38 protein-coding genes and 1 tRNA gene are annotated in these 49,080 nt (G+C 69.2%); 17 read left to right on the forward strand and 22 right to left on the reverse strand.

Translation table 11 applies throughout. From position 1 onward, the window contains the following. From BMZ47_RS25735 to BMZ47_RS25765, 7 genes are all read left to right on the forward strand, one after another. The coding region (locus BMZ47_RS25735) for a cupin domain-containing protein (protein ID WP_139221072.1) at positions 1-423 on the forward strand (423 nt) is incomplete at its 5' end. Positions 424-1,068: 645 nt separating this feature from the next. Further along, complete coding sequence (locus BMZ47_RS25740) at positions 1,069-2,415, forward strand: FAD-dependent oxidoreductase (protein ID WP_091865039.1); 1,347 nt, start codon at positions 1,069-1,071, stop codon at positions 2,413-2,415. 418 nt (positions 2,416-2,833) lie between these two features. Further along, entirely contained in the window at positions 2,834-3,850 is a 1,017-nt protein-coding gene (locus BMZ47_RS25745) for a glycosyltransferase family 2 protein (RefSeq protein ID WP_091865041.1), read from the forward strand. A 203-nt stretch (positions 3,851-4,053) separates the two neighbouring features. Next, complete coding sequence (locus BMZ47_RS25750; RefSeq protein ID WP_091865043.1) at positions 4,054-5,130, forward strand: glycosyltransferase family 4 protein; 1,077 nt, start codon at positions 4,054-4,056, stop codon at positions 5,128-5,130. 190 nt (positions 5,131-5,320) lie between these two features. Beyond that, a complete protein-coding gene (locus tag BMZ47_RS25755; RefSeq protein ID WP_091865045.1) occupies positions 5,321-6,736 on the forward strand; it encodes a lipopolysaccharide biosynthesis protein in 1,416 nt (471 codons plus the stop codon). Positions 6,737-7,003: 267 nt separating this feature from the next. Continuing rightward, complete coding sequence (locus BMZ47_RS25760) at positions 7,004-8,365, forward strand: polysaccharide biosynthesis/export family protein (RefSeq protein WP_091865048.1); 1,362 nt, start codon at positions 7,004-7,006, stop codon at positions 8,363-8,365. 83 nt (positions 8,366-8,448) lie between these two features. Continuing rightward, positions 8,449-9,885, forward strand: coding sequence for a hypothetical protein (locus tag BMZ47_RS25765; protein ID WP_091865050.1), 1,437 nt, complete (start codon positions 8,449-8,451; stop codon positions 9,883-9,885). A 3-nt stretch (positions 9,886-9,888) separates the two neighbouring features. Here BMZ47_RS25765 and BMZ47_RS25770 read toward each other — a convergent pair whose 3' ends face one another. The 8 genes from BMZ47_RS25770 to BMZ47_RS25805 form a co-directional block, all read right to left on the reverse strand. After that, positions 9,889-11,016 carry a glycosyltransferase gene (locus BMZ47_RS25770; RefSeq protein ID WP_091865091.1) on the reverse strand — a complete coding sequence of 376 codons (1,128 nt, stop codon included), beginning with the start codon at positions 11,014-11,016 and terminating at the stop codon, positions 9,889-9,891. Positions 11,017-11,175: 159 nt separating this feature from the next. After that, positions 11,176-12,744 carry a Wzz/FepE/Etk N-terminal domain-containing protein gene (locus BMZ47_RS25775; protein WP_230365609.1) on the reverse strand — a complete coding sequence of 523 codons (1,569 nt, stop codon included), beginning with the start codon at positions 12,742-12,744 and terminating at the stop codon, positions 11,176-11,178. A gap of 92 nt (positions 12,745-12,836) precedes the next feature. Then, positions 12,837-14,849 (reverse strand): glycosyltransferase, encoded by a 2,013-nt coding sequence (locus BMZ47_RS25780; RefSeq protein WP_091865052.1) that lies wholly within the window; start codon positions 14,847-14,849, stop codon positions 12,837-12,839. Positions 14,850-15,158: 309 nt separating this feature from the next. Further along, positions 15,159-15,851 carry a class I SAM-dependent methyltransferase gene (locus BMZ47_RS25785; RefSeq protein WP_091865054.1) on the reverse strand — a complete coding sequence of 231 codons (693 nt, stop codon included), beginning with the start codon at positions 15,849-15,851 and terminating at the stop codon, positions 15,159-15,161. 432 nt (positions 15,852-16,283) lie between these two features. After that, on the reverse strand, positions 16,284-17,516 hold the full coding sequence (locus BMZ47_RS25790) for a glycosyltransferase (RefSeq protein WP_091865056.1): 1,233 nt from the start codon (positions 17,514-17,516) through the stop codon (positions 16,284-16,286). Continuing rightward, positions 17,513-18,280, reverse strand: coding sequence for an HAD family hydrolase (locus BMZ47_RS25795; protein ID WP_091865058.1), 768 nt, complete (start codon positions 18,278-18,280; stop codon positions 17,513-17,515). The genes BMZ47_RS25790 and BMZ47_RS25795 overlap by 4 nt, the downstream gene beginning before the upstream one ends. Before the next feature lie 320 nt (positions 18,281-18,600). After that, positions 18,601-19,470: a glycoside hydrolase family 16 protein gene (locus tag BMZ47_RS25800; RefSeq protein ID WP_047170778.1), complete on the reverse strand. Its 870-nt coding sequence runs from the start codon at positions 19,468-19,470 to the stop codon at positions 18,601-18,603. A 435-nt stretch (positions 19,471-19,905) separates the two neighbouring features. Further along, positions 19,906-20,559, reverse strand: a complete 654-nt coding sequence (locus BMZ47_RS25805; protein ID WP_091865060.1) for a protein-L-isoaspartate O-methyltransferase family protein — start codon at positions 20,557-20,559, stop codon at positions 19,906-19,908. Positions 20,560-20,896: 337 nt separating this feature from the next. Here BMZ47_RS25805 and BMZ47_RS25810 point away from each other — a divergent pair, with 337 nt between their 5' ends. Further along, entirely contained in the window at positions 20,897-22,171 is a 1,275-nt protein-coding gene (locus tag BMZ47_RS25810; RefSeq protein WP_208601116.1) for a PQQ-dependent sugar dehydrogenase, read from the forward strand. Then, entirely contained in the window at positions 22,171-22,764 is a 594-nt protein-coding gene (locus BMZ47_RS25815; protein WP_091865061.1) for a c-type cytochrome, read from the forward strand. The genes BMZ47_RS25810 and BMZ47_RS25815 overlap by 1 nt, the downstream gene beginning before the upstream one ends. A gap of 10 nt (positions 22,765-22,774) precedes the next feature. Here the strand turns inward: BMZ47_RS25815 and BMZ47_RS28290 are convergent, their stop codons facing one another. Further along, positions 22,775-23,551 (reverse strand): MOSC domain-containing protein, encoded by a 777-nt coding sequence (locus BMZ47_RS28290; RefSeq protein WP_167369112.1) that lies wholly within the window; start codon positions 23,549-23,551, stop codon positions 22,775-22,777. 195 nt (positions 23,552-23,746) lie between these two features. Between BMZ47_RS28290 and clpB the strand changes: the two genes are divergently transcribed. Beyond that, positions 23,747-26,371, forward strand: coding sequence for an ATP-dependent chaperone ClpB (gene clpB, locus BMZ47_RS25830; protein WP_091865065.1), 2,625 nt, complete (start codon positions 23,747-23,749; stop codon positions 26,369-26,371). Positions 26,372-26,471: 100 nt separating this feature from the next. Here the strand turns inward: clpB and BMZ47_RS25835 are convergent, their stop codons facing one another. Continuing rightward, positions 26,472-27,620 (reverse strand): MFS transporter, encoded by a 1,149-nt coding sequence (locus tag BMZ47_RS25835; protein ID WP_091865067.1) that lies wholly within the window; start codon positions 27,618-27,620, stop codon positions 26,472-26,474. 52 nt (positions 27,621-27,672) lie between these two features. Between BMZ47_RS25835 and BMZ47_RS25840 the strand changes: the two genes are divergently transcribed. Beyond that, positions 27,673-27,993: an ArsR/SmtB family transcription factor gene (locus BMZ47_RS25840; protein ID WP_007561810.1), complete on the forward strand. Its 321-nt coding sequence runs from the start codon at positions 27,673-27,675 to the stop codon at positions 27,991-27,993. 62 nt (positions 27,994-28,055) lie between these two features. Here BMZ47_RS25840 and BMZ47_RS25845 read toward each other — a convergent pair whose 3' ends face one another. The 4 genes from BMZ47_RS25845 to BMZ47_RS25860 all read right to left on the reverse strand — a co-directional run bounded on the left by BMZ47_RS25845 (position 28,056) and on the right by BMZ47_RS25860 (position 31,371). Beyond that, positions 28,056-28,949 (reverse strand): inositol monophosphatase family protein, encoded by an 894-nt coding sequence (locus BMZ47_RS25845; protein WP_091865069.1) that lies wholly within the window; start codon positions 28,947-28,949, stop codon positions 28,056-28,058. Beyond that, on the reverse strand, positions 28,946-29,521 hold the full coding sequence (locus BMZ47_RS25850) for an NUDIX domain-containing protein (protein ID WP_091865072.1): 576 nt from the start codon (positions 29,519-29,521) through the stop codon (positions 28,946-28,948). The genes BMZ47_RS25845 and BMZ47_RS25850 overlap by 4 nt, the downstream gene beginning before the upstream one ends. Positions 29,522-29,528: 7 nt before the next feature. After that, complete coding sequence (locus tag BMZ47_RS25855) at positions 29,529-30,236, reverse strand: glutathione S-transferase N-terminal domain-containing protein (RefSeq protein ID WP_007561804.1); 708 nt, start codon at positions 30,234-30,236, stop codon at positions 29,529-29,531. A gap of 196 nt (positions 30,237-30,432) precedes the next feature. Then, complete coding sequence (locus BMZ47_RS25860) at positions 30,433-31,371, reverse strand: SMP-30/gluconolactonase/LRE family protein (RefSeq protein ID WP_091865074.1); 939 nt, start codon at positions 31,369-31,371, stop codon at positions 30,433-30,435. A gap of 451 nt (positions 31,372-31,822) precedes the next feature. Here BMZ47_RS25860 and BMZ47_RS25865 point away from each other — a divergent pair. The 5 genes from BMZ47_RS25865 to BMZ47_RS25885 all read left to right on the forward strand — a co-directional run bounded on the left by BMZ47_RS25865 (position 31,823) and on the right by BMZ47_RS25885 (position 38,181). After that, a tRNA-Pro gene (locus BMZ47_RS25865) sits at positions 31,823-31,899 on the forward strand. Positions 31,900-31,925: 26 nt separating this feature from the next. Beyond that, positions 31,926-32,237, forward strand: a complete 312-nt coding sequence (locus BMZ47_RS25870) for an ETC complex I subunit (RefSeq protein WP_007561800.1) — start codon at positions 31,926-31,928, stop codon at positions 32,235-32,237. Between the two features lie 826 nt (positions 32,238-33,063). Then, positions 33,064-34,626, forward strand: coding sequence for a TolC family outer membrane protein (locus BMZ47_RS25875; protein ID WP_268868441.1), 1,563 nt, complete (start codon positions 33,064-33,066; stop codon positions 34,624-34,626). A 123-nt stretch (positions 34,627-34,749) separates the two neighbouring features. After that, positions 34,750-35,349: a PopZ family protein gene (locus BMZ47_RS25880; protein WP_208601117.1), complete on the forward strand. Its 600-nt coding sequence runs from the start codon at positions 34,750-34,752 to the stop codon at positions 35,347-35,349. 114 nt (positions 35,350-35,463) lie between these two features. After that, a complete protein-coding gene (locus BMZ47_RS25885) occupies positions 35,464-38,181 on the forward strand; it encodes a valine--tRNA ligase (RefSeq protein ID WP_091865077.1) in 2,718 nt (905 codons plus the stop codon). 203 nt (positions 38,182-38,384) lie between these two features. On the opposite strand, the gene BMZ47_RS25890 is transcribed toward BMZ47_RS25885, so the two are convergent. Continuing rightward, positions 38,385-38,762: a hypothetical protein gene (locus tag BMZ47_RS25890; protein WP_139221074.1), complete on the reverse strand. Its 378-nt coding sequence runs from the start codon at positions 38,760-38,762 to the stop codon at positions 38,385-38,387. A gap of 335 nt (positions 38,763-39,097) precedes the next feature. Between BMZ47_RS25890 and BMZ47_RS25895 the strand changes: the two genes are divergently transcribed. After that, positions 39,098-40,642: a Do family serine endopeptidase gene (locus BMZ47_RS25895; protein ID WP_007561776.1), complete on the forward strand. Its 1,545-nt coding sequence runs from the start codon at positions 39,098-39,100 to the stop codon at positions 40,640-40,642. Between the two features lie 219 nt (positions 40,643-40,861). On the opposite strand, the gene BMZ47_RS25900 is transcribed toward BMZ47_RS25895, so the two are convergent. The 7 genes from BMZ47_RS25900 to BMZ47_RS25930 all read right to left on the reverse strand — a co-directional run. Then, positions 40,862-41,662: a phosphorylase gene (locus tag BMZ47_RS25900; RefSeq protein ID WP_091865081.1), complete on the reverse strand. Its 801-nt coding sequence runs from the start codon at positions 41,660-41,662 to the stop codon at positions 40,862-40,864. 97 nt (positions 41,663-41,759) lie between these two features. Next, a complete protein-coding gene (gene shc / locus BMZ47_RS25905; protein WP_007561772.1) occupies positions 41,760-43,757 on the reverse strand; it encodes a squalene--hopene cyclase in 1,998 nt (665 codons plus the stop codon). A gap of 42 nt (positions 43,758-43,799) precedes the next feature. Continuing rightward, positions 43,800-45,116, reverse strand: coding sequence for a hydroxysqualene dehydroxylase HpnE (gene hpnE / locus BMZ47_RS25910; RefSeq protein WP_091865083.1), 1,317 nt, complete (start codon positions 45,114-45,116; stop codon positions 43,800-43,802). Beyond that, on the reverse strand, positions 45,116-45,967 hold the full coding sequence (gene hpnD / locus BMZ47_RS25915; RefSeq protein ID WP_091865085.1) for a presqualene diphosphate synthase HpnD: 852 nt from the start codon (positions 45,965-45,967) through the stop codon (positions 45,116-45,118). The genes hpnE and hpnD overlap by 1 nt, the downstream gene beginning before the upstream one ends. Further along, positions 45,964-46,860, reverse strand: a complete 897-nt coding sequence (gene hpnC / locus BMZ47_RS25920; protein WP_091865087.1) for a squalene synthase HpnC — start codon at positions 46,858-46,860, stop codon at positions 45,964-45,966. The genes hpnD and hpnC overlap by 4 nt, the downstream gene beginning before the upstream one ends. After that, the gene (gene hpnA, locus BMZ47_RS25925; RefSeq protein ID WP_091865089.1) at positions 46,857-47,885 is read right to left on the reverse strand and encodes a hopanoid-associated sugar epimerase; all 1,029 of its coding nucleotides are present in this window, start codon (positions 47,883-47,885) and stop codon (positions 46,857-46,859) included. Before hpnA ends, hpnC begins: the two co-directional genes overlap by 4 nt. A 127-nt stretch (positions 47,886-48,012) precedes the next feature. Next, on the reverse strand, positions 48,013-49,080 hold a 1,068-nt coding region (locus BMZ47_RS25930; RefSeq protein ID WP_280142767.1), incomplete at its 5' end, for a transketolase C-terminal domain-containing protein.

Consider the following 49,080-nt stretch of genomic DNA (forward strand, 5'->3'; position numbering starts at 1 on the left):
CTGGTGGCGTCCAAGGCGCGCTCGGGCGAGGTCAAGCAGCTGGTCAACGCGCTGCGGGCCTCGGGCGAGCCGGAGGCGGACGCGCATCTGCGGATGTACCGGCCGTGGGGCTGGTACCAGCGGATCGACATCGGCGAGCGCTTCCAGGTGAAGCGGATCCAGGTGGTGCCGGGCGGGCGCCTGTCCCTGCAGAAGCACTATCACCGGGCCGAGCACTGGGTGGTGGTGCGCGGCACCGCGGAGGTGACCGTGGATGACCGGGTGGTTCTGGTCCACGAGAACGAGGCGGTGTACCTGCCGATCGGCTCGATGCACCGGCTGAACAACCCGGGCAAGATCCCGCTGGAGCTGATCGAGGTCCAGGTCGGCTCCTACACCGGCGAGGACGACATCATCCGCGTCGAGGATATCTACGGACGTTGAGCCGGAAGCGCGCCGACATCGTGAGCGGCGGCGCGATCAGGCAGAGCATGACGGCGCGTCCGAGCCCTGTCCGAATGTGACCGCGTGAGGCACGGCTTTCGTGCTTGACGCGGTTTCCTGGTCTGCGGACTTATTTGACGGGGCTTTCAACTCCCTGACCGGCACGCCCGCGATAGCCGGCCACGCAACAGCGCTGGGACGTTCCGACATCTTGCCGGGGCTTACTTCAAAATTGGCGCGCAACACCGCATTCCAGCAGCCCATTCCCGTCGAGACTGTGGCTCCGGCGGATATCCGATCAACGGCTATCAGCACGGCCCGATGCCCGTCGCGCGGCATTCAGGGCCCGAGCGATGCGACGCGCTTCGGCTGACAATGCCGCGAGGTGATCCGGCACGGCCCCACCCTTGCAACGCATGTATCCGCCGGCGGAAATAAAATCGTTCCCGTCTAGACCGACAGATTTACCGACCAGCCCCGGATGCGATACGAGTGCTCAGCGAATCACAATTTGTAATGGAAAATATCGGCGATGGGGCAAATAGACATCCCGACGGGCGCCACATCCCGTTCGGAAACATGCTGATTCGCGCGTCAGTCGCGCGATGAAGACCAGAGATCGTGATCGCCGGGTTGAGATGAGACATGGTTGAGCAGGCAGCCCCGACGATCGAGAACCAGGAATCGCGCGAACATTACGAGGCCGTCGTGCTCGGGGCCGGCATCAGCGGCCTGGTCTCGGCCGCGGTCCTGATCGAGCAGGGGTACCGCCGGATACTCGTCCTCGACGAGTTCGAGAAATACGGCGGCAATCACATCGATTGCGCCATCGGTCCGTACAGCTTCGATATCGGCAGCTTCATATTCCAGGACGACTCGCCGTTGCTGGTGCATTTTCCTGAGATGCTGCCGTTGTATGTGCCCATCGACCCGACCTGGGGGAAGCTGACGCCGCAGGGCGCTGTTGCCGGCTATCCGCTGTCGATCAAGGACGACATCCTGCGCTCCGGCCTGTGGGGCTGTGCCCGGATCGGGTTGTCCGTCCTGTATTCGCGGATCTCCCGGCCGAAGATCCGGAACGCGCGCGATTTCGCCCGGTACTGGATCGGCGACTACCTGCTGAGACGGTCCGGGCTCGAGAGCTACATGATGCGCTTCTTCGGCATCGCCGCCGAGAAGGTCGATCTCGATTTCGCCGAGAAGCGCATGCTCTGGATCAAGGAGCATTCCTCCCCGAGAGCGATGCTGCGGCACCTGCGGCCCCGCAAGGCGGAGGCGCCGACCAATCGACAGCTCGCCCGGCCGAAATCGGGCTACGACGATCTATACGCGGTCGCCGCCGCGAAACTGCGCGGACAGGGCACCGAGTTCCGGCTGGGCTGCACCGTCGCGCAGATCCGAAAGGCCGGGTCGGCGTTCCATCTCGACACGACCGGGGGGTCCGTCACCGCGGACCGGGTCGTGTCGACGATCCCGATCAACCGCGCCCTCGAGATCTCCGGACTGGGCGCCGACGAGAACCTCACGTCGGTGACCCTGATCAGCCTGTTCTTCAGCTTCTCGGGCAAGAAGGGCTTCGACTGCGCGGTCCTGTACAATTTCTCGCATGGCGGGTTCTGGAAGCGCCTGACCATGTACTCGGATTTCTACGGCACGGCCGAGGGGCGCGAGTATTTCGGCGTGGAGGTCATCGCGTCCCAGGCGGGGAACAGCCTGGAGATCGCGGAGCGGGATTTCCGGTCGCACGTGGCGGCCAATCATCTGTTCGACGGCGACCTGAGACTGGAGGGCAGCCGCTTCGTGCCGAACGCCTACCCCATCTACATCAACCGCGCGCAGGAGCGGGTCGGGGTGGCGCTCGCGCGGCTGCGCGCGTTCGGGATCGAATCCTTCGGGCGGCAAGGCGGGTTCGATTATCAGCCGACCGCCCGCGTCTCCACGCAGAACGCCGAGACGCAGGTGCGGCGCGGGCCGGCGCAGAAAGCGTCCTGACACTAGCAACCCGCCGCGGGCGCAGGCTGACGCCCTCGCCGGCCATGGCATCACGGACAGGGGCCGCGCCGGACCTATCGACATGGTTGCAGCCCCATCACCGCATGCAACCATGAGATCAAGGTTGGGGACACGAAGAATTGAGGGCCCGAGATACCGGACCGACCCATGTGGATCGAGCAATCCATCCCTTGTATCGGCTACGTAGACGAGTGGATTTTGACATCCGGGCAGGATAGAGACCGGGGTGAAATCCGTACCCGGTTCCGTCGTGTGGGGCGGGGCTTTGAAGGCCCGGTGCGGCGCCGTCTGGCGCTGAAACGGCGTCCGCTCCGAACGCGAGCGGTGGAGCGATCGGCTCGCGGCGGGCGCGAACGGGCCTGACTTGCGTGAGCGCGAAGCGGAGTAGGCGTCAGTCGTGGAGAAAGAGCCGAGAATCGCCGTCGTCATCACGTGTTTCAATTATGAGACCTACGTGGGCAAGGCGATCCGGAGCGTCCTCGACCAGAAGACGGCCGATTGCGAGCTCGTGGTGATCGACGACGGGTCCACGGACCGGTCGTGGGCCGTGATCCAGGAGACGGGCGCGCGCGCATACCGGATCGCCAATGGCGGGCAGCGGTCGGCGTGTCTGTACGGTCTCGGACAGACACGCGCGCCGTTCGTCCTGTTCCTGGATGCGGACGACGAATTGGCGCCCGGCGCGCTCGCGCGCATCCTCCAGGTCCTCGATCCCGGTGTCGCGAAGGTCCAGTTCTGCCTGACCTGCATCGACGCGACCGGACGGGTCATCACCGAGCGCTACCCGGCCCTGGAAGCCTTCCGCAGCCAGGACAAGGTGGTCGACGAGATCCTGCGCTCGGGCGTCTATCAGACGCCGCCGACCTCCGGGAACGTGTTCCGGCGGGATGTCTGCGAGGTCCTGCACCACTGCGCGTACGACAATGCGGTCGACGGCGTGATCCTGCTCGTCGCGCCGTTCATGGGCGATGTCGTCAGCCTGTCCGAGACCCTCGGCCTGTACCGGGTCCATGGGCAGAACGATTCGGGGCTGGGGCGTGCCCCGCGGGCCGAGACGTTCGAGCGCGACCTCCGGCGCTTCGAGCTGCGGTTGGCGCATCTGCGCCGGCTGGTCGGTCAGTTGCGGCCGGAGGCGGTTCTGATCGAGGCTGAGCGGACCTACTATTTTCGGTTCATGGATTTTTCCGCCGCGCTGGTCCGCGGAACCCGATACGGGTCTCGCGGCTTCCTGGACCTGCTTCGGGCCATCCTGACGGAGCCGCGCCCGCTGAAGTGGAAGGTCGCGACCGCGCTGTTCTTCGTGGCCATGTTCCTGGCCCCGCTCCGCCAGGCACAGGCGCTTCTCGCGTTCCGATTCTCGGTCGGGCAGCGCTCGGCGCGACGCTTTCTGCGGGCCGCCAACGCCTCGCAATAGAGGCTCGGCCGGCCGAAATTCAACCTGTGCGTACTATATCCAGGCACAGCGCAGACAATGCGTAGTCCAATAACGCTGGACGGTTTGTATTAATCTTCGGCGTTGATTAGGGTCGCGCCTCGCGGCACCGCCGAGCGTCACGCGGCCTCCAGGGCCGGACGCGATGTCGGGAATGTCTCAGGTGAAGCGAGCGTCGGTGTAACGTGCGGATTCTGCATCTTCTCAATCATAGGCGCCGCCTGAACGGGCATGTGCATGCGGCCGTCGATCTGGCCTGCGCACAGGTCAAGCTCGGCCACACCGTCGCGATGGCGAGCCAGGGCGGCGATTTCGACGAGCTGCTGCGGACGAACGGCATCGAGACCTTCGTCGTCGATCACGAGCGCCGTCCGGGCCCGGTCCTGAAGTCCATGGTGGGGCTCACCGGGCTTCTGCGGCGCTGGAGACCGGATGTCGTCCACGCGCACATGATGACGAGCGCCGTCCTGGCCTGGCCCGCGTGCAAGCTGACCCGGGTCGCGCTGGTGACGACGGTCCACAACGAGTTCGAGAAGGGCGCCATCCTGATGGGGCTGGGCGACCGGGTCATCGCGGTCAGTGCCGCCGTGGCCAAGTCCATGCAGAAGCGCGGCATTTCGGCGTCGCGGATCGACGTCGTGCTGAACGGCACGATCGGTTCCGCCCGGATGACCGGCCGTTCCGAGGTCCCGAAATCCCTCGATCACCCCGCGATCGTGTTCGTCGGCGGCCTCCATCCCCGCAAGGGCTTGCCCGACCTGCTGCAGGCCTTCGACGCCGTCCACGCGCAGCACCCGGCGGCGCGGCTCTACGTGGTCGGCGGCGGCCCGACGCAGGATAGCTACACCGCGATGGCCCGGGCGATGGCGTCCGCGGACGCGATCGCCTTCGCCGGCCCGCAGGACGATCCCTATCCGTGGATGCTCGGCGCCGACATCTTCGTGCTGCCCTCTCACGCCGACCCGGCGCCGCTCGTGCTCTCGGAGGCGCGGGAGGCCGGGTGCGCGGTGATCGCCACCCAGGTCGACGGCATTCCCGAACTCCTGGGCCAGGGCGAATCGGGGATCCTGGTGCCGCCGAAATCTCCGGACCGGATCGCCGACGCGCTCCGGATGCTGGTGACCGACCCGGACCAGCTCAAGGCGTGGCGCGCCAAAAGCCAGATCGGGATCGAGAACCTGCGGATCGACCGCGTGGCGCGCGCCGCCCTCGAGGTTTACGGCCGCGCCATCGGATCCAGGGCCAAGCCCTCCGCATCGTGACGCAGGCGGGACCCAGGGGTCGCGCGAAGCCGCTATCCTGGCGGGTGTCCGGCTGTGTATTGGGGCAATAGGCTCACTAAGGCCTGTCATCGCCATATCGCCCATATCCGGGTTCATTTTCAGGGACAGAGACATCACGTTTCGCGCCGGCCGCGATCCCGTCGCATGTCGTCTCCCGCAGGATCGGTTCATGCTCACCCTCAAGACGTTGCGTGGCGCCGGCTGGAGTGTCGCGGCCCGAACGTCGTCGCGCGTGATCGACCTCGCAACGCTGCTCCTCCTCGCCCGGATGCTGACCCCGGCCGATTTCGGCCTGACGGCGATCGCGGTCTCGCTGGTCGCGATCGTCGAGATGGTTCTCGAGGTGCCCTTGGTGCAGGCGCTGATGCGCCTGCAGAAGATCGAGAAATCGCACCTGGACACCGCGTTCACGCTCGGCCTGCTGCGCGGCGGGGTGATCGCGGTCCTGATGATGCTCGCCGCCTGGCCGGTCGCGCATATCTACGACGATCCGCGGCTCGTCCCGCTCATCCTCGTCCTGGCGCTGGGGCCGATCGCGCGCAGCCTCTACAGCCCGACGATGGTGCACTTCTTCCGCGATCTGGACTTCCGCGTATCGTTCGTCGCGGATTTCTCGGGGAAGGTCATCGCGGCCCTGCTCTCCCTGGCGGTGCTCTACGCGGGCGGCGGCTATTGGGCGCTCGTGATCAATCCCGTGGTGTCGTCGCTCATGCCGACGATCCTGTCCTACGTGCTGGCTCCCTACAGTCCCAGGCTCTCGCTGGAGCGGCTGCGCGACTTCTCCGCCTTCACCGGCTGGTTCACGTCCTCGCAGGTCCTGGCCGCGTTCAGCTGGCAGTATGACCGCGTGTTCCTGGGCTACAATGTCGAGAAGGCCGTCCTGGGCCGGTACAGCCTGGCGAGCGATTTCTCGGTCATGCCGACCCAGAGCCTGATCGGTCCGGCCATGCGGCCGGTCATGGCGGCGTTCGCCACGATGGCCGACGACCGGAAGCGCCTGCACCTCTCCTTCCTCAAGGCGGCGCGCCTGACGATGTTCATCGCGCTGCCCGCGGGCATCGGGATAGCGCTGACGTCGGACCAGATCGTCGAGGTCTTCCTCGGCAGCCAATGGAGCTCCGCGTCGGTCTATCTGCGGTGGCTGTCGCTCGCCGTCATGCTGACCGCCTATTATCAGCCGGTCTCGTCGCTCTGCGTCGCGATCGATCAGCCCAACCTGTTGTTGAAGATCAACATTCTGGAAACCGTCACGAAGCTCCCGCTGCTGACGGTCGCCTTCTACACGGGAGGCCTGCTGCTGATGCTGTACGCGCGGGTCGTCGCCGCGGCCCTGCATTTCCTGATCAGCGCCGTTTACGCGCGCCGCGTGATCGGAACCAGCCTCACGGCGCAGATGCGCAACCTGTGGCAGGTCGCGGTGTCCTGCATCGCGATGGCCTTGGCCGTCCTCCTGTTGGAGAACCTGTTGCAGCGCTTCGCCATCCCCTCGATCGCGCAGCTGGTCGCCATGAGCGCGTGCGGCGCCGTCGTCTACGCCGCATCCATGCACCTGTGCGGCTTTCGCCTGCGCGCCCTGCGACAATAATCCCGGGCGGTCGATCGCGGATAAGACCGGCCATCGACCGGGATATGCTGCGCCGCTTTCGATTCAATCTTAATTTGTCTGTTCATCGCGCCGCGCGATTTTTAGCAAAATTCGAGGGCGCGATATTTGCGTAAACTGCGGAGCGGGTTGAGTGTTGCCTGATATCGTATAAAGTAACAGCCAGCGACGCAGTGCGGCCCTTGTCCCGAATAGCGGGACGAAGCCGAGGTATTTTGTCGGAACCCGGTTTCGGCTCAGGAGATTTGAATGTATTGGCGGCAGATTGCTGCGTCTTGCGTGTTCGTGGTTGCCAGCGTTCTCGCAGCACCGGCCGCCGAGGCCCCGGGCCGATACTTGCTCGGCCCGCAGGATCGTCTGACCATTCGCGTCTACGATCTGCGACGCAACACCGGCGAAGCGTATTCGTGGACCGCCCTGAACGGCGAATTCTCCGTGGCCGCGGACGGCACGGTGTCGCTTCCTCTGATCGGCCAGATCAAGGCGTCCGGCGGGACGCCGACCGATCTTGCCGAGGCGATCGGAACCTCGCTGAAACAGGCGGCCGATCTTGCGGAGACGCCGGCGGCGTCGGTGGAAGTCGCCAAATACCGCCCGTATTACATCACCGGTGCGGTGCAGCAGCCGGGCAAGTTCGAGTATCAGCCCGGCCTGACCGTGCTCCAGGCGGTCAGTACCGCGGAGGGCCTGCTGCGCGCCACCGACCCGCGCATGGTGCGGCGCGAGATGGTGACGACGCGCGGTGAGCTGCGGACGCTCGCCGCGGAGCGGATCGCGCTGGCCGCCAAGCAGGCGCGCCTCGACGCGGAGATCGCCGGGACGGATACGATCACCTTCGGCGAGGATCTCAAGGCCAACGCGGACAAGGCCCGGGCCGATCAGGCGATGCGCGGCGAGCAGCTCCTGTTCGACACGCGCCGCAACGCGATCAAGGCCGAGGTCGCCGCGATCGAGCAATCCATGTCGAGTTTCCGCGCCGAGATCGGCGCCCTGGAGAACAAGTCCAAGTCGCTCGATCGCCAGATCGAGCTGAGCCGGGGCGAATTGAACCTCGTCAACGATCTCGTGGCCAAGGGGCTGACGATCACGCCGCGGAAGCTGGCTGCCGAGCAGAGCCAGGCCGCCTTCGAGAGCAACCGGCTGGACGTTCAGGTCGCGATGCTGCGCGCCCAGCAGAGCCTGACGCGGGCCGAGCGCGACATCATTGAGCTCCGGTCCCGGTTCCGCCGCGACGCCCTGGCGGAGGCGGCCGATACCCGCCTCAAGCTGGCGCAGAACGACGAGAAGACGCTGACCGCCGGGCGGCTCTCGGCGGATGCCGAGGCGCAGACGCTCGGCACGGCCGAGGATGGTAGCGAGACGCTGACGCCGCGCTACGAGGTGACCCGCCGGGTCGGCGACCGGTCGACCACCTGGCTCGCACAGGAAGACGGCCAGGTCGAGCCCGGCGACGTCGTCCGGGTCACCCTGGTCCGCAACCCGAGCAGCAGGTCCGGGGAGGCGCCGCAGGTCGGCGGTCCGCGCCGGCCGTCCGAGGGGGGCAATGCGAACCGCACCGGGCCGGCTTCCGCGGATGCCGTGCGCCGGGCCGCCGAGAGCGCGGACCGCTAGCGTCCGGCCCCGGACGGAGCGGGGTCGAGCGCGGCGCGCCGTGGCGACCGGCTGAACGTTTCTCCCCTTGAGGCAGGCGGATCATGAGCTTCGAGCCGATCGGCGCAATTACGATCGTTGTCGGGCTGTTCTGCCTGCTGTTCGGCACCCGGTCGACGGTCGTCGCCTTCGTCATGTTCTGCACGCTCGGATCCGCCGCCGCGCTGCTGCTCGGCGGCGCGAACGTGCAGCCGGCCCACCTGTTTCTCGTCTTCCTGGCCATCTCGACCCTGTTCTGGCGCAAGACCGCCGTCGAGATGCTGGAGGCCCTGAAGATCACCGAGCCGGGTTTCTGGCTGCTCTGCCTCGTCCTGTACGGCGTGCTGAGCAGCTATGTCATGCCGCGGCTGTTCGCCGATGAGACCTACATCATCCCGCTCGGCGCCTCGGCGCATCTGAGCACCAGCGACGGCGCCGTGCCGCTGGGGCCGGTGTCGAGCAACCTGACCCAACCGATCTACCTGATCGGCGACCTCTTCTGCTTCCTCATGATCGCCACCGTGGGATCGACGCAGCGGGGCCTCGAGACGCTCGCCACGGCACTCATCGCCTACGCGGCCACCAATATCGGCTTCGGCATCCTCGACCTGGTCACCAGCGCGACCGGCACCCAGGAGGCGCTGCAATTCATCCGGAACGCCCAGTACACGTTCCACGATGAGGAGGTGGTCGGCACGATGCGGCGGATCATCGGCTCCTGGCCTGAGGCGTCGGCCTTCGCCGGCATGACGCTGGGGGCGCTCGGATTCACTGGCATGCTGTGGCTGTGCGGGCGCAAGCCCCTCGTCACCGGCCCCCTGGCGCTGCTCTCGCTGATCTTCGTGGTGATCTCGACCTCATCGACCGGGCTGGTCGGTGCGGTCGTCGTGCTGGGGCTCCTCTACGCGACGGCGCTGCGGCGGTGCAGCCTGCGCCCGCAGGATCGCTTCAGCGCCGCGACGGTCGTCCTCGGCCCGCTGCTGCTCTGCCTGATCGTGCTGCTCGTGCTCGCCACCGACGGCGTGGCCGCGCGGATCTACGAGTACGTCGACACGCTGATCCTGAGCAAAGCGCAGACGGAATCGGGCATCCAGCGCGCATCCTGGAATGCGCTGGCTTGGCGAAACTTCTTCGATTCCTGGGGTCTCGGGGTCGGCCTCGGGACGAACCGGACCTCCAGCTTCCCGCTCGCGGTGCTGTCGAATGTCGGCGTGCCCGGTGCCGTCTTCTACCTGCTGTTCATCCTGACCGTGTTCGGCGTCCGCCGGGGCGAGCCGCGGAGCTATCCGAGCGACGTGCGCGCCGCGGCCCGGGTCGCCTGCCTGTCCCTGCTGACGGGCGCCGTCATTGCCGGTCCCACGGTCGACCAGAGCCTGCTGTTCTACGTCTTCGCCGGCGTCGCCTCCGCCTGGCCGGAACGCGAACGCCGCCCGGCCGCGTCGGCCGCGAAGCTCATCCCCGACACGCTCGCTCTGGGCCAGGTGGGGGCCGCGCTGCGGTAGCGGTCAGGCCGCCGCGGCGGCCCCTACGGCTTGCCGGATGGCCTCCGCGTGGATCTTGGCCGAGTTCCCGACGCTGTAGCGCTCGATATTCTCCCGCCTGAAATCCGCGAAGCTTCTCTCTTCGGCGATCCGGTCGCAGTAGCCGTTCATGGCCTCGACCAGGGCGGCTTGGTCGTCGGGCGGGACCAGCTGCCCCAGGCGCCGGTCGATCAGGATGTCGCTCGGCCCGAACTCGCAATCGGTAGAGATGACCGGCAACCCGCATCGGAGCGCTTCGCAGATGGCGAGGGACCATCCCTCCCACCGCGACGTCGCGACGAAGACATCGCTCGCGTAGAGCGCCCGCTCCGGACTGTCGGGGTGATATTCGAGCGTGACCACATCCGTCAGGCCGAGACGTTGGATCTGCGCGGTCAAGGCCGCCTTGTCGGCACCGTGGCCCACGAGACGCAGCCGGATGTCCTGCCGACGCTTGTAGAGCGCGGCGAACGCGTCGATCAGGATGTCCTGGCCCTTCTGGTAATCGTATCGCCCGACATTCACGAAGGTCACCAGCCCCGCTGTCGGCTTGTCGTCGGGCCCGGGCGCTGCGAATTTCCGGACCGGGTTCGGCACCCAGACCGTCGGCCTGCGGCAGTTAAAGTCGTCGGTGAAGGCGCGCAGCTGCCGGGGCGAGGTGCCGAACACCGCGGCCACGCGTCGGAGGACGAGGTGCCGGAGGAGGAAGAACAGGATCTTCGCCTTGAGGTGCCCGCTCTCCCGGCGCGGATTCCCGTGCAGGTGCATCGCGATGGGCTGCCTCAGACCCAGGCACGAGAACCAGAAGATCACCGTCGGTTCGATCTGGGGAATGACGACGAGGTCGTAGTGCTTCTCCCGCACGACGCTCCGGAACGCCCGCATCAGGGCCAGGCGTGACGAACCGGCCCGCCGGACGATGGTGTAGGCCCGCGGCAAGGGCGGGTGGTTCCTGTGCTCGGACACGAGCAGGACATCGACGTCGAACGCGTCGCCGTAGGTTTCAGCCAGTTCCGTGCAGATCTCGTCGTTGACGCGCTCGATCCCCGCGAAAACCGTCGTGCCGGGCTGGCAATAGAGGACTTTGATCTTTCGATCCGTCGCGACGGCCATCAGGGACACTCTGAGTCTCGGTATGCGGGCACGGTGATCGCCGGAAGTGCGCCGCGAGGGCGGGACTTCGCGCGGACCTTGGAGCGATCCCCGCCGGAGCGGAGGCCGGTTCGGCGGGAGACGGCGCGCCCGGTGACGGACCGGGCGCGCGCCAGCACGCTAGGCGCGGTTGAGCACGGCACCGATGACGCTGGCACCGGCACTGCGCAATCCGTTCACGGCGTCCGAGAGTTCGTCGACGGTGGTGCGTCCGGCCTCGGCCACGATGATCACCGCATCGGCCCGTCGGGCCGCGGCCCGTGTCTCGGCGGAGACCGACAGGGGCGGCAGGTCGAGGATGACGTAGCCCGTCTGCCGCAGGTGGTCGATCACCTTGGGAAAGGACGGGGCACCGAGGTAGACGCGGCTGTTGGCGGCCGTGTTCGGCAGGCGCGCGGGCAGCACGGAGATCCCGCCGTAATCGAGAAGCTTGGCCTCGGGAATCCGGCTGGGATCCTCGATCAGATCGGCCAGGCAGGCCCCCTCCCAGGTGTCGACATCGTAGGTCAGGGACCGCGGGGCGGATCCGTGGATGTCCGCGTCGATCATCGTCACCGAACGTCCGCTCTCCCGGATGATCCGGGCGAGGTTCAGCCCGATCAACGAGGTTCCGGAATTCGCGGTGCAGCCGACCAGGGCGACGACCGCCTCGCTGTCGCCGGGACGGCTCGAGAGGGCGAGCTGGATCGAGGTCCGCAGGTCGCGGATGCCGGAGGCGAAGCCGCTATTGCCGAGCCACAGCGTCGTGGCGGACCGCAGGTCGCTCGGACCGCGCCGGCCGGCGACGCCCTTGCGCGAGACGTCGGGCATGACGGCCAGGCACGGGATGCCGACGCGCTGGACGAGATCCTGCGGGGTCCGGATCCGCCGGTCCAGCGCCTGCCGCAAAGCGACGGCGAGCAGCCCGCCGACGAGACCCACCGTCAGGCCGAGGCCCAGGATCAGCGTCTTGCGGGGTGCGGACGCCCGAAGCGGCTGGAGCGCGGCACCGATCACGCGGGCATCGGCGTCCGGCGTCGGCGCGTCCGGCAGGCTGCCGCTGGCCACCGCGGCGGCGGCCGACCGCGCCTGCGAGGACAGCGCGTTGACGCGGCCCTGCAGGAATTCGGCGCCGTTCTTGGCGGCGTCGGCCTTGGCGGCGATCGATTGCCAGAGATAGGCCGAGACGGCGGCGTTCGCGATCCGACGCGCCTGGGTCGGGTTGGTGGAGGTGTAGGAGACCTCCACGACGTAGGACTGGCCGACCCGGCGGACGCTGAAATTCTGCGCGAAGGTCTCGAACTGACGCTGCTGAACGACTTCGGGGCTCGGCGGCGGCGGCTCCGGAATGCCGAGCAGGGATTTCAGGCTCAGGCCCGACGACTCGGCCTTGGCGGAGGGCGGAAGGCCGAATTCCGGATTGTTCGCGAGGCCGAGGCTGTTGAACACGTTGGCGAGCAGGCGCTCGGAGCGCAGGACCTGGAGCTCGCTCTCGGCGCGTCCGACATCAAGGCTCGGCGCCACCGCGCCTTCCGCTGAGCCCGAACCGGCCTGGCGGCGCGGCTCGAGCAGCAGCGTCGCGGTCGCCGTGAACAGGGGCGTGGCGGTGCTCGCGTAGACGAAGGCGACGCCGACGCAGAACAGGATCCAGAGCGCCACCACGAATTTGTGGCGCTTGGCGGCCTTCAGGGCGGCGGAGATCACCGCCATGGGACCGTCCGGGACGCCCACGGACGTCGCCTCCGGGAACGGCCAGACGACCTGAGGCCGATCCTGCGAAATCCGATTTTGATCGTGCACGCTCATCTCACGGCTTTCCGTCGGATCTGCAGGGCCCGCTCAGGTTCGAGGCGTCCGAGGAGTGCGTCAGCCGCACCCCGCAGGTTGCCTCGCAAACGGCCGCGCCGATCGATGAACGGCTCCGGGACGGCTGATCGCGCCAGATTGCTGGTGAAGTTCCGAAATAAATGATCGGCCACCTGAGCGTAAGTCATCGTTCCCTTACGCAGCATGTACAGGGGATTAACCACCTGCGAATAGCCGAGCCGGTCCCCGGCGATCCGGCCGCCCTTCACACCCATGTGGACGCCGCGGGCCGCCATGCATTTCACGAGCCGACCGCCCTTCGCCCTGAGGGCCGCGCCGAAATCCCGGTCCTCCAGCCACCCGTAGAGGACCAGGCGCTCATCGAACCGCAGGGCCCCGATCGCGGAACGCCGGAAGGCCATGTTGCATCCATAGGGACTGAACGGCTCGATCAGCGGCGCTGGCACGACCGGTCCGCTCTCCGCGAGCAGGCGATCGACCTCCTCGAAGGTCAGGCCGGGCCCCTTGATGCCGTCCGCGAGCACGTCGCCCGTGAAGCCGACGATATCCGCCTCGTCGCGGAACGTCCGGGCGGCGACATCGAGCCACTCGGCGTCGGGCACGAAATCGTCGTCGAAGAAGGCGACGACATCGATCCCTTCGGGTAGCGCGGCCAGCGCCGCGTTGCGCTGCGCCGCGAGACCGGGGCGGCCGGTCACCACCGCGACGTCGGGCCAGTTCGCGGCGTCGCCGGCATCCTCCGGCTTGATGCAGGAGATCATCACGGCGGCCGGCTTGTAGGTCTGCCGGTCGAGGATCCGCCGCAGCGTCTGGGCGACGACGTCCGGCCGTCCCAGGGTCGCGATGACCACGGCGATGCTGGGCGGGGCGGAGGCGGTGCGGGGGCGCCCGACATCCCGCCGCTGCGGCGCCTGCATCACGTCCAGGTAGCCCTGCGCCGTGTCGGCCCAGGAGAACCGGGCTGCCTGGAGCCGGCCGCGGCCGATCAGATCCTGACGGAGGTCGGCACTCGCCAGCAACGTCCGGACATGCGCCAACCAGAGATGCGGCTGGTCCGGGGGCGCCAGGAGCGCGGCGGTGCCGCAGATCTCCGGCAGGCTCGCCCGGTCGGTGGAGATGACCGGGCAGCCCCGGGCCATCGCCTCGAGCGCCGGCAGACCGAAGCCCTCGGTCAGCGAGGGGAAGGCCAGGCACAGGGCGCGCTCGAGCAGGTAGGCCAGATCGTGATCGCTCACGAAGCCGAGATGCTGCACGTTCGCGCTGCGCTGCAGATCCTCCGCGGCGAAGATGCCCGCCTGCCCGCCGGCGATGATCAGGTCGACGCCGAGGGTCGCGAACTCGCCGGCCAGGCCGAGCAGCAGGCCGAGATTCTTGTGTCGCGCGCGCGAGCCGAGCGCCAGGACGAAGGGGCGCTCGCTCCCGTCCGGATTGCGGCGCAGGGCCGACGGCGCCCGGGTCGCCTGGTTCGAATCCCAGGCCCGGACATGCTCGTGCCCGTTGGGGAGGACGAGGATGTCGGAGGCCTTCAGCGACAGATGCTGCGCGATCTGCCCGGCCGAGAAGGTCGAGACGGTGGCGATCCGCGCCGCGCGCCGGGCCAGCAGGGGCTGGAGCGTCTTGTAGAACGCCCGGAACGACGCGCTGTAGCTCTCCGGCTCCAGGAAGACGTTGGCGTCGTGGATGCAGACGACCTGATCCGCCTTGAAGGCCGGGGCGGTGTTGCAGAGGTTGAGCAGCCGACCCGGCCAGGCGCGCGGCAGGACGGCCTGCTCCCAGGCATGGCCGCCCGAGCGGCCGACGACCTTGAGCGGCGTCCCGTCCAGGCCGGGATCCTGGGCGCCGGGCGGCGCGAGCAGGGGGATCGTGGATCCCTGCACGGACACGGCCTGGCTGATCGCCCGGGTCACGTTCAACGCGTAGCGCTGAACGCCGGTCATCGATTGCGTCAGGAAGCGACCATTGATCCCGAACGATTCAGCCGCTTTCATGCTGACGATATACTCCTATTGCGATTCGTCATATAAAATATTAATCTATCCAATATGCTCGATAGTGCTTGTCACTATTTTTGCCGTCCAACCCGACCCTTCCAGGCCGCGACGTCCGTTTCAATTGCTGCGGGCCGTTTTGCACTATCACAGCGATATTACTGGTAAATGCCCCTTAAGGCTACAGTTCCTTACGCTATCGCTCAGCCGTGTACAAGAAACGGCCGCTGCCCTTGAGAGCAGCGGCGCCGCGTCGTGGCATCTGCGCGTCGGGATCGATCCGGCCCGGACCAGCCCGGATCGCGGGGCCTATTCCGCCAGCACCAGCAGGGAATAGCCGCCGAGGATCCGCACGGTGAGATCCTGGTTGAGCGCGAACATGGCCCGGCGCGGGATCTTCATCAGCTTGCTGGACGTCGCCTGGTTGGGCAGTTCGAGGCGTCCGGCCGTATAGGCGTGGTCGATGATGTTGTATCCGCAGTCCCGCAGGGTTGCGAGCGCCGATTCCTTGAAGAAATAGTGCAGGTGGCCGACACCCTTTCGCAGGTTCATGATCGGCCGCTCCCGGGCAAGCGACTGCACCGACAGGTCAAGCGGGATGTGGAAGATCTTGTATTTCGCCAGGGGACGCAGCTGCTTCGCGAAGCCGAGGTAATCCTCGACATGCTCGATCACGTCGATCACCAGCATCACGTCGAACGGCGCCGCCGCGGCATCGAACACGCTCTCGAGGTGGAATTTGGTCCGGTCGGTCTCCTTGGTCTTGGCCCGCCGATAGGCATGCGGGGAGACCTCGTAGCCGTAGCCCTTCGAGAAGCCGAAGGAACGCTCCAGGTTGAGAAGGATGTCCCCGGTCCCGCAGCCGACCTCGCAGAGCGTATCGAACGTGATGGCGTTCTTGTTGATGATCTGAGCGATCTGCTTGGCTTTCCAGGGCGCGTCTTCCTCGTGCCAGCCTGGATTATTTTCCGCGTACGTCTCGCTTTGGTATATTTCAAGCATACTGGTCATCCCCAGGCATAGGTGTGACGGGGAACTGAGTTCGTCCTGCCATCAACGTTTCGACAGCCAATATGGCCTCACCGCGCATTGCATTTTTGTAGCTCTGCCCCCCGGCAAAGCAACCTTCCAATTGAAATATCAACCGCTTAACGGAAGGATCGTTAAGGCCCGAGATTTCTATAGCTGGCCAGATTTCCATTTTCGTCCGCGTAATTGCGGTGGATCCATTACGGGCGACGCTCGCGCAATGGGTTGCCCTCGCGGGCGGCTCGCCGATGGGTTGAAGAGCGCCGCTGTTTGCAATCTATAAGGCTGTATAAGCCGCGCTGTAGCCGGATCAGTACTTACATCGGCGTTCTGTGCAGCCGAATCGGCAGGCGCGAAGACTCTGCCGGCCCAACGCGCCGTCGCCCGACAGCGTGCCGCGCCTGGTCAACGCCCGCGCCGGTGCAGAGCCCGCATCTCGGAGCGCAGCGCGCGCCCGGCATAGATCAGCTCGATCAGCGAGAGCGCGAGGCGGCCGCCGCGCGGGAACGTGCGGATCACGGCCCCTTCGCGCCACAGGCTTTCGCGGATCTGCTTCAAGCGGCTCGCCGCGCCGGGACCGGCAAATTGCGCCCGCAGCTCGGTCCGCCCGAAATCGCGGGATCGGTGCCCGAGGCTCAAGGTCGCCACCGCCTGCGCGTCCGGCCAGACCACCGCATCCTTGAGCTGCTGCCAGGCGCGCGCCGCATCCTGCGGGACGCGATGGAGCGATTCCGGCGCGAGGCCGTCGATGGCGGCCAGGACACCGGAGAACAGGCCGGGCTGCTCGGGCGCGACGCGGCTCTCCCAGCCGGGAACCTGAAGGTTGGCGCGCGGCGCCGCGCCGTCGGCGCCGGCCGTGAAGGTGCGAACGCTCGCCAGGTCCGGCTCGAGGCAGGCCTCGATCAGCTGCCAGAACCGGAGCGCCGAGGTCCGGACCTCCCAGGGCTTGTACGCGTCGCTCTCGACGCTGAGGCCGAATGTCCGCGCGAAATGCGGCGTGGGAAGCCCCTTGTAATTGCATCGGGCGAATTGGAGGCCGGACCATTGCCGGTCCGGGATGCCCTCCTGGAGGATCCGGACCGTGCTGCCGTAGAGGCCGGTATCGACCAGGACGCCGTGGCGGCGGCCGCCGGTACAGGCCGCGAGATGGGCGCGAAACAGCCCATCCTGCTCCGCGACCGCGCGGTGGAGCGCCACCACGCCGGGCTCGTCGCCCGCCAGGAGCGCGATGAACGTCACCGCCTCGAACGGCGCGTGCCAGGGCGGCGGCAGGTCGAGATCGTCGCGCTGCGCCAGGGCGGCGGCGATCTCGGCCATCGACTGGCCGCTGAACTCGCGCTCCAGCTCTGACAGGACGCCCGGGCTCGGCGGGTCGAAGGCGGTCCGGGCCGCGACGAGGCGCGACACCATCAGGTCGGCGTGCGGCACCCGCTGCGGCAGGGCGGTGCGGTCGAGGAAGCGCTCATAGGCGAGTCTCAGCCGCAGGCCGCCGCGGGCGCAGAAAAGCAGGACGGCCTCGTCCCCCTGGAGGAAGCGCTCGAACAGCCAGAGACGGAGGCAGAATTCGGCCAGGATCGGGCCCAGCACGACGCGCCCGAACGTCTCGGCGTCGAGCCGGCCGACATCGGGTACGCTCATGCGGGTGCGCCCACGCGCTGCGTATGCGCCGCCCGGATCCGGAACCCGTGGAGCGCGCGGGCCCGCAGGGCGTCGGCCCGGCGCCGGAACACGAGATGCTTCGGCCGCAGCACCTGCAGGGAGCGCAGGCCCGCGGCCTGGGCCATCGTCACATCCGCTTTGGTATCGTCTCCGATATGCAGGATATCGGCAGCCGCGACGCCTTCCTGGCGCAGCACGACCTCGAATAGGGCACCGGTGCGCTTGGTCGCGTTGTGGTCGGCGCTGGCATAGATCTGGGCGACGGGATGGTCGGGCGCGCGGGCGGCGAGCAGCTGCGCGATCGTCTCGCCCCGATGATACGTGTCGCTGACCGCGATGATCCGGCATCCGCTCCGGGCCTGCGCGCGGAGCCAGTCCAGGAGGACCGTATTGGCGGTCAACTGGGCGATCTCGATCGCGATCTCGGCGTGATGCAGGATCTCCGCCGCCTGGGCATCGAGAGAGAGGATCCGCGCCATCGCGTCGATCATGTCGGCGAACCGGACGTCCCCCGTCGGGCAGGAGAGGTCGAGGGCTCGATAGGCCTGCTTCTGGACGTCGAGGCGGGCGTCGTAGATCGCGCCGGGATGCCGCACGATGCCCCGCTCGGCGGCCAGCCGCTGCGCGGCGAGCACGGCGATGTCGTTGAACCGCTGACGTTCCGAGCGATGATCCCGATAGAGCAGCGTATCAAATACGTCGCAGGAAATGATCCGGGCAGCAGCTGTCTTGGGGAGGAGCATGATGCCTTTTAGCCCTTTAAACCCGCGCGTATAGCCGCGGCGGGCCGATCGCCGGGACGCGTCTCCGGCATGCCCGACCTATCTGGAGCGTGGCAACCGCGATTGCGGTCTATCCAGCCAAAATCGCTGGACGGATTGCCGGTTAACAATATTCGTGCGCGATTTTGCTGCCGAACAAGCCTGTCGGGGTCCGGCGCCGATCGCGCGTCGGAAGGAAGCGCGCCCCACCCGGACCTCTCCGTCCTCGCCGAACCGGCATCCCGTCCGGCGAAGGGCGCCGCGGGCCGCGCTTCGAACCCGCAGCCCTGGGCGAACCCGCCCTATTCCTTGCAGACGGCGTCGCGCTTCGTCTCGTCGGGGGCGAAGGCGTAGACGTAATCGACCAGCAGATCGGAGGGGTTGGGGGTCTTGTCGATCGGCCAGCCGGAGCCGAGGGCGAGGTTGACGAGGATCATCAAGGGCTTGGTGTGCTCGGGCGGGGTCGGGGTCCGGCCGATCTCGCGGCGGTCGAGATAGAAGACGACCCACTCCTTCGTGACATCGACGCCATAGGTGTGGAAGCTGTCGTTGAGCGAGCCGCTCGGCACCGAGGTGACGATCTCGCCGCCGCGGTTCTTCTTCGGATCGGTCTTGTCCCAGATGTGCCAGACCGAATGGAATCCGTCCGGGAACTGGCCGTAATATTCCAGCACGTCGATCTCCACCGACGGGGTCTTGTCGTCCTTCGGGTTGTTGGCGTTCAGCCAGAAGGCCGGCCACACCCCGGGGCCCGGCGGAAGCTTCATCCGGGCCTCGAAATACCCGTACATCAGGGCAAAGCCCGCGGTGGTGGGATCGGCCGAGGAGATCAGGCCGGAGGTCCACTTTCCGTTGTCGTGCTTGCGCGCCCGGATCTTCAGGATCCCGTCCTTGACGATGAACGGCGCGTTCTTCTCGGGGTCGGCGAAGATGTCGATCGGATCGATGAACTGGGCATCGCCGAAATCGCCGTTCCAGGGCGTGTGCGCCGACCACCGCGTCCGCTCGTTGTTGGACTTCGAAACGCTCAAGTCGTTGAAATCGTCGGCGAAGACCTTCTTGTACCGGCAGAGCTGCAGCGGCTCACCCTGCGCTTTCAGCTCGCGACATCCCGCGACCGTGGCGAGGCCGGCCAAGGCTGCAACGGCCGGGAATACCCATTTATTCCTCATCAAGCGTGCGCCCATTTGGGATACCTGCAATGTCAGTGAGTTTTAGCGATTATATTTTGCCTTATTAGACGGTGTATATAGTTTCGGTCCAGGGCAAAGATCGGCAGAGTGCCGAGGCGCGGGACGGTCAGGGCGCGACAGGGCGTCCGGACGACGCGCGGGCCCGGGACTGCGGCGACACGGTCAACGGCGGCGCAGCGCGGCCTTGACCCGTGGCCCCGTCGAGCGAGACCGCACCGATGGCGATGGAAGGACGCGCGAGGGCGCCACGCGTGGCACCGGGCGGGCCGGCGCACGTCATCGCCAGCGGACGCAAAGTCCAGGACCAATCTCGGCGCTTAACCGCTGCGCGGTCGCGAATGTCGTCGCGCCGCCCAAAGCTCCGGCGCAGGCGGCCGGCTCACGTCGCGGATGGGACGGACCCGTCCAGCGGCCTCAGAACGCGAACCCGACTTCGGCCGCGAAGGCGTCGAGGAGCGGCAGCGAGGCGTCGAACAGCGGGCGCGAGCCGAAGGCGTCACCGGCGCGCACGAACAGGGTCGCCTTGGCGTTGCGGTGCGGACCAAACACGCAGGCGAGGCGGCCGTCATCCTTGAGCTGATCCAGCAGCGCCTGCGGCCGGACCTCGACACGGCCGTTGATCAGGATCACGTCGAACGGCCCCTCCTTGGGGGCCCCCGCCTGGAGCGGCCCCTCGATCACCCGGGCCGAGGAGCCCAGCTTGGCGCGGGCCTTCTCGGCGAGGTCCGGCACCGATTCGAGCGCCGTCACCGCCGCGCCGAGATGCGCCATCACGGCGGCCGCGTAGCCGGTGCCGGTGCCGACATCGAGGGCCTTGGCGCCGGGCCGGATCTTCAGGGCCTGGATCATCCGGGCCAGCACCATCGGCGCCGGCAGGCAGCGGCTCTCGCCGTTCGCGCCGTCGAGCCGCAGGGTCTGATCGATATAGGCGAACGGCTCGCGGCCCGGGGGCACGAAGGCCTCGCGCGGCACCGTGTCGAACGCGTCGAGCACCGCGTTGTCGTTCACGTCGAAGGTCCGCAACTGGCAATCGACCATCATCCGCCGCGCCTGCGCGTAATCGATCATCGAACCGTGTCCTCGAACCGGATCGGAACGCCGCCCCCGCCGGGCCGCTGCGTCGGCGCCGCGGTCCCCGGCCAAGCTCAAGCGTTCCGGACGCGCGCGTTTTCGGAGATCACTCGCCAAAACGCAAGGTTTTCGCGGATGGGACCGGCCACGAGCGTCAACGGCGCGGCCGCCCGGCGACGGCAGCCGGCGACGCTGGCACGCGAAAGGCGGGTGACGGCCGCATGCCGCTGTCGCGCCAGGGTTGTCCAAGGGCTCGCGTCCCGCGGCCAGACGTTGAATAATGAGTGCAGACCGGATCGGGCGCGCGAAGAGCCCGGCCATATCGGGAGGCATCATGACGCCAGCCAGCAAGCCGATTCTGACGCGCGGGCTCGCCGCCGCGCTCGCCTGCCTGGGCCTCGGGACCCTGGCCCCGGGCGGATCGCGTGCCCAGGAGACGCCGGCGAGCTCCGCGCCGCCGGCCAGCGTGCAGGTCGACCGCGGCTCGGCGCTTTATGGCCGGCCGGAGGGCGGGGACGCGGCCAAGCTCGCGCCGGTCGCCGGGCCGCCCCTGGCGACGGCCGCCGCCAAGCTGCCGCTCGACAAGCTCAAGGTTCCGGAGGGCTTCAAGGTCGAGGTCTATGCCAGCGGCCTCGCCAATGCCCGCTCGATGACGCAGGCGCCGGACGGGACGCTGTTCGTCGGCACCCGCACGGTCGGCAAGGTCTACGCGGTGCTGCCGCAGGCCGGCCCGGACGGCAAGCGCGCGGTCAAGACCATCGCGTCCGGCCTGCACCGGCCGAACGGCGTCGCGTTCCATGACGGCGCGCTCTACGTGGCCGAGCTGTCGAAGATCTGGCGCTACGACGACATCGCCCAGCACCTCGACGGCGCCGGGAAGCCGAGCCTCGTCTACGACGACCTGCCGAAGGACGAGGCCCATGGCTGGAAGTTCATCGCGATCGGGCCGGACAACAAGCTCTACGTGCCGATCGGCGCGCCCGGCAACATCGTGCTTCCGCCGGACACCCACGCGCAGATCCGTCGAATCGATCTCGACGGCAAGAATGCCGAGGTCATCGCCCGCGGCGTGCGCAACACGGTGGGGTTCGACTGGAACCCGAAGACCAAGCAGCTCTGGTTCACCGATAACGGCCGCGACTGGGTCTCCGAGGACATCCCGAACGACGAGCTCAACGTGCTGACCGAGCCCGGCAAGCAGCATTTCGGCTACCCGTTCTGCCACCAGGGCACGTTCACCGACCCGGAATACGGCTGGGGCCATTCCTGTTCGGAATTCACCGCCCCGGCGGGCCTGCTCGGGCCGCATACGGCCTCTCTCGGCATGCGGTTCTACACGGGCGCGCAATTCCCGGAGGCCTACAGGAACGCGGCCTTCATCGCCCGGCACGGCTCCTGGAACCGCACGGCCAAGCTCGGCGGCGACGTGGTCGTCGCGCGGCCGGGCCCGGACGGCAACGTCGCCTCCGTCGAGCCGTTCCTGACCGGCTTCCTCCAGGACAACAAATATGCCGGCCGGCCGGTGGACGTGCTGGTCGCCAAGGACGGGTCGCTGCTCGTCTCGGACGATTACAACGGCGCGATCTACCGCGTCAGCTACGGCCAGTGATGCGCGCTGTCTCGAGGATCGGGGCGATCCGGGGGCTCGCGCCGGCCCTCGGCATCCTGCTGGCCGGTGCGGCGCTGGCCGCGCCCGATGCGGCCATGCAGGAGCGTCTGGCTCCCTGCGTGGCCTGCCACGGGACCGGCACGTCCGAGACCGAGGGCGTGCCCTCGCTCGGCGGACAGCAGGCGGATTACGTCGTCACGCAGCTATTCCAGTTCCGGGAGAAGCAGCGCGAGGCCCCGCCGATGAACGACGTCGCCGCCGGCTTCTCCGACGACGACCTGCGCGCCTATGCCGACGCGGTCGCGACCCTGCCGGCACCAGCCTGGTCGGGCCCGGCCGCGGACCCGGCCCTGGTGGCGCGCGCCCAGGCGCTGGTCTCCAAGCACCAGTGCAATTCCTGCCACGGCGCCGACCTCGCCGGCCGGGACGCGATTCCCCGGATCCGGGCGCAGCGCGAGGAATATCTCGCCCGGGCGCTCACGGCCTACAAGTCGAACGCCCGGCCGGGCTACGACCCGGCGATGAATGAGGTCGCGCAGGGCCTGAGCGAGGCCGACATCAAGGATCTGGCGGCCTACGTCGCGCGACTCTGAGCCTCGCGGCTCAGCTCACGGGTCGCAGCGTATCGCCCACGGCGAGCGCGCCACCGGCGATCACCTCGGCATAGACGCCGAGGTCGCGATGGCCGAGCCGCGCGTCGAGGGTCCAGGGGATGTCGTGGTCGCGCACGCCGCTCGTCGGATCGACGTTGGTGGCGGCGCAGCGCACGGTGCGCTTGGTGATCTTGAGCCGCAGCCCGCTCGGCGCCTCGATCACCCGCCCGACCATGTCCAGCTCGGCGAACGGTGCCAGCCCCTCGACCAGCAGGTTGCCGCGGAAGCGCAGCGGGTCGACCGGCGCGCCGAGATACTCTTCCACGGCCGCCACGCTCGCGCGGTTGATCAGCGAGACGTAGCCGGTGGGCGAATCGGTGAACCGGTATTGCGGCGGCGCCGCGAGAACTTTCGGCTCACCCCGCAGGCTGTCCGGAAGATAGCGCCGCATCAGGTCGGCGAGCCCGTCCCGACCGGCCTCCGTATCGAGCCGGAAGGCCAGGGTTTCCCCGTTATGCGCCACCGTGAGCGTGGCGGTGGAATCGTCGTAGCGGGTGCGCAGGCGGGCCAGCGCCTCGTCGCGCATCAGCATCAGGTACTTGGTCTTGGGCTGGTGCCGCGGTGCCACCGGGTTGAAGCCCGAAGGCCCGTTCTCGATGGCGTAGAGCCGGTCCCCCGGGAAGAAGCCGCTGGTCTCCAGCTCCGCCCGTTCCAGAGGCTCGGGACTCAGCCCCTTCACGGGGTAGCGGTAGAGGCCGAGGAGGCCGATTTCGAGCGCGGCTTGCATGCCGGGAAGGTGGCGCGGAAAAGCTGTGCCGCGCAAGTCCCCGGCCCCTTGTGGTGCGCAAATACAACACCACATCGGGTCTACCGGTGGCTTTCGGCGCCGGGGCCCCGACGCGGCGGATAGCCGGGGGGCGACGTTTCGGCAGGGCCGCGCCATCTCGGGCGGCGGATGCCGGCACGGGAGGGTGAGACACGCATGAATTTCGACATCTACACCGAGCGCGCCCGCGGCTTCGTCCAGGCGGCGCAGAACCTCGCGATGCGCGAGGGCCATCCGCAGCTTCAGCCGGGGCACCTGCTCAAGGTGTTGCTCGACGATCCCGAAGGCCTGTGCGCCGGTCTGATCGACCGCGCCGGCGGCCAGTCGCGGGTCGCGCTGGCGCAGACCGATCAGTGGCTGGCGAAACAGCCGAAGGTATCCGGCAACGCGTCCGCCCCGCAGGCGACGCGCGAGCTGATGCGCCTGTTCGACACCGCCGAGCAGGCGGCGAAGAAGGCCGGCGATTCCTACGTCACGGTGGAGCGCCTGCTCCTCGCTCTGGCGGTGGAGAAGGATTCCGAGGCTGGCCGCGCGCTCCAGGCGGCGGGCGTGACGCCCGCCTCTCTCAACGCGGCCATCAACGCGCTGCGCAAGGGCCGCACCGCCGACAACGCCTCGGCCGAGAACGCCTACGACGCGCTGAAGAAATATGCCCGCGACCTCACCGAGGCCGCCCGGGACGGCAAGCTCGATCCGGTGATCGGCCGCGACGAGGAGATCCGGCGGACCATCCAGGTCCTGTCCCGGCGCACCAAGAACAATCCCGTCCTGATCGGCGAGCCCGGCGTCGGCAAGACCGCGATCGTCGAGGGGCTGGCGCTGCGCATCGTCAACGGCGACGTGCCCGAGAGCCTGCGCGACAAGAGCCTGCTGGCCCTCGACATGGGCTCGCTGATCGCCGGCGCGAAGTATCGCGGCGAGTTCGAGGAGCGGCTGAAGGGCGTGCTCTCCGAGGTCACCGCGGCCGAGGGCGGGATCATCCTGTTCATCGACGAGATGCACACGCTGGTCGGCGCCGGGAAGGCGGACGGAGCGATGGACGCCTCGAACCTGCTCAAGCCCGCGCTCGCCCGCGGCGAGCTGCACTGCGTCGGCGCGACCACGCTGGACGAGTACCGCAAGCACGTCGAGAAGGACGCCGCGCTCGCCCGCCGCTTCCAGCCGGTCTTCGTGTCGGAGCCGACCGTGGAGGACACGGTCTCGATCCTGCGCGGCCTGAAGGAGAAGTACGAGCAGCACCACGGCGTGCGCATCCAGGATTCGGCCCTGGTGGCGGCGGCGACGCTCTCGAACCGCTACATCACCGACCGGTTCCTGCCCGACAAGGCGATCGACCTGATCGACGAGGCCGGCTCGCGCCTGCGCATGCAGGTCGATTCGAAGCCGGAAGAGCTCGATTCGATCGACCGCGAGATCGTGCGGCTGAAGATCGAGGCCGAGGCGCTCAAGAAGGAGACCGATTCCGCCTCGCGCGACCGGCTGGTCCGCCTGGAGAAGGAGCTGGCCGATCTCGAGGAGCGCTCGGCGTCGATCACCGCCCGGTGGAAGGCCGAGAAGGACAAGCTCGGCACGGCCGCCGGCCTCAAGAAGAAGCTCGACGAGGCGCGCAACGAGCTGGCCGCGGCCCAGCGCCAGGGCCAGTACCAGCGCGCGGGTGAGCTCGCCTACGGGGTGATCCCGGGCCTGGAGAAGCAGCTCGCCGAGATCGAGGCGAAGGCCGAGGGCAGCCGCGACGGCATGATGGAGGAGGCGGTCACGCCCGCTCACGTCGCCGGCGTGGTCTCCCGCTGGACCGGCGTGCCGGTGGACAAGATGCTGGAGGGCGAGCGCGAGAAGCTGCTGGCCATGGAGGAGGCGCTGGCGAAGCGCGTCGTCGGCCAGCGGGAGGCGGTGGAGGCGGTCTCGACCGCGGTCCGGCGCGCCCGGGCCGGGCTGCAGGACCCGAACCGGCCGATCGGCTCGTTCATGTTCCTCGGCCCCACGGGCGTCGGCAAGACCGAGCTGACCAAGGCGCTCGCCGGCTTCCTGTTCGACGACGACACGGCGCTCGTGCGCATCGACATGTCCGAGTACATGGAGAAGCACGCGGTCGCCCGCCTGATCGGCGCGCCTCCGGGCTATGTCGGCTACGAGGAAGGCGGCGCGCTGACCGAGGCGGTGCGGCGCCGGCCCTACCAGGTCGTGCTGTTCGACGAGATCGAGAAGGCGCATCCGGACGTGTTCAACGTCCTGCTGCAGGTTCTCGACGACGGCCGGCTCACGGACGGACAGGGGCGGACGGTCGATTTCCGCAACACGCTGCTGATCATGACCTCGAATCTCGGGGCCGAGTACCTGGTGAACCAGCCCGCGGGCGAGGACACCGAGGCGGTCCGCGAGGAGGTGATGAACGTGGTGCGGAGCCACTTCCGGCCGGAATTCCTGAACCGGGTCGACGAGATCATCCTGTTCCACCGCCTGGCGCGGTCGGAGATGGGCGCGATCGTCGAGATCCAGCTCGGGCGCCTGGCAAAGCTCCTGGAGGATCGCAAGATCACCCTGGACCTCGACGAGGAGGCCAAGATCTGGCTCGCCGACAAGGGCTACGACCCGGCCTATGGGGCGCGGCCGCTCAAGCGGGTGATCCAGAAGAACGTGCAGGATCCGCTGGCCGAGCTGGTCCTGTCGGGCAAGATCCACGACGGCGAGACGGTGCCGGTCCGGCTGGGCCCGATGGGCCTGATGATCGGCGACGTCACGGTCGGCGCCGAGCGCCGGCCGCCGAACGTGGCTCTGAACTGAGCGTCTCAGTCTTCGAACGGGGCGGCGCGCCGGATCAGGGCGCGCCGCCCATTTTGTCCTTTGGCTTCACGAGCCAGGGTGCGGCCCACGATCCACTGCATCAGCGGGTCGCGACGCGCCGGCCCCGGGCCAGGATCGCCATCTGCAGCGCGAGGCCCCCGGCCGCCACGGCGGCGGCCGCCGCCGGAAGGGCGGAGATACCGGCCAGCGTGACCACCACGCCGCCGAGCGCCGCGCCGGCCGCGCCGCCGAGATAATTCGCCGAGCTGTTCAGCGCGACGGCGACGCTGCCGTGGTCGGGGCGAAGGTGGAGCAGCGCATGCTGCTGGGGCGCCTGCGAGGCCCAGCCCATCGCGCCCCAGACCAGCAGCGGCAGGTAGCCGAGCAGCGAGGCGCCGAGGAGGCCCGGCAGGGAAGCGAGCGAGAGCGTCAGGGCGGCCAGGATGATCGCCATCACCCGGCGGGGATCGCGCGTCCGGTCGATGAGTGGTCCGACCGAGAAGCTTCCCACCATCCCGCCGATGCCCCAGGCCCAGAAATACGAGGCCCCGGCACCGTTGAGGCCGGCCCGGTCCAGAAGCGGCGCCAGATAGGTGTAGAGGCCGAGGCTGGCGATGGCGGTGAGGAACGTGACCGTCACCGTGGCGACCACGGGCGCGTCGGCCAGCAGGGCCACGCGCGCCCGCCAGGATGGCGGCTCGGCGGCCTCGATGTCGGGCAGGCGCGCCAGGATCGCCACCGTCGCGACGGCTCCCAGGATCGCCACCATCCAGAGCGCGCCCTGCCAGCCGAACCGGTCTGCGATCCATAGCCCGGCCGGCACGCCGATGACCGTCCCGGTGCTCATGCCGCCCAGGGTCAGCGCCAAGGCGCGCCCCTTGCGGCCGGGCTCGACCAAGGCTGCCGCCGACGCGATCGCGACCGGGGCGTACAGGCCGGCCGCGAGCCCAGCGAGCGCCCGGGCCAGGAGCAGCCCCCACAGGCCGGTCGCCAGCGCGCTCAGCGCATTGGCCAGGGTGAACACCGCGAGCGCCAGGCCGAGGATCCGGCGCACCGGCTTGCCGGCCAGGAGCGTGGCGCAGACCGGGGCGGCCAGCGCGTAGGCCAAGGTGAAGACCGTGACCGCCTGCCCGGCCTCACCGGGCTGGACGCCGAACGCAGCGCCGATCCCCGGCAGCAATCCCGCGACCACATACGCATCCAAGCCCAGGGCGAACATCCCGAACGCCAGAATCGCGATCCGCTTCATGTCTCGCCGCCCTCTTTACGATGTACGACGAAAATCGTACATAGACGCCGCCATGAGCCCACGCAAGTTCTTTCACCCCGACCTCGCGGACCTGACGCTGCACCGGGTCCTGTTCGCGCTGAGCGATCCGACCCGCTTGGCGGTCGTGTCGGAGCTGATGAAGACGGGCGAGCGCGCGTCCGGCGATCTTCTGGCCGAGAGCGTGCCGCGCTCGACCATGACGCATCATCTCAAGATCCTCCGCGAGGCCGGCGTGACGCGCACCCGGCCCGAAGGGATGCGCTGCCTGATCTCGCTGCGCCGCCAAGATATCGACGCGCGCTTTCCCGGCCTGCTCGACGCGATCATGGCCCATGGCGGCGCAGAGGCGTGAGGGCGTGCCCCTCAGCGGGTTGTCAGGGCAGGATCTTGACGGTGCAGGGCTCTGCCCGGCCGCTAAGCCTTGCGGATCGCCTGCGCCAGATCGGCCGCCTGCTCCCGGTCGCGACAGACCATCCACAGGTCGTCGTGGGCCGACAAATCCGCATCGAACAGGTCGATGAACGCCGCCGGCGGGGCGGCGAGGTCCGGCCAGTGGAAGAGGCGAAAGCCCAGCGCCTCGAAGAGAGGCAGGATCGGCGCCAGGTCCCACAGCATGCTGTTGACGACCGTCGCGTCGAGCCGCCCGGTGGCCAGGAGCGCGGCGTCCGAGATCGATCCGCCCTCGCTCCAGGGGAACCAAGCCCGCCCATAATCCAGGGTGAAGCGCTGCGCCGCGACGGCGAGCCAGCCGACATGGCCGGTGCGGCTCGGGGTGGGTTTCAGCGCGCGCAGGGCTTCCGTCCGGCGCCCGCCCCGGGTCGGCGCCCAGAACGCCCGGCCGTCATAGGCCGCGAACAGGATGCCCCGGGCCGCCTCGGCGGATTCGATGCGGGCGGGGCCGGAGCGGTCCTCGTTCCAGGCCGGCAGGTTCATCACGCCCGCGCGCGGCCACCCATCGCGGCAGGCCGCCACCATCACGCCCCAACCCGACAGCCCGCCCGCGAAGGGCCGCGTGCCGTCGATCGGGTCGCCCACGAAGGTCCAGGCATCCCGGGCGAGCATGGCCTTGGCGGCCGCGTGGCCCAGGGCGTCGGCGGTCTCCTCCTCGATCAGGTCGGGGCCGAACCGGGCGTGGAGCAGGCGGCTGACGGCGAGGTCGGCCTCGGTGAGGGCCTGGCCGAGATCCGGGCCCTTGTTGGTCATGGACAGCCCGGCCGCCCGCATCGCGAGCGCCAGCGGTGCCGCCTCCTCGGAGAAGGCGAGCATCTCGGCCAGGACGGCGTCGATCGGGGCGTCGGGCCGGATCATGCGGTGAACAGCTCGGGACGGCGCAGCATCAGCGCCTGGACCAGGACCAGGGTCTTGAGGTCGGCCAGATGGCCGGAGCGCGCCTGGTCCGCCAGGGTGGCCAGGGGCAGTTCCAGCACCTCGACCTGCTCGCCCTCGCCCGGCAATCCGCCGCCCGGTCCGACCCGGTCGGCCTGCGTGTAGGGGGCGAGGTAGAGCCACAGCCGTTCGGAGGAGACGCTCGGCATGCTGTAGGCGTGGGCCACGGGTTCGAGGCGCGCGAGCCGCAGGCCCGCCTCCTCCATCGCCTCGCGGATCGCGGTCTCCTCCGGCTCGCCGCCGTCGAGGCCCCCTGCGGGCGCCTCGTCGAGGGCCGGGGGCTCGCCCCAGAAGGCCGGGCCGACCCGGCTCTGCCGGACGAGCAGGGCGACCCGCCGCTCGGGATCGTAGGGCAGCACGCAGGCCGCCTCGCCATGGTCCTCCAGGGCCCGCGGCACCGTGCTGCCGTCAGGCTGGGTGAGCGTGGCGATGCCGAAGGTGTTCCAGCCCCTGTGGATCACCCGCAGGGGGAGAGCGGTCCGCGTGCCGGTCATGGACGGGTCAGCGCTTGGTGGTCGCGGCGGTCTGGCCGAACATCACCTTCTTGGCGTCCTCGCTCATGGTCTGGCCGTAATCGGGATTGACCTCGGGCGCCCGGGCATAGGCCGCCTGGGTGCCGGGCCGCTCCGCGATCGCGGTGAACCAGCGCTTGAGGTTGGGGTGGTCGTCGAGCTTCTGGCCCTGCTTCTCCCACGGCACGATCCACGGGTAGCAGGCCATGTCGGCGATCGAGTATTCGGAGCCTGCCACGAAGGGCCTGTCGGCCAGGCGCCGGTCGAGCACGCCGTAGAGCCGGTTGGTCTCGTTCACGTAGCGCTTGATCGCGTAGTCGATCTTCTCGGGGGCATATTGCGAGAAATGATGGTTCTGGCCGAGCATCGGCCCGAGGCCACCCATCTGCCAGAACAGCCATTGCAGCACCTCGGCCCGGCCGCGCAGATCGCCCGCGATGAAGCGCCCGGTCTTCTCGGCGAGATACAACAGGATCGCGCCCGATTCGAACAGAGAAACCGGCGCGCCGCCGTCGGCCGGCTCGTCGTCGACGATCGCCGGCATGCGGTTGTTCGGGGCGATCTTGAGAAAGTCCGGGTTGAATTGTTCGCCTTTACCGATGTTGACCGGCTTGATCCGATACGGAACGCCGGCCTCCTCGAGGAACATCGTGACCTTGTGGCCGTTCGGCGTCGGCCAATAGTACAGATCGATCATCGGCTTGTGTCCCGCTGACGCATCATCCCGGACGGTCGTGCCGGCGTTCGGAAACGATGATGCCAAAACAAAGCCCCGGCGCCTCCTCGGGGATCCGCGATCCGGAAGGAGGCCCCGGGCCCCGGCGCTGGGGAGGTGGGCCTGCGACCCGCCCCGGTCAAGCATGGTCGGAAAGGCCCGCCGCGCCCGCGCGGCCTCAGCCGCCGGCGCAGCCCTGGGTGTCCACGTAGAGGGCATAGAGCGACTGGCTCGCCGCCATGAACAGGCGGTTCCGGTGGCGGCCGCCGAAGCAGAGATTGGCGCAGCGCTCCGGCAGCCGGATGCGGCCGATCAGGCGGCCCTCCGGGTTGAACACCATCACGCCGTCGAGGGCGTGGTCGCCCATGCCCCAGCCGCACCAGAGGTTGCCGTCGGTATCGCAGCGGATCCCGTCCGGCGTGCCCGGCCCGGCATCGATCAGGACCCGGCGGTCGTGCAAGGCCCGACCGCCGACCACGTCGAAGGCGACGATGCGCCGGGTCGGCTCCCCGCGGGATTCGACGAGATAGAGACGCGATTCGTCCGGCGAGAAGCACAGGCCGTTCGGCCCGGCGATGTCGTGCGCGACCACCTCCAGGGCGCCGGTCTCCGCGTCCAGGCGGTAGACGTTCTGCGGCAGCTCGGACTCGGCCCGCTCGCCCTCGTAGAACCCGGCGATGCCGAAGGTCGGATCGGTGAACCAGACCGAACCGTCCCGGGCGGTGACGACATCGTTCGGCGAGTTGAGGCGTCTGCCGTCGAACGAATCCGCCAGCACCGTGAGCGCCCCGTCATACTCGGTGCGTACGATCCGGCGGCCGCCATGCTCGCAGGTGACGAGCCGCCCCTGCCGGTCGCGGGTGTTGCCGTTGGCGAATCCCGACGGCCTGCGGAACACGCCGATTGCGTTGCTCTCCTCGTCCCAGCGCAGGATCCGGTTGTTGGGGATGTCGCTCCACAGAAGATAGCGCCCGTCCCCGAACCAGACCGGGCCCTCGCACCAGCGGAAGCCGGTGGCGAGCCGCTCGACCGCGGCGCTGAACACCCGGTAGCGAGCGAACGAAGCGTCGAGAATCTCGACGGCCGGATCGGGATAGAGCGCGCTCGGCGTCCACACGGGGCAGATCTCCTCACACCGGCCGGCGGATCCGGCCACGGCGTGACCGCGATACAAGATCGCCGCGGAGACGCCAGACGCAACGAGCCGCGTCGTCGAGGGAGCTGCGTCCGCTGCGGATATCGAAGCAGCGTATCGAGGACCGGCGATGAGCAGCGCAACGCCGTACACGGGAGCGACGAGGACCAAGATCCCCCACCGCTGGTCACCGCGCCGCGTCTCCACCGCCCCCCAATGGATATGCAGTCGGTTCGTCGGTGCGAGAATCAGCCCTCGCCGTCCCGATAAAGACCTTAGCCGCCGTTGAATTGTCTGACAAGTGATCGAGGGATTTTTGAGCGGCACACGACTGCGGGACGGTTAATCCCGGCGCGGGATACCCCCCGTGGCCCGGTGCCCCGTTGCGCCCGAACCGGCGAAACGCTAGGGATCGGAGCCCGTAACGGGGTGTCGGGGTGTGGCGCAGTCTGGTAGCGCACCTGGTTTGGGACCAGGGGGTCGTAGGTTCGAATCCTATCGCCCCGACCATTCGATCAGGAGCTTGTCGAGACCAGATGCCGAGCGCCCGCATCTTCCGCCCGTCCCGGGACGCCACCCAGTCGGGCATGGCCCGCACCAAGCAGTGGATCCTGGAATTCGACCCGACCAGCCCGCGTGAGATCGATCCGCTGATGGGCTGGAACGGGTCGGCCGACATGATGCAGCAGGTCCGTCTGGAGTTCGACACGGAGGAGGAAGCGGTGGCCTACGCCAAGCGCGAAGGCATCGCCTACCGGGTCGAGCAGCCGGCCAAGCCGGTCTCCCGCAAGGGCCTGTCCTACTCCGACAACTTCAAGTTCAACCGCACGGCCCCCTGGACGCACTGAGCCGTCAGCGGATCGATGCCGGCGTCCGGGTTCGGCACCGGCAGGCGGCTGGCCTTCGCCCCGGGGACCTGATCTTCGGGGATCCGACTATTCCCCGCGCTGTGATGGCGCCCCGCCCTTCTCGCCCATGAGGGCGTCGCGAAGCGGTCTTGCGGCAGGCGTGGCCTGAAGCTGCACAATGCCTTGGCCTCTGCGCATCCACCGCGACGGCGCGGGACGACCGGACCGAAAGCGGTATCGTCAGCCATCGAAAGACTGAGATTGCCGGCGCAAATAGGCGGCTTAAGCCTGGCTCACCGCAGCGTTGGACGGCTCGACACGTCGAGACCGTGTCGACGACAGCGCAAACGCGGCAGACCTCGCCCATGCCAGCCGGAACGCGCCCGCGGAAGACGTGCCGCGGGTCGGGCAGCACGGGTCTTCTTCCCCTTGGCTCGGCACAATCCGAGCAGCGCCAACCCGTTCGAAACATGGGCGAAACGGCCGTTCGCGATGCCGGCCGTAGCGCCGTGGCGAGTGCGCTCCCGGGCCGGCCCGCCATGTGTCACCTTAATGCCCCAACGCGCCACATTTCGACGCCAGCGCCAGGCAAGCCCGAGCCAAACCGACGGTTTTGCGCTAAGCGTGACGGTGGGGCGGGCTTGATCGGATCCCTGCGTAACGCCGTACCTTGGCCGTTTTCGTGGCGGACATCCGGACCGTTAAGAGACCGCAAGGGCTTGTTATCGTGACAATACGTCCACCAGCGAGTTGCCCCGCGCTCCGAATCATCGGAATAGCGTCCGGACTCGCGATTTTTGCGACGAATCCTTCTATTGCCGAGACATTGGAGAGCGCTCTCGCCAAGGCTTACCAGGGCAACCCGTCTCTGAACGCCGGCCGTGCCGGCGTCCGCGCGGTCGACGAGAACGTCGCCATCGCGCAGTCGGGCTACAGGCCGCAGGTCAATGTCGGCGCCTCGATCGGCGTGCAGTATCTCCAGACCCGCAGCGGCAGCTCCGTTTCCGCGGCCGCCGGGGCGACCAGCACGGGTGCGAGCACGGCCAGCACGGGAACCACCGGCGGCGGAACCGCGGGCTCCGCCGGAGCCTCGGGCCTCGGCGGCGCGGCCGCCGGCGCCACGACCGGGATCGGGACGGGCACCGCCGCGGGCGGGCTCGGCAACACCGGCACCTCGGCGGGCGGCCTGGCCTCGAACACCGCCGGTCAGGCGGCCGGCGGCGCGACCACGACCAACGATGTGACCTCCCAGGTCGTCACGTCGAACCGGACGACGCGCACCACCTACCTGCCCAGCAGCGCGAGCCTCACCGTCTCGCAGACCATCTTCAACGGCTTCCAGACCGACAATTCCGTCCGTCGGGCCGAATCCACCGTCTACAGCCAGCGCGAGACCCTGCGGTTCACCGAGATCACGGTGCTCTACAACGCCGTCCAGGCGTATATGAACGTGCTCAGCAACACCGCGACGCTGGAGCTCAACCGGAACAACGTCGAGGTCCTGGAGGAGCAGCTGCGCCAGACGCGCGACCGCTTCAACGTCGGCGAGGTGACCCGCACCGACGTCGCCCAGGCGGAAGCCCGGCTCGCCGGCGCGCGCTCCCAGGTCAGCGCCGCGGAATCGACCCTGCGCACCAGCATCGGCGTCTACCGCCAGAATATCGGCGTTGAGCCGCGCCAGCTGGCCCCGGGCCGGCCCCTGGACCGCTACGTCCCGGTCAGCCTCGACGCGGCGATCGCCATCGGCCTGCGCGAGCATCCGCAGGTCGTCTCGGCAATCCACGCGGTCGACGGGGCCGAGGCCCAGGTCAAGATCCTGGAGGGCCAGCTCGCACCGTCGCTCAGCCTGCAGGGCTCGCTCAGCCAGCTCTACGACCAGAACGGGCCGAACCAGAGCTTCTTCGTCGGGTTCGTCGGCGGCCGGCTCAACATCCCGATCTATGAGGGCGGTCAGACCTACGCGCAGATCCGGCAGGCCAAGGAGACGGTCGGCCAGTACCGCATCCAGGTCGATCAGGTCCGCGACCAGGTCCGGGCGCAGATCGTCGATTTCTGGGGCCGGCTCGAGGCCGCCAAGGCGCAGGTCATCGCGGCCCAGGCCCAGGTCCAGGCCAACGAGGTGGCGCTGAACGGCGTGCGCGAGGAGGCCCGCGTCGGCCAGCGCACCACCCTGGACGTGCTCAACGCGCAGCAGGAATTGCTGAACTCGCGGGTGAACCTCATCCTGGCCCAGCGCGACCGGGTGATCTTCTCCTACGGCGTGGTCCAGTCGATCGGGCAGCTCACCGCCCGCTTCACCGCCCTGCCGGTGGAGTACTACAGCGCCAAGATCCACTACGACCAGGTCAAGGATCTGTGGTTCGGCCTGCGCACCCCGGACGGGCGCTGAGGTCTTTTCCACGGGGAGTGTGTTGCAGGCGCGCTTGCCGCGACGAATTGGCATGGAATACTGTTTGACGAGCGGCCCGATCGGGTCATCTTCCGAACATCCCCTGCCCGAGCGCGCCTGTTGATGAGTGCAGCGAGCCCCAAGATCCCGGACTCGAAATTCCAGGACAAGGCTGCCGAGAAGGCGCACGAGCCTTCGATGGAAGAGATCCTGGCCTCGATCCGGAGGATCATCGCGGACGATCAGGCGGCCAAGCCCGCCGAGGTCGCGCCCGCGCCGGAGCCGGACGACGTGCTCGACCTCGCCGAGGTCGCCGAGCCGGTGATGCGGCCCCGCGCCGTGGCGCCGCCGGAGCCGACGCCCGAGCCCCTCGATTTCGACGCGATCGATTTCGGGGACGAGGCCTTCGCCGAACCGGAGCCCGCGCCGGAGCCCCCGCCCGCGCGGCCGAGCCCGCCGCCGCAGCCGGAGCCGGTCTTCCAGGCCCCGCCGCGGCCGGAGCCTGAGGCCGAGACCCTGATCTCGCCGGCGACCGACGCCAGCGTCAACGGCGCCTTCAACCTGCTGGCCCACACGGTCCTGACCCAGAACGCCCGCACCCTCGAGGATCTGGTCAAGGAGATGCTCCGGCCGATGCTCAAGTCCTGGCTTGACGACAACCTGCCGGCCGTGGTCGAGCGGCTGGTGCGCGCCGAGATCGAGCGGGTCTCGCGCGGCCGCTGAGCGGCCGGCCCGCCCGCCCGAGGGTCTGCCCGGTGCCGGGCGCGTGTTGACGGACGCGGCCTGACGGTCGAAAGCGGGTCCAACCTGTTGGACGAGCGCCGGCCCATACCCGCGATGATGGACAAGACCTTCGAGCCCGCCTCCGTCGAGGCGCGGATCTCCGCCGCCTGGGCTGAGGCGGACGCCTTCCGCGCCGGCCGGCCCGAGCGCGCCGGCGCCCCGCCCTACTGCATCGTGATCCCGCCGCCGAATGTGACGGGCTCGCTGCATATGGGCCACGCGCTCAACAACACGCTCCAGGACGTGCTGTGCCGGTTCGAGCGGATGCGCGGCAAGGACGTGCTCTGGCAGCCCGGCACCGACCACGCCGGCATCGCCACCCAGATGGTGGTCGAGCGCCGGATGATGGAGCGCCAGGAGCCCGGCCGCCGCGAGATCGGCCGTGCGGCCTTCGTCGAGAAGGTCTGGGCCTGGAAGGCCGAATCCGGCGGCGCGATCGTCAACCAGCTCAAGCGGCTCGGCGCCTCCTGCGACTGGTCGCGGGAGCGCTTCACCATGGACGAGGGCCTGAGCCGCGCCGTGCTCAAGACCTTCGTGGATCTGCACCGCCAGGGGCTGATCTACCGCGACAAGCGGCTGGTGAACTGGGACCCGAAGTTCCAGACCGCGATCTCGGACCTCGAGGTCCAGCAGATCGAGACCAAGGGCCATCTCTGGCACTTCGACTATCCGGTGGTGGATGAGACCGGGGCCGAGACCGGCGCGATCATCACGGTCGCCACCACCCGGCCCGAGACGATGCTGGGCGATACCGGCATCGCGGTCCATCCCGAGGATGCGCGCTACACGGCGCTCGTCGGCAAGCAGGTCCGCCTGCCCCTGGTCGGTCGCCTGATCCCGATCGTCGCCGACGAATATTCGGATCCCGAGAAGGGCACCGGCGCGGTCAAGATCACGCCCGCCCACGATTTCAACGACTTCGATGTCGGCCGGCGGCGCAATCTCGGGGTGATCAACATCCTCGATCCCGAGGGCCGGATGCTGCTCGACGGCAATGCGGCGTTCCTGGCCGACGCGTCGCCCGATCCCGAGGCCCTGGCGCTGCACGGGCTCGATCGGGCGCAGGCCCGCAAGGAGGTCGTCGCCCTGATGGAGGCGCGCGGGCGCCTGCGCGCCATCGAGCCGAACACCCATGCGGTGCCGCACGGTGACCGCTCGGGCGTGGTCATCGAGCCCTATCTCACCGACCAATGGTACGTGAACGTCAAGCCGCTGGCCGAGCGCGCGCTCCAGGCGGTGCGCGACGGCCAGACCAAGTTCGTCCCCGAGAACTACGAGAAGATCTTCTTCCAGTGGCTCACCAATATCGAGCCCTGGTGCATCTCGCGCCAGCTCTGGTGGGGCCACCAGATCCCGGTCTGGTACGATGACGAGGGTGGGATCTTCGTGGCCGAGAGCGAGGCCGAGGCCCTGGCCCTGGCCGCGGCGAAGCACGGCAAAGCGGTGACGCTGACGCGCGACGAGGACGTCCTCGACACGTGGTTCTCCTCCGCGCTGTGGCCGTTCTCGACCCTGGGCTGGCCAGATTCGACCCCGGAACTCGCCCGCTTCTACCCGACCAACGCCCTGGTGACCGGCAAGGACATCCTGTTCTTCTGGGTCGCCCGGATGATGATGATGGGCCTGCACCTCACCGACCGGGCGCCGTTCGACACGGTCTACCTGCACACGCTGGTGCGCGACGCCTCCGGCGCCAAGATGTCGAAGTCGAAGGGCAACGTCGTCGATCCCCTGGAGTTGATCGATCAGGTCGGGGCCGATGCCCTGCGCTTCACCCTCTGCGCGCTCGCGGTCCAGGGCCGCGACATCAAGCTGTCCACCGACCGGGTCCAGGGCTACCGCAACTTCGCGACCAAGCTCTGGAACGCCGCCCGCTTCGCCGAGCTGAACGGCTGCCAGCTCGATCCCGCCTACGACCCGCGGGCGATCACCGGGGCAATCAACCGCTGGGCGCTCACCGAGGCCGCCCGGGCCGTGGGCGAGGTGACGGCGGCCCTCGAAGCCTACCGGTTCAACGATGCGGCGAGCGCCGCCTACCGGTTCGTCTGGAACATCTTCTGCGATTGGTATCTCGAGCTGGCCAAGCCCGTGCTCCAGGGCGAGGGCGTGGATCCGGCCGTCCGGGCCGAGACCCAGGCGACTGTGGCGTTCCTGATCGATCAGGTCGCAAAGCTTCTGCACCCGTTCATGCCGTTCCTCACGGAGGAGCTCTGGGCGATCAAGGGCGCGGCGCTACCCGAGCGCGGCCTCCTGACCCTCGCGGCCTGGCCGGATCTGGCCGGGCTCGCGGATGCGGGTGCCGAGGCCGAGGTCGGCTTCGTGGTCGATCTCGTCACCCAGGTCCGCTCGGCCCGTTCCGAGACCAGCGTCCCGGCCGCAGCGCAGATCCCCCTGGTGATGGTCGGGGCGTCCCCCGAGGTCCGCGCCCGGGTCGAGGCCTGGCGGGACACGCTGCTGCGGCTGGCCCGGCTCTCCGAGATCACCTTTTCGGAGACGCCGCCGAAGAACTCGGTGCAGCTTCTCGTGCGCGGCAGCGTCGCGGCCCTGCCGCTCGAAGGCATCGTCGACCTCGCCGCCGAGGTCGCGCGCCTAAAGAAGGAGCAGGGCAAGGCGCAGGGCGAGATCAAGAAGATCGACGCCAAGCTCGGCAACGCCGATTTCGTCGCCCGCGCCCCCGAGGAGATCATCGAGGAGAACCGCGAGCGCCGGGAGGCCGAGGCGGCGCGGCTCGTGAAGATCGAGGAAGCGCTGGCCCGGCTCAGCGGGGATTAGGCCGCTGGAGCGGCTGCCATAAGCCGCATCGCGTAACCTGCGCGACCTTTCGATCCCGAAGCGCCCTCAACAGCGGGCATTGAAGGAGACCGCCAGGGATCGTTGATCTTTCTGGAGGGCTCCTTCGAGGCCTACGCTTTTGCACCGGCTCCTCGGGATGAGGCCGGGGGTGGGACTGAGCCCCTGGATGGCCAAACCCAACCTCAACGGCGCGTGCCGAGCGGGCCGACGAAGGGATTGGGCGCGCTGAAGCTGCCATACGATTCGGCGGTCGAACCGCCGAAACCGTCCCCGGCCGAGCCGCGCGGATGGGTGGAATAGTCGGGCGGCACGTAGATCCCGGCGCGGTTCCTGTAGCCTAACTTCAGATTGTCCGGGTTCGTCGTCGCAACGCCGTCGTCGTAGCGCCGCGTATCGACGTCCTCGACGGGATGGCGCTTCGTCTTCGTGGATTTCAGCTTGGTCCGATCGCCGGCAGCGGGCTTTTCGTCGAAGTAGCTCCGATAATCCCCGTACCCATCGGCCGCCATCGCCCCGATGGTCGATCCGACCAGAATGGCAACCGCAAACACCGTCCTCATCGCCCCACCCTCACGCATCTCACGCGGCGCCGACCGACAGGACCGAAGGTTACGGCCGCCTGCCGGGATTGATCGGACCCTATCGCACCTTTCCGGAAGCGCCGGTGACAGGCGGCACAGGCCGCGGAGTCTTCCCGAGCCGCCGACGGGACTTGGCATTGCCTGACCGCCCTCCGGGAGCCGGACACGGCAACCTCGTCTTCGCGGAGCTGGCGCACATGTCCAAACCGTAATTTGACCGCCACGCCGGGGTCAGGCGCCGCCCGTTAGACCGATCGCATCGACCGCCGCGTTCCCGGCGGCGTCCCGATCCGTTCCAAGAGGTTGCGATCCCCATGACCGAGACCCGTCCTCAAAACCCGATCGCCGGCCGGACCTCGCGCCGCGCCCTCGCCTCGGTGGCGGCTGCCGCGCTGATCGCCGGCGGCGCCCTGGGCAGCACCCTCCCCTCCGTGACCCCGGCCTTCGCCCAGGCCCTGCCCAAGACCCCGATCGAGGCCCCGGAGCATCCGCCCGGCTCCTTCGCCGGCATCGTCAACAAGGTGAAGCCAGGCGTCGTCTCGGTGAAGGTCAAGCTCGACGATTCGGCGAGCAGCGACGACGATGACGGGCCGAGCCAGGGCCGCAACCTCCAGAACGTGCCGCCGCAGCTGCGCGAGTTCTTCCGGCGCTTCGGCCAGAACGGCCCGGGCGGCATGCCGGCCCAGCCGCAGCAGCGCCAGGGCTCGCGCGGCGCGGTCGGCTCCGGCTTCATCATCTCGGCCGACGGCTACGTCGTGACCAACAACCACGTGGTCGACCATGCCAAGACCGTGCAGGTGACCCTCGACGACGGCCGCACCCTCGACGCCAAGGTCATCGGCAAGGATGCTAAGACCGACGTCGCGCTCCTGAAGATCAACGAGGGCTCGAACTTCCCCTACGTCCAGTTCGGCAAGACCGCCCCGCAGGTCGGCGACTGGGTGGTGGCGATCGGCAACCCGTTCGGCCTCGGCGGCACCGTCACGGCCGGCATCGTCTCGGCCCGCGGCCGCGACATCGGCGCCGGCCCCTACGACGACTTCCTGCAGATCGACGCCCCGATCAACAAGGGCAATTCCGGCGGCCCGACCTTCAACGTCAACGGCGAGGTGGTCGGCGTGAACACCGCCATCGCGTCGCCCTCCGGCGGCAGCGTCGGCCTAGCCTTCGCGATCCCGGCCGAGACCGTGCAGGCGGTGGTCGACCAGCTCCGCACCGACGGCAAGGTCGCCCGCGGCTATCTCGGCGTCCAGATCCAGCCGGTGACGCAGGATATCGCCGAGGGGCTCGGTCTCGACAAGGCGAAGGGCGCCCTGGTGGATCATGCCGAGAGCGGCACCCCGGCGGCCAAGGCCGGTCTGAAGGCCGGCGACGTGATCGAGAAGGTCAACGGCGACACGGTGGACAGCGCCCGCGAGCTCTCGCGCCGGATCGCCAGCATGAAGCCCGGCGCCAAGGTCGAGCTGGGCTACCTGCGGGGCGGCAAGGCCGACACCGCGACGGTGACGCTCGGCGCCATGCCGACAGACGGCACCAAGGTCGCAAGCCGCGAGGACGATTCGGGCAACGGCCAGCCGCGGCTCGGCCTGAACCTCGCGCCGGCCGCCGATGTCGGCCTGTCCGAGCAGGGCGTCGCCGTGGTCCAGGTCGATCCGGACGGTCCGGCCGCCGCCAAGGGTATCGAGGCCGGCGACGTGATCCTCGATGTCGGCGGCCAGAGCGTGTCCCGCCCGGCCGACGTCGCGGCGCAGATCCGCGCGGCGGAATCGAGCGGCCGCAAGGCCGTGCTGATGCGGGTCAAGAGCGGAAAGGGCCAGACCCGCTTCGTGGCGGTGTCGCTGAGCAAGAACGCCGGCTGAGGCCGGTTCCCACCCGGCGCAGGATTTAGGTCTCCCGCGCCGGGCGACGCATCCGCCTGACAGACGCCGGCCGAAGAGGTCGGCGTCTTTTTTCGTTCAGACGTCAGGATTGACGCGGGGCCGGATGTCTTCTCCGGGCCTCCAGTTTCGCGTCGTCGTCGCGCGCCGAGCGACCGAGGGCCCCCGCGTTCGGAAAGGGCGCGCGTGATTGCTGGTCTATCAGCCGGACACCGGATGAGACGGCGTCGGGATCCCGAGCCCCTTCCCCAACCGCGTTCGGCACTTCCCCAACGAGGCGAACGCGGCGTTCGAATCGCGCGCCAAACGCATCAGGTCGCCGAGCCGCGCCCGTCCCCGGGCGAAGGCGAAGAACACCGCGGCGATATCGGGCTCGCCGTCCGGGGTGAGCGCCTGCGCCGCGAAGGCCGGGAGCGCCTGGTTGGCGGGGTCGCAGATCACCCGCAGGGCCGCGAAGGGTAGGCCGTGGCGGCCCGCGAAGGCGGCGGCCACGTGGGATTCCATGTCGACGGCGGCGGCGCCGGTCTGAGCGCGCAGCTCCGCCTTGCCGTCGATACCGAGGATCGCGGTGTCGACGCCTGCGAGGTCGGCGGGGATCACCCGGGGGCCGATCCCCGCAAGGGCGTTGAGGAGGGTGGCCGAGAGGTCGAGATCGGCCGCGCGCCGGCCTTCCTCGCCGACGATTCCCGTCCCGACCACCACGTCGCCGGGTTTCAGGGAGGGGTCGAGGCCGCCCGCGATGCCGAAGCTGATCACCGCCCGGCAACCGGGCTGCGGGCGGGCGTCGAGGAGCTGACGGAGGCGGTGCGGGTTGCCGCCGGCGCCGACCGCCTCGACCCCCTCCCCGGCCGCGAGACGGCGCTCGCGGGCGAGACCGGTGACGGCGAGGACGGGGGCGGCGGGATCGATCATGGCGCGCTGGTGGACCAGTCCGGCGAGCTCCGCAAGGAGCCGCGAGCGCCGGGGGGCCGGCGCCGCGGGATCGTCGTCGGAGGTGGCCACGTGCGGGATACCGGGGTTCGCGGGCGGGAGGAGGTTGCGATCCGCTCCGGCGTCGTCCCGAACGGTGGCGCCGGCCCGGGGGCCGGCGCCGGGCGCGTCACATGCCGAACTGGACGCGGCGGCTGTTGGTGCGCTTGAGGTTGCGGTAGCGGGCCATCGCCCAGAGCGGGAAGAACTTCGGGTAGCCATGGTACCGCAGGTAGAACACCCGCGGGAAGCCGGTGGCGGTGTAGCGCTCCTCGTTCCAGAACCCGTCCGCCCCCTGCGTGCGGGTCAGGAAGTTAATCCCGCGGGTCACGGCCGGGTCGTCGACCGCGCCGGCCGCCATCAGGGCGAGCAGCGCCCAGGCGGTCTGCGAGGCCGTGGACGAGCCCGCCTCGAAGGCCGGGTCGATCTTGTACGAGGAGGCGTCCTCGCCCCATCCGCCATCCGGGTTCTGGATGCGGATCAGCCACGACACCGCCCGCTGGATCCGCGGATCGGCGGAATCCACCCCGGCGGCGTTCAGGGCGCACAGCACCGACCAGGTGCCGTAGATGAAGTTCATGCCCCAGCGGCCGTACCAGGAGCCGTCCTCCTCCTGGTCGTTCAGCAGGTAGTTCACGCCGCGATCGAGCGCCCGGGAGGTCTCCCGGGTCTCACCGAGCTGCGCCAGCATCCCGACCACGCGGGCGGTCACGTCCGCGGTCGGCGGGTCGAGCAGCGCGCCGTGGTCCGAGAACGGGATGTGGTTGAGGTACATGTGGTTGTTGTCGGCATCGAACGCCGCCCAGCCGCCATCCTCCGACTGCAGGCCCTCGACCCATTCCCGCGCGCGGGCGATCGAGGCCTTGTAGTCCGGCATGCCGGCGACCAGCCCGTGCTGGCGCATGGCCCGGTCCATCGCCATCACCACAACGGCGGTGTCGTCGAGGTCGGGATAATGGGGGTTGGCGTACTGGAACGCCCAGCCGCCGGGGCGGACCTTCGGCTTGCGCGCCGCCCAGTCGCCGACGATGTCGAGCACCTGGCGGGGCTTCAGCCAGTCGAGGCCGGCGCGGGCCTGGGCCTCGGCCTCGGGGCCGCCGGCCTCGAGCAGGGCGTGGCTAGCCAGCGCCGTATCCCAGACCGGCGAGACGCAGGGCTGGACGTAGGCCTCGTCGGCCTTCTCGACCACGAGCTTCTCGATGGCGTCGCAGGCCACCCGCACCTGCGGGTGATCGGGCCGGTAGCCCATCACCTCGTACATCAGCACCGAGTTGACCATGGCGGGGAAGATCGCGCCCAGCCCATCCTCGCCGTTCAGGCGCTCGCTGACCCAGGCGCGGGCCTTCTCCATGGCCCGCTGGCGGCTCTTGCGCGGCAGGCGGTCCTCGACCAGCTGCAGCATCCGGTCGATGAAGCCGAAGATCGGCGTCCACGGCCAGGTGGCGTGCGGCGAGCCCGGCCAGGTGCGGACGCTCTCGGGCGGGGTGATGAACAGCTCCTGGACGCTGATCCCGCGCGGGTTGCGGGCGCGCGGCTTGGTCGCCTGGAGCACGAACAGCGGCACCACGGTGGTGCGGGCCCAGTAGCTGATCTTGTCGAGGTGGAACGGGAACCACTTCGGCAGGAACATCACCTCCACGGGCATCACCGGCACGGCGCGCCAGGGCACCTCGCCGTAGAGGGCCAGCATGAAGCGAGTGAAGACGTTGGCGTTGGCGGCGCCGCCGCGGGACAGGATCGCCTCGCGGGCCCGGCGCATATACGGCGCCTCGATATCCTCGCCGATCATCTTGAGGGCGAAATACGCCTTGACCGTGCAGCTCATGTCGAACGGACCCTCGTGGACGAGGGCCCAGCCGCCGTGCCGGCCTTGGGTGCGGCGCAGGTAATTGCCGATCTTGGCCTCGAGGCCGTCGGGCACCGGCGTGCCGCGGAAATGGTGGAACAGGACGTATTCGGACGGGATCGTGGCATCCGCCTCGAGCTCGAAGCAGATATGCCCGTCGTCATGCGCCAGGTTGATCAGCGAGCGCGTCGCCTGCGCCACGCCGCGCTCGACGTCGTCGAGCGAGATCCCCTGGGTCTTCGAGCGCTGAAGCGGCTCGACCTTGCTTACGGCCTCTCTCATGGTCCTCGCCTCGAACGGCCGCTGCGACGCGGCCGCCATGCCTCAAGCGGCGCCCAATGCGCCTGATACCGGCGCGCGTAGCCCGGCGCGCACGGAGGATCCGTGACGCAGCGCACGCGCGGCCGTCTTGCCCGAGCGGATCGCTCCCTCGATCGTCGATGGCAGACCGGTGGCGGTCCAATCGCCTGCCAGGACGAGATTTTCGTAGGCGGTTTCGGCCCCCGAACGACGCGCGGCCTCGGCCGGCGTCGCCGCGAAGGTCGCACGCTTCTCCTTTACGATCTGCCAGCTGGGCAGTTCCGGGGCAAGACTGCACAACTGTGCGATCTCCCCCCAGATCTGGCGGGCCAGGTCTTCCCGGGGCACGTCGAGGAGCCGGTCTGCACCGCTAATCGTGACCGAGTACCGGTCCGGATAGGCGAAAAGCCACTCCGTGAGGGCGTTTACGACGCCGAGAACGAGCGGGCTGCCGGGCTTCGGCGCCAGGGCGAAATGCGCGTTCACGATGGAGCGGAATTCCACCGGGGCGAGGAGACCGGGCAACACCTCCCGGGCGACCCAGGGCGGCAGGGCGAGCACGATTCCGTCCTCGGGGCCGATCGGCTCGGGGCCGTCGGAGAACAGGAGCTGCCCGACGCGGCCGTCTGTCCCCTCAAGGCCGCGCAGGCGCCGGCCGACGCGGATCTCGCAGCTCCGGGCGGTCAGGTAGCGCAGGGCCGGGTCCACGAAGGCGTAGGACAGGCCCTCGACCGCTACCAGCGGCCGGCAGGCCTTGCCGCCGGCACCCAGGGTCTCGCGCAGGATCCGGGCAGCCAGCCCGACATCGCTGTCCCGCGGCTCGGTGTTGAGCGCGGCCAGCAGGACCGGGTGCCAGAGCCGGGCGTAGAGATCGCCCTCGCAGGCCATGCTCTCGCCGATCGTGCCGCCCGCCCCCTCCGGCTTGCCGGAGGCCGCGCGCAGGATCCCGAGCGGGGCGAGATAGTCCCGGGCCCGGGTGCCGGGGACGCGCCGCGACGGGCTCATCACCCACCAGGGCAGCCGCCCGGCATTGGGGCGCAGGCGCCAGGTCTCGCCGGTCTTCAGGTCGGCGAAGTCGAACGCCGCCTCGTCGGGGCCGACGAGCGCGTCAGCGGGGGCGCCGACGGTCTTGAGGAAGCCCAGCGCGTCGGCATTGCCCGACAGCAGCAGGTGGTTGCCGTTGTCGATGGTCAGCCCGAGGGCCGGATCGTAATAGGAGCGGCAGCGCCCGCCGGCCTGCTTGGCGGCCTCGTGCAGCACCACCTGGGCGCCGGTCTCGGCCAGCGCGACGGCCGCGGAGAGGCCGGCCAGGCCGGCACCGACGACGTGGATGCGTCCCATCAGATCAGGCCATGCCGGAGGACGACCGCGAGCAGCGCGAGCTTGCCAGGCTTCACCCGGGCGCGGGGCATCGCCCAGCCGCGCGCGATCACCGCCTTGAGGTAGAGGTGGTAGGCCGCCGCCATCAGCCGGGCGGCCTTGGTGGCCTTGCGCGGGCTGCGCCGGATGATCTCCCAGGTCGCCTGGTAATGCTCCTCGGCCTCCCGGGCCACCGACAGGCAGACCTCGCCGATGCGCGGATGGCTGATCGCCTCCATGGGGGTCGGATCGGTCAGGCCGATGGCGGCCAGCTTCTCCCGGGGCAGGTAGAGGCGCCCGCGCTCGGCATCCTCGTCGATGTCCCGGAGGATGTTGGTGAGCTGGAGCGCCCGGCCCTGGTGCCAGGCGAGCCGGATCCCGTCCGCCTCCGGCATGCCGAAGATCCGCACCGACAGCCGCCCGACCGCGCTCGCGACCCGGTCGCAGTAGAGGTCCAGGGTCTCGGCGTCGGGGGCGACGATGTCCTCGACCGCATCCATGGCCATGCCGTCGATGACGGCCTGGAAATCCTCGCGCTTGAGGTCGTAGCGGCGCACGGGTTCGACGAGGTCGCGCACCCGCGGCGCCGGCCGGCCGGCATAGAGCGCGTCGATGTCAGCGCGCCAGCGGTCGAGCTCGACCTGGCGCACCGCCCGGGGGCCGCCATCGTCGGCGACGTCGTCGACGGCGCGGCAGAAGGCGTAGACGGCATACATCGCCTCGCGCCGCTCCTTCGGAAGCAGGCGCATGGCCGTGTAGAACGAGGAGCCGGCGGCCGGCAGGGCCGGGGCGGCGGAATCCTCGGCGGGGGCGGTGGTCGCGGTGGCGCTCACGAGCGGATTCCCTGAGCCGCGCCCCGCACGATCCGGCCCCGGAAGGGCCGGCGCGCCAGGGTGGCGGCGACGCCGCCGAGCGCGGTGAGCGCGAAGGCGGCCTTGCCGTGATGGACTTTTTCCGAGAGCGGATCGCGCGTGGTCAGCCCCTTGGCGAGCACCACGGCGAGGCGGTGGATCGCGGCGATCTCCAGGGAGAGCCGCAGATCGTCGATCAGGTCGGGGAGGACGGCGCCCTCCTCGAGCAGGTCGAGGCAGCGCTGCGCCAGCTCGGCGATCACCGCCCGGAGAGGCGGGCTCGCCTGCGGCGCCCCGAGCATCGCCACCGTGGCGCCGTGCCGGTCGAGGGCGTCCTGCGGGAGGTAGACCCGGTCGAGGTCGGCGTAATCCTTGCCGCAATCCTGAAGGTGGTTGATGATCTGGAGCGCCGCGCAGATCGCGTCGGAGGCCGGCCAGACCCGGGCCGGGTCCTCGCCGTGCACGTCGAGCACGAAGCGCCCGACCGGCATCGCTGAGTAGCGGCAATAATGGATCAGCTCGTCCCAGTTGGCCGTGCGGTTCTTGCGCGCGTCCATCCGGAACGCGTCGAGCAGTTCGAGCGCGTGGCGGGGCGGCAGGCCCCGTGCGGCGAGCTCGCGCTTGAGCGGCTCCGCCTCGGGGTCGGACGGGCCGGCGCCGGTGAGCGCATCGGCCAGCCGGTCGAGCAGCGCGAGCTTGCGCTCGGACGTAAGGTCCGCGTGGTCGGCCACGTCGTCGCCGGCGCGGACAAAATTGTAGAAGGCCAGGATCGCGCCGCGGTGGCGCGGGTGGATCAGGTGCGAGGCGACCGGAAAGTTCTCGTCGCGGTGGCCCTTGCCGGAGCGCGCCGCGGTCGCGGTGTCGAGCTGGCTCATCCGAGATACCCGGCCTGGCGGAACCACGTGATCGCGTCGGACAGGCCCTCGCGATAGGGCCGCGCCGTATAGCCCAGCTCCGCCCGGGCCTTCTTGTCGGAGAAGAACATCCGGTAGCGGGACATGCGGATGCCGTCGATGGTGGCGAACGGCTGGCGGCCGGTGACCCGGGCGGCGAGCTGAGCGAAGAACGCCACCGGGTAGACCGCGGCCCGCGGCAGGTTCACGGTCGGGGGCTTGCGGCCGACCATGCCGGCGATGTCGGCGAGCATCTGCGACAGGAACACGTCCTCGCCGCCGAGGATGTAGCGCTCACCGATCCGGCCCTTGCGCAGAGCGAGCAGGTGGCCCTGGGCGACGTCGTCGACATGGGCGAGGTTGAGCCCGGTATCGACGAAGGCCGGCATCTTTCCGAGCGCCGCCTCCTGGATGATCCGGCCGGTCGGCGTCGGCTTGACGTCCCGGGGACCGATCGGCGTCGACGGGTTGACGATCACCGCCTGCAAGCCGTCCCGGGCGATCATCTCCTCCACCACGCGCTCGGCCACGACCTTGCTGCGCTTGTAGGCGCCGATGGCGGTCTCCGGCGTCAGCGGCATGGTCTCGTCGGAGGGGGTGACCCCGTCGGCCGGCGGTTTGATGGTGGCGACGCTCGACGTGTAGACCACCCGCTCGACTTGCGCATCGAGGGCCGCGCGCATCATCAGGCGGGTGCCGTCGCGGTTGGTGCGGACGATCTCTTCCATATCCGGCGCCCAGAGCCGGTAATCGGCGGCGGCGTGGATAAGGTAGCGCTGGCCGCGCATGGCGGCGGCCACGGCCGCCGGATCGCGCATGTCGCCCTCGGCGATCTCGACGTCGGTCCAGGTCAGGTTCCGGCGCGGGCTCGAAGCGCGCACGAGGATACGCACCGGGAAGCCGGCCCGGCGGAACACGTCGACCAGGGCTGAGCCGAGGAACCCGCTCGCGCCGGTGATCAGCACGGGGCCGACCTCGGACGGGCCGGAGGAAGTGGCCTCTACCATCACATGTTCAAAGCGTTGCGGAATGCCGGCGCGGGCGGGGGACCCCGCCACGCCGCGCTTGTGTCATCGAACCGTCCGGGCGGCAAGCGAGGCGCGGAACCGCGTCCCCCGCCCGCTCGCGCCGGGATCAGGCCAGGCGCAGGCGCGAGCGGCCTTCCTTGCGCTCCGGCAAAGTCGCCAGCGCGGTCTTGACGATGGTGGCGGCGTCGAGGCCGGCCTCGGCGTACATCTTCTCCGGGCTGTCGTGGTCCTGGTACAGGTCCGGCAGCGTCAGCGTCCGAACCCGGACCCGGCCCGCATCCAGCGCGCCCCGCTCCGACAGCAGGTGCAGCACCATCGCGCCGAACCCGCCGCGCGAGCCCTCCTCGATGGTGATCAGAACCTCGTGGCTCTGCGCCAGATCCAGGATCAGCGCCTCGTCCAAAGGCTTGGCGAAGCGCGCATCCGCCACGCTCACCGCAACGCCCTGCTCCGACAGCGTATCGGCCGCCTTCAAGGCCTCGGACAGCCGCGTGCCCAAGCTGAGGATCGCCACCCGCGCCTCCGCATCCTGGCGCACCATCCGGCCCTTGCCGATCGCCAGAACCGCGCCCCGCTCCGGCAGCTCGACGCCCACGCCCTCGCCGCGCGGGTAGCGCAGCGCGATCGGACCGCTGTCATGCGCGTGCGCGGTCGCCACCATGTGCACCAGCTCGGCCTCGTCGGCCGCCGCCATCACGGTCATGTTCGGCAGGCAGCACAGATACGCCAGGTCGAAGGCCCCCGCATGGGTCGCCCCGTCGGCGCCGACCAGCCCGGCCCGGTCCAGGCAGAACCGCACCGGCAGGTTCTGCAGCGCCACGTCGTGCACGACCTGATCGTAGGCCCGCTGCAGGAAGGTCGAGTAGATCGCCACGAACGGCCGGTAGCCCTCCGTCGCCAGGCCGCCGGCAAACGTCACCGCGTGCTGCTCGGCGATGCCGACGTCGAAGGTCTTGTCCGGATGCGCCTTGCCGAACAGGTCGATCCCGGTGCCGCCGGGCATCGCCGCGGTGATCGCCACGACCTTGTCGTCGGCATCCGCCGCCTTGATCAGGCTCTCGCCGAACACGCGGGTATAGGCCGGGGCGTTCGGCTTGGCCTTGGCCTGGACCCCTGAGACCACGTCGAACTTGACCACGCCGTGATACCGGTCGGCCGAGGCCTCGGCCGGGGC

Origin of the sequence: Methylobacterium brachiatum (genome assembly GCF_900113845.1) — a bacterium.
GTDB lineage: Bacteria > Pseudomonadota > Alphaproteobacteria > Rhizobiales > Beijerinckiaceae > Methylobacterium > Methylobacterium brachiatum.

Coding starts and splice junctions, on each gene's coding strand:
- BMZ47_RS28290 (WP_167369112.1), bottom strand. CDS start 23,551: ATGCAAGCCGCGCTCGAAATCGGCCTCCTCGGCCTCTACCGCTACCCC.
- BMZ47_RS25780 (WP_091865052.1), bottom strand. CDS start 14,849: ATGAAAGCGGCTGAATCGTTCGGGATCAATGGTCGCTTCCTGACGCAA.
- BMZ47_RS25800 (WP_047170778.1), bottom strand. CDS start 19,470: ATGAGGAATAAATGGGTATTCCCGGCCGTTGCAGCCTTGGCCGGCCTC.
- BMZ47_RS25765 (WP_091865050.1), top strand. CDS start 8,449: ATGAGCTTCGAGCCGATCGGCGCAATTACGATCGTTGTCGGGCTGTTC.
- hpnE (WP_091865083.1), bottom strand. CDS start 45,116: ATGGGACGCATCCACGTCGTCGGTGCCGGCCTGGCCGGCCTCTCCGCG.
- clpB (WP_091865065.1), top strand. CDS start 23,747: ATGAATTTCGACATCTACACCGAGCGCGCCCGCGGCTTCGTCCAGGCG.
- BMZ47_RS25890 (WP_139221074.1), bottom strand. CDS start 38,762: ATGAGGACGGTGTTTGCGGTTGCCATTCTGGTCGGATCGACCATCGGG.
- BMZ47_RS25790 (WP_091865056.1), bottom strand. CDS start 17,516: ATGAGCGTACCCGATGTCGGCCGGCTCGACGCCGAGACGTTCGGGCGC.
- BMZ47_RS25755 (WP_091865045.1), top strand. CDS start 5,321: ATGCTCACCCTCAAGACGTTGCGTGGCGCCGGCTGGAGTGTCGCGGCC.
- BMZ47_RS25880 (WP_208601117.1), top strand. CDS start 34,750: ATGAGTGCAGCGAGCCCCAAGATCCCGGACTCGAAATTCCAGGACAAG.
- shc (WP_007561772.1), bottom strand. CDS start 43,757: ATGAGAGAGGCCGTAAGCAAGGTCGAGCCGCTTCAGCGCTCGAAGACC.
- BMZ47_RS25885 (WP_091865077.1), top strand. CDS start 35,464: ATGATGGACAAGACCTTCGAGCCCGCCTCCGTCGAGGCGCGGATCTCC.
- BMZ47_RS25835 (WP_091865067.1), bottom strand. CDS start 27,620: ATGAAGCGGATCGCGATTCTGGCGTTCGGGATGTTCGCCCTGGGCTTG.
- hpnA (WP_091865089.1), bottom strand. CDS start 47,885: ATGGTAGAGGCCACTTCCTCCGGCCCGTCCGAGGTCGGCCCCGTGCTG.
- BMZ47_RS25895 (WP_007561776.1), top strand. CDS start 39,098: ATGACCGAGACCCGTCCTCAAAACCCGATCGCCGGCCGGACCTCGCGC.
- BMZ47_RS25795 (WP_091865058.1), bottom strand. CDS start 18,280: ATGCTCCTCCCCAAGACAGCTGCTGCCCGGATCATTTCCTGCGACGTA.
- BMZ47_RS25770 (WP_091865091.1), bottom strand. CDS start 11,016: ATGGCCGTCGCGACGGATCGAAAGATCAAAGTCCTCTATTGCCAGCCC.
- BMZ47_RS25815 (WP_091865061.1), top strand. CDS start 22,171: ATGCGCGCTGTCTCGAGGATCGGGGCGATCCGGGGGCTCGCGCCGGCC.
- BMZ47_RS25870 (WP_007561800.1), top strand. CDS start 31,926: ATGCCGAGCGCCCGCATCTTCCGCCCGTCCCGGGACGCCACCCAGTCG.
- BMZ47_RS25840 (WP_007561810.1), top strand. CDS start 27,673: ATGAGCCCACGCAAGTTCTTTCACCCCGACCTCGCGGACCTGACGCTG.
- BMZ47_RS25740 (WP_091865039.1), top strand. CDS start 1,069: ATGGTTGAGCAGGCAGCCCCGACGATCGAGAACCAGGAATCGCGCGAA.
- BMZ47_RS25855 (WP_007561804.1), bottom strand. CDS start 30,236: ATGATCGATCTGTACTATTGGCCGACGCCGAACGGCCACAAGGTCACG.
- BMZ47_RS25805 (WP_091865060.1), bottom strand. CDS start 20,559: ATGATCGATTACGCGCAGGCGCGGCGGATGATGGTCGATTGCCAGTTG.
- BMZ47_RS25785 (WP_091865054.1), bottom strand. CDS start 15,851: ATGCTTGAAATATACCAAAGCGAGACGTACGCGGAAAATAATCCAGGC.
- BMZ47_RS25775 (WP_230365609.1), bottom strand. CDS start 12,744: ATGGCGGTGATCTCCGCCGCCCTGAAGGCCGCCAAGCGCCACAAATTC.
- BMZ47_RS25845 (WP_091865069.1), bottom strand. CDS start 28,949: ATGATCCGGCCCGACGCCCCGATCGACGCCGTCCTGGCCGAGATGCTC.
- BMZ47_RS25810 (WP_208601116.1), top strand. CDS start 20,897: ATGACGCCAGCCAGCAAGCCGATTCTGACGCGCGGGCTCGCCGCCGCG.
- BMZ47_RS25760 (WP_091865048.1), top strand. CDS start 7,004: ATGTATTGGCGGCAGATTGCTGCGTCTTGCGTGTTCGTGGTTGCCAGC.
- hpnC (WP_091865087.1), bottom strand. CDS start 46,860: ATGAGCCAGCTCGACACCGCGACCGCGGCGCGCTCCGGCAAGGGCCAC.
- BMZ47_RS25850 (WP_091865072.1), bottom strand. CDS start 29,521: ATGACCGGCACGCGGACCGCTCTCCCCCTGCGGGTGATCCACAGGGGC.